46 protein-coding genes and 5 pseudogenes (2 of these 51 only partly in view) are annotated in these 57,671 nt (G+C 53.7%); 27 read left to right on the top strand and 24 right to left on the bottom strand.

The annotated features are described in order from the left end of the window. A protein-coding gene (locus tag HMPREF1487_RS21185) for a sigma-54-dependent Fis family transcriptional regulator (RefSeq protein WP_010798791.1) crosses the window boundary here: on the top strand, positions 1-1,471 show its 3' portion. It extends 407 nt beyond the left edge of the window; the window shows 1,471 of its 1,878 coding nt (coding positions 408-1,878); the start codon falls outside the window, past its left edge; its stop codon occupies positions 1,469-1,471. Positions 1,472-1,626: 155 nt separating this feature from the next. On the opposite strand, the gene HMPREF1487_RS21180 is transcribed toward HMPREF1487_RS21185, so the two are convergent. After that, a complete protein-coding gene (locus tag HMPREF1487_RS21180; RefSeq protein WP_125913066.1) occupies positions 1,627-2,052 on the bottom strand; it encodes a hypothetical protein in 426 nt (141 codons plus the stop codon). A 287-nt stretch (positions 2,053-2,339) separates the two neighbouring features. On the opposite strand from HMPREF1487_RS21180, the gene HMPREF1487_RS21175 reads away from it, so the two are divergent. Then, entirely contained in the window at positions 2,340-4,298 is a 1,959-nt protein-coding gene (locus HMPREF1487_RS21175) for a methyl-accepting chemotaxis protein (protein WP_010798789.1), read from the top strand. A 211-nt stretch (positions 4,299-4,509) separates the two neighbouring features. Here the strand turns inward: HMPREF1487_RS21175 and HMPREF1487_RS26940 are convergent, their stop codons facing one another. Continuing rightward, positions 4,510-4,755, bottom strand: coding sequence for a hypothetical protein (locus tag HMPREF1487_RS26940; protein WP_230382332.1), 246 nt, complete (start codon positions 4,753-4,755; stop codon positions 4,510-4,512). A gap of 97 nt (positions 4,756-4,852) precedes the next feature. Between HMPREF1487_RS26940 and HMPREF1487_RS21170 the strand changes: the two genes are divergently transcribed. From HMPREF1487_RS21170 to HMPREF1487_RS27430, 4 genes are all read left to right on the top strand, one after another. Further along, entirely contained in the window at positions 4,853-5,221 is a 369-nt protein-coding gene (locus HMPREF1487_RS21170) for a MerR family transcriptional regulator (RefSeq protein ID WP_010798788.1), read from the top strand. A gap of 32 nt (positions 5,222-5,253) precedes the next feature. Beyond that, complete coding sequence (locus HMPREF1487_RS21165) at positions 5,254-5,664, top strand: carboxymuconolactone decarboxylase family protein (protein WP_010798787.1); 411 nt, start codon at positions 5,254-5,256, stop codon at positions 5,662-5,664. 119 nt (positions 5,665-5,783) lie between these two features. Continuing rightward, positions 5,784-5,930: a hypothetical protein gene (locus HMPREF1487_RS27435; protein WP_010798786.1), complete on the top strand. Its 147-nt coding sequence runs from the start codon at positions 5,784-5,786 to the stop codon at positions 5,928-5,930. Between the two features lie 491 nt (positions 5,931-6,421). Further along, a complete protein-coding gene (locus HMPREF1487_RS27430; RefSeq protein ID WP_010798784.1) occupies positions 6,422-6,565 on the top strand; it encodes a hypothetical protein in 144 nt (47 codons plus the stop codon). Between the two features lie 44 nt (positions 6,566-6,609). Here HMPREF1487_RS27430 and HMPREF1487_RS21155 read toward each other — a convergent pair whose 3' ends face one another. Then, positions 6,610-6,840 (bottom strand): hypothetical protein, encoded by a 231-nt coding sequence (locus HMPREF1487_RS21155; protein WP_010798783.1) that lies wholly within the window; start codon positions 6,838-6,840, stop codon positions 6,610-6,612. Between the two features lie 399 nt (positions 6,841-7,239). Here HMPREF1487_RS21155 and HMPREF1487_RS28535 point away from each other — a divergent pair. The 3 genes and pseudogenes from HMPREF1487_RS28535 to HMPREF1487_RS21145 form a co-directional block, all read left to right on the top strand. Further along, positions 7,240-8,328 (top strand): annotated as a pseudogene (locus tag HMPREF1487_RS28535) (cache domain-containing protein); the annotation flags it as partial. Positions 8,329-8,478: 150 nt separating this feature from the next. After that, positions 8,479-9,183: a methyl-accepting chemotaxis protein gene (locus tag HMPREF1487_RS28530; protein WP_371106402.1), complete on the top strand. Its 705-nt coding sequence runs from the start codon at positions 8,479-8,481 to the stop codon at positions 9,181-9,183. 635 nt (positions 9,184-9,818) lie between these two features. Next, positions 9,819-10,181, top strand: a complete 363-nt coding sequence (locus tag HMPREF1487_RS21145) for a hypothetical protein (protein ID WP_010798781.1) — start codon at positions 9,819-9,821, stop codon at positions 10,179-10,181. A 48-nt stretch (positions 10,182-10,229) separates the two neighbouring features. On the opposite strand, the gene HMPREF1487_RS21140 is transcribed toward HMPREF1487_RS21145, so the two are convergent. Then, positions 10,230-11,054 carry an HDOD domain-containing protein gene (locus HMPREF1487_RS21140; protein WP_010798780.1) on the bottom strand — a complete coding sequence of 275 codons (825 nt, stop codon included), beginning with the start codon at positions 11,052-11,054 and terminating at the stop codon, positions 10,230-10,232. A 229-nt stretch (positions 11,055-11,283) separates the two neighbouring features. On the opposite strand from HMPREF1487_RS21140, the gene HMPREF1487_RS27425 reads away from it, so the two are divergent. After that, the gene (locus HMPREF1487_RS27425; protein ID WP_010798779.1) at positions 11,284-11,430 is read left to right on the top strand and encodes a hypothetical protein; all 147 of its coding nucleotides are present in this window, start codon (positions 11,284-11,286) and stop codon (positions 11,428-11,430) included. 179 nt (positions 11,431-11,609) lie between these two features. Here HMPREF1487_RS27425 and HMPREF1487_RS21135 read toward each other — a convergent pair whose 3' ends face one another. Next, the gene (locus tag HMPREF1487_RS21135; protein ID WP_010798777.1) at positions 11,610-12,755 is read right to left on the bottom strand and encodes a hypothetical protein; all 1,146 of its coding nucleotides are present in this window, start codon (positions 12,753-12,755) and stop codon (positions 11,610-11,612) included. A gap of 394 nt (positions 12,756-13,149) precedes the next feature. Here HMPREF1487_RS21135 and HMPREF1487_RS21130 point away from each other — a divergent pair, with 394 nt between their 5' ends. Both HMPREF1487_RS21130 and HMPREF1487_RS21125 read left to right on the top strand, forming a co-directional pair. After that, the gene (locus HMPREF1487_RS21130) at positions 13,150-14,484 is read left to right on the top strand and encodes a TrkH family potassium uptake protein (RefSeq protein ID WP_010798776.1); all 1,335 of its coding nucleotides are present in this window, start codon (positions 13,150-13,152) and stop codon (positions 14,482-14,484) included. Beyond that, complete coding sequence (locus tag HMPREF1487_RS21125) at positions 14,474-15,151, top strand: potassium channel family protein (RefSeq protein ID WP_010798775.1); 678 nt, start codon at positions 14,474-14,476, stop codon at positions 15,149-15,151. Before HMPREF1487_RS21130 ends, HMPREF1487_RS21125 begins: the two co-directional genes overlap by 11 nt. A 91-nt stretch (positions 15,152-15,242) precedes the next feature. Here the strand turns inward: HMPREF1487_RS21125 and HMPREF1487_RS28525 are convergent. The 3 genes and pseudogenes from HMPREF1487_RS28525 to HMPREF1487_RS21115 all read right to left on the bottom strand — a co-directional run. Then, positions 15,243-15,671, bottom strand: a pseudogene (locus HMPREF1487_RS28525) (methyl-accepting chemotaxis protein); the annotation flags it as partial. Positions 15,672-15,788: 117 nt separating this feature from the next. Beyond that, positions 15,789-16,559: pseudogene (locus HMPREF1487_RS28520) on the bottom strand (PAS domain-containing protein); the annotation flags it as partial. Between the two features lie 609 nt (positions 16,560-17,168). Continuing rightward, positions 17,169-17,897 carry an SDR family NAD(P)-dependent oxidoreductase gene (locus HMPREF1487_RS21115; protein ID WP_010798773.1) on the bottom strand — a complete coding sequence of 243 codons (729 nt, stop codon included), beginning with the start codon at positions 17,895-17,897 and terminating at the stop codon, positions 17,169-17,171. A gap of 174 nt (positions 17,898-18,071) precedes the next feature. Here HMPREF1487_RS21115 and HMPREF1487_RS21110 point away from each other — a divergent pair. After that, positions 18,072-18,537 (top strand): annotated as a pseudogene (locus HMPREF1487_RS21110) (heme-binding protein). A gap of 12 nt (positions 18,538-18,549) precedes the next feature. Beyond that, on the top strand, positions 18,550-18,951 hold the full coding sequence (gene uraH / locus HMPREF1487_RS21105; protein ID WP_010798771.1) for a hydroxyisourate hydrolase: 402 nt from the start codon (positions 18,550-18,552) through the stop codon (positions 18,949-18,951). A gap of 394 nt (positions 18,952-19,345) precedes the next feature. Here uraH and HMPREF1487_RS21100 read toward each other — a convergent pair whose 3' ends face one another. Beyond that, positions 19,346-20,242: a LysR family transcriptional regulator gene (locus HMPREF1487_RS21100; RefSeq protein WP_010798770.1), complete on the bottom strand. Its 897-nt coding sequence runs from the start codon at positions 20,240-20,242 to the stop codon at positions 19,346-19,348. Between the two features lie 105 nt (positions 20,243-20,347). On the opposite strand from HMPREF1487_RS21100, the gene HMPREF1487_RS21095 reads away from it, so the two are divergent. The 3 genes from HMPREF1487_RS21095 to HMPREF1487_RS21085 all read left to right on the top strand — a co-directional run bounded on the left by HMPREF1487_RS21095 (position 20,348) and on the right by HMPREF1487_RS21085 (position 23,705). Beyond that, entirely contained in the window at positions 20,348-21,691 is a 1,344-nt protein-coding gene (locus HMPREF1487_RS21095) for an MFS transporter (protein WP_010798769.1), read from the top strand. Between the two features lie 61 nt (positions 21,692-21,752). After that, positions 21,753-23,030 carry a glucarate dehydratase family protein gene (locus tag HMPREF1487_RS21090; protein WP_010798768.1) on the top strand — a complete coding sequence of 426 codons (1,278 nt, stop codon included), beginning with the start codon at positions 21,753-21,755 and terminating at the stop codon, positions 23,028-23,030. Between the two features lie 180 nt (positions 23,031-23,210). Further along, the gene (locus tag HMPREF1487_RS21085; RefSeq protein WP_010798767.1) at positions 23,211-23,705 is read left to right on the top strand and encodes a hypothetical protein; all 495 of its coding nucleotides are present in this window, start codon (positions 23,211-23,213) and stop codon (positions 23,703-23,705) included. A 112-nt stretch (positions 23,706-23,817) separates the two neighbouring features. Here HMPREF1487_RS21085 and HMPREF1487_RS21080 read toward each other — a convergent pair whose 3' ends face one another. Both HMPREF1487_RS21080 and HMPREF1487_RS21075 read right to left on the bottom strand, forming a co-directional pair. After that, positions 23,818-25,527 carry an amidase gene (locus HMPREF1487_RS21080; RefSeq protein ID WP_010798766.1) on the bottom strand — a complete coding sequence of 570 codons (1,710 nt, stop codon included), beginning with the start codon at positions 25,525-25,527 and terminating at the stop codon, positions 23,818-23,820. Positions 25,528-25,892: 365 nt separating this feature from the next. Next, positions 25,893-26,744 carry a LysR substrate-binding domain-containing protein gene (locus tag HMPREF1487_RS21075; protein WP_010798764.1) on the bottom strand — a complete coding sequence of 284 codons (852 nt, stop codon included), beginning with the start codon at positions 26,742-26,744 and terminating at the stop codon, positions 25,893-25,895. Positions 26,745-26,899: 155 nt separating this feature from the next. On the opposite strand from HMPREF1487_RS21075, the gene HMPREF1487_RS21070 reads away from it, so the two are divergent. After that, positions 26,900-27,751 (top strand): DMT family transporter, encoded by an 852-nt coding sequence (locus tag HMPREF1487_RS21070; RefSeq protein ID WP_037031167.1) that lies wholly within the window; start codon positions 26,900-26,902, stop codon positions 27,749-27,751. A gap of 7 nt (positions 27,752-27,758) precedes the next feature. Here the strand turns inward: HMPREF1487_RS21070 and HMPREF1487_RS21065 are convergent, their stop codons facing one another. Continuing rightward, complete coding sequence (locus HMPREF1487_RS21065; protein WP_010798762.1) at positions 27,759-30,215, bottom strand: hybrid sensor histidine kinase/response regulator; 2,457 nt, start codon at positions 30,213-30,215, stop codon at positions 27,759-27,761. Between the two features lie 365 nt (positions 30,216-30,580). After that, the gene (locus HMPREF1487_RS21060; RefSeq protein ID WP_010798761.1) at positions 30,581-31,222 is read right to left on the bottom strand and encodes an HD domain-containing protein; all 642 of its coding nucleotides are present in this window, start codon (positions 31,220-31,222) and stop codon (positions 30,581-30,583) included. A gap of 118 nt (positions 31,223-31,340) precedes the next feature. On the opposite strand from HMPREF1487_RS21060, the gene HMPREF1487_RS21055 reads away from it, so the two are divergent. Beyond that, on the top strand, positions 31,341-32,297 hold the full coding sequence (locus HMPREF1487_RS21055) for a GlxA family transcriptional regulator (RefSeq protein ID WP_010798760.1): 957 nt from the start codon (positions 31,341-31,343) through the stop codon (positions 32,295-32,297). A gap of 28 nt (positions 32,298-32,325) precedes the next feature. On the opposite strand, the gene pbpC is transcribed toward HMPREF1487_RS21055, so the two are convergent. Both pbpC and HMPREF1487_RS21045 read right to left on the bottom strand, forming a co-directional pair. Beyond that, the gene (gene pbpC / locus HMPREF1487_RS21050; protein ID WP_010798759.1) at positions 32,326-34,656 is read right to left on the bottom strand and encodes a peptidoglycan glycosyltransferase PbpC; all 2,331 of its coding nucleotides are present in this window, start codon (positions 34,654-34,656) and stop codon (positions 32,326-32,328) included. 27 nt (positions 34,657-34,683) lie between these two features. After that, complete coding sequence (locus HMPREF1487_RS21045) at positions 34,684-39,633, bottom strand: alpha-2-macroglobulin family protein (protein WP_010798758.1); 4,950 nt, start codon at positions 39,631-39,633, stop codon at positions 34,684-34,686. 238 nt (positions 39,634-39,871) lie between these two features. Between HMPREF1487_RS21045 and HMPREF1487_RS21040 the strand changes: the two genes are divergently transcribed. Continuing rightward, positions 39,872-40,822 carry an IS481 family transposase gene (locus HMPREF1487_RS21040; RefSeq protein WP_010798757.1) on the top strand — a complete coding sequence of 317 codons (951 nt, stop codon included), beginning with the start codon at positions 39,872-39,874 and terminating at the stop codon, positions 40,820-40,822. 118 nt (positions 40,823-40,940) lie between these two features. Here the strand turns inward: HMPREF1487_RS21040 and HMPREF1487_RS21035 are convergent, their stop codons facing one another. Both HMPREF1487_RS21035 and HMPREF1487_RS21030 read right to left on the bottom strand, forming a co-directional pair. Then, positions 40,941-41,330: a VOC family protein gene (locus HMPREF1487_RS21035; RefSeq protein WP_010798756.1), complete on the bottom strand. Its 390-nt coding sequence runs from the start codon at positions 41,328-41,330 to the stop codon at positions 40,941-40,943. Beyond that, the gene (locus HMPREF1487_RS21030; protein ID WP_010798755.1) at positions 41,327-42,121 is read right to left on the bottom strand and encodes a DeoR/GlpR family DNA-binding transcription regulator; all 795 of its coding nucleotides are present in this window, start codon (positions 42,119-42,121) and stop codon (positions 41,327-41,329) included. The genes HMPREF1487_RS21035 and HMPREF1487_RS21030 overlap by 4 nt, the downstream gene beginning before the upstream one ends. A 588-nt stretch (positions 42,122-42,709) precedes the next feature. Here HMPREF1487_RS21030 and HMPREF1487_RS21025 point away from each other — a divergent pair. Then, complete coding sequence (locus tag HMPREF1487_RS21025) at positions 42,710-43,918, top strand: SGNH/GDSL hydrolase family protein (RefSeq protein ID WP_037031092.1); 1,209 nt, start codon at positions 42,710-42,712, stop codon at positions 43,916-43,918. A 569-nt stretch (positions 43,919-44,487) separates the two neighbouring features. On the opposite strand, the gene HMPREF1487_RS21020 is transcribed toward HMPREF1487_RS21025, so the two are convergent. Next, the gene (locus tag HMPREF1487_RS21020) at positions 44,488-44,817 is read right to left on the bottom strand and encodes a DHCW motif cupin fold protein (protein ID WP_010798752.1); all 330 of its coding nucleotides are present in this window, start codon (positions 44,815-44,817) and stop codon (positions 44,488-44,490) included. 293 nt (positions 44,818-45,110) lie between these two features. Between HMPREF1487_RS21020 and HMPREF1487_RS21015 the strand changes: the two genes are divergently transcribed. Both HMPREF1487_RS21015 and HMPREF1487_RS21005 read left to right on the top strand, forming a co-directional pair. Beyond that, positions 45,111-46,271 carry a hypothetical protein gene (locus HMPREF1487_RS21015; protein ID WP_010798751.1) on the top strand — a complete coding sequence of 387 codons (1,161 nt, stop codon included), beginning with the start codon at positions 45,111-45,113 and terminating at the stop codon, positions 46,269-46,271. 729 nt (positions 46,272-47,000) lie between these two features. Then, positions 47,001-49,031 (top strand): hybrid sensor histidine kinase/response regulator, encoded by a 2,031-nt coding sequence (locus tag HMPREF1487_RS21005; protein WP_010798749.1) that lies wholly within the window; start codon positions 47,001-47,003, stop codon positions 49,029-49,031. Between the two features lie 109 nt (positions 49,032-49,140). On the opposite strand, the gene HMPREF1487_RS21000 is transcribed toward HMPREF1487_RS21005, so the two are convergent. The 4 genes and pseudogenes from HMPREF1487_RS21000 to HMPREF1487_RS20985 all read right to left on the bottom strand — a co-directional run bounded on the left by HMPREF1487_RS21000 (position 49,141) and on the right by HMPREF1487_RS20985 (position 52,229). Next, the gene (locus HMPREF1487_RS21000) at positions 49,141-50,163 is read right to left on the bottom strand and encodes a chemotaxis protein CheB (RefSeq protein WP_010798748.1); all 1,023 of its coding nucleotides are present in this window, start codon (positions 50,161-50,163) and stop codon (positions 49,141-49,143) included. 345 nt (positions 50,164-50,508) lie between these two features. Further along, a pseudogene (locus tag HMPREF1487_RS20995) lies at positions 50,509-50,658 on the bottom strand (general stress protein); the annotation flags it as partial. A gap of 346 nt (positions 50,659-51,004) precedes the next feature. Further along, positions 51,005-51,526 carry a cysteine hydrolase family protein gene (locus tag HMPREF1487_RS20990; protein ID WP_010798746.1) on the bottom strand — a complete coding sequence of 174 codons (522 nt, stop codon included), beginning with the start codon at positions 51,524-51,526 and terminating at the stop codon, positions 51,005-51,007. A gap of 277 nt (positions 51,527-51,803) precedes the next feature. After that, a complete protein-coding gene (locus HMPREF1487_RS20985; RefSeq protein WP_010798745.1) occupies positions 51,804-52,229 on the bottom strand; it encodes a GNAT family N-acetyltransferase in 426 nt (141 codons plus the stop codon). A gap of 448 nt (positions 52,230-52,677) precedes the next feature. Here HMPREF1487_RS20985 and HMPREF1487_RS20980 point away from each other — a divergent pair, with 448 nt between their 5' ends. Both HMPREF1487_RS20980 and HMPREF1487_RS20975 read left to right on the top strand, forming a co-directional pair. Further along, complete coding sequence (locus HMPREF1487_RS20980) at positions 52,678-53,310, top strand: acrylate utilization transcriptional regulator AcuR (protein WP_010798744.1); 633 nt, start codon at positions 52,678-52,680, stop codon at positions 53,308-53,310. A gap of 45 nt (positions 53,311-53,355) precedes the next feature. After that, on the top strand, positions 53,356-54,339 hold the full coding sequence (locus HMPREF1487_RS20975; RefSeq protein WP_010798743.1) for an acrylyl-CoA reductase (NADPH): 984 nt from the start codon (positions 53,356-53,358) through the stop codon (positions 54,337-54,339). Between the two features lie 645 nt (positions 54,340-54,984). Here the strand turns inward: HMPREF1487_RS20975 and HMPREF1487_RS20970 are convergent. Both HMPREF1487_RS20970 and HMPREF1487_RS20965 read right to left on the bottom strand, forming a co-directional pair. Next, the gene (locus HMPREF1487_RS20970; protein WP_010798742.1) at positions 54,985-55,374 is read right to left on the bottom strand and encodes a response regulator; all 390 of its coding nucleotides are present in this window, start codon (positions 55,372-55,374) and stop codon (positions 54,985-54,987) included. Between the two features lie 110 nt (positions 55,375-55,484). Then, positions 55,485-56,369 (bottom strand): AraC family transcriptional regulator, encoded by an 885-nt coding sequence (locus tag HMPREF1487_RS20965; protein WP_010798741.1) that lies wholly within the window; start codon positions 56,367-56,369, stop codon positions 55,485-55,487. Between the two features lie 134 nt (positions 56,370-56,503). Here HMPREF1487_RS20965 and HMPREF1487_RS20960 point away from each other — a divergent pair, with 134 nt between their 5' ends. After that, entirely contained in the window at positions 56,504-57,415 is a 912-nt protein-coding gene (locus tag HMPREF1487_RS20960) for a DMT family transporter (protein ID WP_010798740.1), read from the top strand. 151 nt (positions 57,416-57,566) lie between these two features. After that, positions 57,567-57,671: the beginning of an Hsp20 family protein gene (locus HMPREF1487_RS20955; protein ID WP_010798739.1), read on the top strand. It continues 348 nt past the right edge of the window; the window shows 105 of its 453 coding nt (coding positions 1-105); the start codon lies at positions 57,567-57,569; its stop codon lies off the right edge, out of view.

Here is a 57,671-nt window from a genome sequence, read left to right as displayed (position 1 = left end):
GGTTGAGCGCCAACCCATCACGATTTTTCGGGAGGAACACTTTCGCAGTCGCCATACGGGTTTGACTTGCTCGGCGATGCCCGTCTTTGATCCGGCCGGAAATCTCCAGGCGGTACTCAATGTTTCTACGGTTCGCGAGCAGCAATCGCGGCAGAGCCAGTTTCATACGATGGCGCTCACGACACTTTCGGCAAAACTGATCGAAAATGGCTTTTTCCTGCAGCATTGTAAGCAGGACTACCTGCTGCGCTTCCATACCCAGCCCGAGTTTCTCGGTCTGCTTAGCGAGGGGCTCCTGGCATTCGATGGAGGGGGCCGGATTACCGCAGTTAACGAGCCGGCCCTGAACCTACTGGCCTCCCGCCGTGAGGCGTTACTGGGTCAGTCGCTGGAGGGCGTGCTTGACATCAGACTCGATGAACTCCTGGCCTATGCGCAGCCACAACCCAGTACCTATTGGTCGATATGCACTTTGGGCGGCGTGCTGCTTCATGCTCAGGTACGGGGCATACAGCTGCGTACGGTTGTAACGCCTCCGCCGGTTCGCCGCGCAAAGATCGAGGGGCTATGTCTCGCCGATCATGCACTACATGCGGCGTTCGATCGGGCGCTCAAGGTGTTGGAGCATGATGTGCCGGTTCTTCTCTATGGGGAGACCGGGACTGGCAAGGAGGCTTTCGCTACTGCGCTGCACCGTGCCAGTTCACGTGCAGGCAAGCCATTTATCGCACTCAACTGTGCGGCCATTCCCGAGGCGCTGATCGAGAGCGAGCTGTTTGGTTATTGCGGCGGAACATTTACCGGTGCACGTAAAGAGGGCATGGCAGGCAAGCTCCAGCATGCCAATGGCGGCGTCCTGTTCCTTGATGAAATTGGCGATATGCCGCTTGCCCTTCAAACCCGGCTGCTGCGTGTTCTAGAGGAGCGTCATGTCGTTCCGTTGGGAAGTACCGTACCACAGCCGCTTGATATTCGCCTGATCAGTGCCAGCCATCGAGACCTCAAGGCGCTGGTGGCGGCGGGTCAGTTTCGGGAAGATCTCTATTACCGCCTGACTGGCCTGCAAGTCACCCTGACGCCTTTGCGAGAACGAAGCGACAAGGCTGAGCTGATCGATCATCTGCTCCGAGAAGAGGCTCGTGGCAAAGAAATTCGAGTGGAATCGGCAGCCAGGCAGGCGCTACTGGCGCAGCCATGGCCCGGCAATATTCGTCAGCTGAGAAACCTGTTGAGAACGCTTGTAGCCTTGAGCGAAGGATGCTGGATCGGGCTCAGGGATGTGGCAGCCGTGCTGCCGCTGGAGACACCTGCAGAAAATGCATGTAACCCTTTGGGGACAGCGGAGCGTGATGCCCTGGTTGCAGCCTTGCAGGCTGAGCACTGGCATCGGGGGCATGTGGCTGAGCGGCTCGGTATCAGTCGCAATACGTTGTACCGCAAGCTCCGTAAACACGGGCTGATCAACCGCTAATTAAGGTGGCATCTCTCACATCAACCGGAAGGCACCAGGCCGATTAATGGCTACATTAAACGGCTCAGCATTCCAGATTCGCCGTGTCCCGATTGTGATGATCGGGGCACGCTTGAGAGTTGGCTTTCTCGTCTATACGACCTTTACGAGGTTATCTACTGACAAGCGGCCTGCCCAAGCTCTACCAGCTCTCCACCTTGCCTCATTTTTGTTGCATCCACCACTCTGACAAGCTTTGCGGGCGTACCGTACTGTTTGGCACTCAGGCAAACGGATTCGGCCAGCCGGAACTGCAAGGTATGATCATCGACAACACTTACCTGGAGCAGGGACGGTGTAACCCAGCGGGCTTCCTTGATAGGGCTTTTCTTGTTTGAGACCAGGGCATGAATCAGTTGCTGCTGCCGCTGAGCGGCATCAGTATTTCCCGCTTGAGCCTCGCGCGGAGTTGAAGCGGCACGAAGCCCGAGATAACCCAGGGCAGCGCCCACAATCATGAGCAGCAACAGTACTTTCCTGGCTTTCGACATCGTCGGCGGTTTACTCCAGGGAAACAGGTCAGTTATCTCGTCGGCGGCCATGCGGAGCATATCGTTTTACCCGATCATCAATACAAGCTCTTGCAGGACCATGGCGCACGAGCCAGACGGGCAAGCTAACTACCGATACAGAAGCCGAAAGTTATAGGGGTTGGACACATATCCTTTCTAAAGATTTTTTCTATCGGTCCGATAGAAAATGTGATGCCTTGCAAGGGCAGCCTTTGGCTGCGCTCATCCTGCTTAACGTGCAGCCATAAAAGCACGACGGTAGGTAATCGACTGAGCTTCGTACCATTGATATCGAAGCAGACTCTGAGGTGAACATCGTGCTCCGAAACATCCCGTTGGGTTTCAAGCTTCTGCTGATTCTCATATGCCCACTTCTCGGCTTCCTATGGCTCGCGACGGCAAAGGTGGTTGATAGCTACCAGACCTTGCAGGAGATGAATCGAACGGTGGAAGCAAGCACGGTTGCCCAGAAGGTAAGTCAGTTAATTACTGTGCCGCAGCGTGAGCGCGGCGCAAGCGGTGTTTATCTGGGCAGCAAGGGAAATGCAATGCGGGATATGCTGCCTCGCATGCGTCAGCAGACGGATGAAGCTATGGCGGCCTTGCGCGCGCTTTCTGGAAGTGCCAGAGAGATTCGCGACGCCATGGCTGGATTGGATGGTTTGAAAGCCACCCGTGACCAGATCGATACGTTGGGCATCACCAACCGTGAATCAGGCTCGCGGTTTACCAAAATCATTCAAACGCTGATTGGATTCACTCATTCACTGGAGCACAATGTGAATGAGCCATCGCTTGCCCGAGCGTTATCCTCGCTTAATGAATTCATCGAGATGAAGGAGCGGGCAGGTCGTGAGCGGGCCATGCTAGGTGTCGTGTTCAACCAGGATCGGTTCGATTCTGATTTGCTATCAGCTTTCAGCCGTAACCTGGGTGAGTTTTCCGCCTACTCCGAGGCCTTCAGACGTAACGCGTCTGAGGCGCTTGTGCGCAAGCTTGATGAAAAGATGCAGCAGCCCAGCGCGCTTGAGGTCGCACGTCTGCAGCGTCTGGCATTCGAGACGCCGATCGGTCAGTCACTGGGTGTGTCGGCCGAAGGATGGTTCAAAACCTCGACGAGCCGAATCGATCTGATGGGTGAAGTAGAGGAAGAGTTGGGACAGCAGGTGGGCGCCCTGGCAGCCAAGGCGCAGCATCATGCGTCAGCCGTTCTGTGGACAACGCTGGGTGTCGCAGTGCTTGCGCTGTTGGTCGTCTCGGTGCTGTCCTACCTGATCATTCGCAACATCAGCGTTGCCGTAAAAGCGGTGAACAATGCGCTGCTGGCACTTTCGCAACGCGATCTTACTGCGCGATCCGATTACAAGGGCAAGGACGAATTTGGCGAGATTACCCATAACCTCAATCGTATGGCTGACGAGTTGGGTCAGGTGATTCAAGAGATTGGTAACGCCACCACGCAAGTTGCGACGGCCGCGGAAGAGTCTTCAGCGGTCACACTTCAGACCAGCAAGAGCATTGAGCGCCAGCGCCAGGGTACTGAGCTTGTTGTCACTGCGATCAACCAGATGAGCGCGACCGTGCGGGAGGTGGCTCAGAGCACCAGCGATGCCGCCAGCATGTCACAAGAGGTCAACCAGAGCACAAGCCAGGGGCGACGTGAAGTGGAAAGCACGATCAGTGTCATACGAGAACTGTCTGCGCAGGCCGATCAGACCGCAGCCATCATCAGCGACCTGAAGCGAGAAAGCGACTCCATTTCCACGGTGCTTGATGTGATCCGCGGCATTGCGGACCAGACCAATTTACTGGCGCTCAATGCGGCCATCGAAGCGGCACGGGCCGGCGACCACGGTCGGGGCTTTGCGGTAGTGGCTTCCGAGGTACGTATGCTGGCCCAAAAGACACAAGAGTCTACTGGCAATATTCAGCAGATGATTGCAAACCTGCAGACAGGCTCTGATCGTGCTACTCAATCGATGCAGGAGACTGTAGGCAAGGCTCGCGCGGGCGCCTCCAACATCGAGCGGGCCGGTGATATGCTCACCAGGATTGCCGAGGGCGTAGCCAGTATTAACGATAGAAACCTGCAGATTGCTGCGGCTGCGGAAGAGCAAAGCGCCGTAGCGGAGGACATCAACCGCAACATCGTGGAGATCAACGATGTGGCTATCCAAGTCAGCGCAGGTGCCGAGCAGACTGCCGCAACCAGTCTAGAGCTGGCGCGTCTGGCTGAGCACCAGCAAAAGCTGGTAGGTCGGTTCAGGTTGGTGTAAACCGCACGTGTAATCGATTGACTCGTTTTGCTGAGCTACGCTTGGTTATCATTATCAGCCGATCCGGCTAGTGTTTGAGTCATCTGAACGTTTGTCAAAGACAGACGTTCAGGCTCAACAGGCGGGTATCAAAGACGTTACCTTTAAAAGACAATCAGCTGCCTGTCGGTTACTGTACCGGCAGTGCTCTTATGGCGACCTTGTTTATTTATCAGCCGGTGCCGCCTGAGAGGAGCCTGACTGCGCGGCACCGGATCTCTTGTTCCGATTGGGTATCTTTGGCTTTGTCCTTCTTATTGGCCTCGTGATGGCCAACCGCGCATCCTGCCGCCGCACCTGCACTGTCGTGATGTCCGGCAACATGGCCGGCAGCGCCTCCTACGACAGCTCCCGTGATCAGCTCAAGTGAATGGCCCCGCAAGTTCTTCGAGAAATAGGGCAGCCGCGTCTGTAGCAAGCGGTCTCCAGACGATTGCGGCACAACATGAAGAGGTGTCGGCGGGCGGAAAAAAGTGTTTGACTTAGAGCGCACTCTAACCTCTAGGATCCTCCCCATGGACTCGAATTTAACGATAGATGAAGTTGCCAAGCGTACTGGTCTGACGGCTCACACGTTGCGCTACTACGAGCGTATCGGGTTGATTGCGCCTGTTAGCCGAGCCCCTGGCGGCCAACGGCGTTACGCAGCATCAGACATGGCCTGGATCAGTTTTCTTCTAAGGCTGCGTACCACCCAGATGCCTATCGGAAAAATGCTGACCTTCGCAAAGTTGCGTGCTGTTGGAGACTCAACCGTATCTGAGCGCCGTCGCTTGCTGGAGGATCACCTGGCGGAGGTACTTGCCCAGATCGAGGCCATGAAAAAGTCTGCCGATGCCCTGCAAGCCAAGGTCGAGCACTACCAGGCGCTGGAGCATTCCTGACATAACCCTTAGCTACCATGGAGAGACGCCTGATGAACACTGCAACGCGCTATGAACGCGGACTTGAGAAATTAAAGGAAATCGATGGTGAGATAGGCGAGCGCGTCGTCGCCAGTCTTGCTGACATCGCTCCGGACTTTGCACGCTATCTAATCGAGTTTCCGTTTGGAGACATCTACTCTCGTCCCGGTCTTGACCTTAAAAGTCGAGAAATTGCAGTGGTGGCGGCGCTCACGGCTATGGGGAATGCAGCGCCTCAACTCAGAGTACATATCCAGGGCGCGCTGAATGTAGGTGTTTCGCGTGAAGAAGTCATTGAAACCATCATGCAGATGGCGGTCTATGCAGGCTTCCCAGCGGCATTGAACGGACTGTTCGCAGCCCGAGAGGTCTTTGCATCGTTAGATACTTTGGATCAACCAGTAGCGGAACCAGAGCATTAAGGCCGCCAAGCCTTGGGTATTCATAAAGACCGTTTGATTCAAAGCGTTTCACGGATTCAATGAAGCCCTACAGGTGCTGTCCAACGATAGGGTCATTTAGGACCTCACTCGAGGTGTATATGAATACTCAACCAATCGACACATGGCGGATGCAGGGCTCTGATCCATTAGGTCCGGGTGATGAAGTAGGTGCGAACGATGACGAGATGGCACCACTGGACCCTGACCAGGCACCTGACGAGGCCGATGAAGAAGGTGGCATCTGATAGAGGGTTACCTCAAGTCCTGCCAATGCAAGGCTTGAGGTATCAGATTAACGGTCGGATTGTTAATACAGTATTTGATGTGAATCCTGTCACAACATGATATTTCTGCGCAGCAGCAATCGCTGCTCCTGCAGAGGCATCATTATGGTCAGGTCAGGCGGTGGTTTCTTGGTAAGACAAGGAACCGCATTAGCGGTAGGTGCAGCTGTTCTTTTTCTTTTATTTGGCATTATGGGTTGGCTGCTGGAATACCTGTCCTTTGGCATGATGTGTATGCCTATAGCGCTGGGAATTGGGATTCTGACCTTTTTATGTTTAGCGACGATTACCTATAGCCTGCTGGACTGATCTGCGTAGATGAACGCTCGGTTTTATGCCGAGCTTTTATTGTTCAGCTAATTAGACGAGCGGAAACGGTGGTGCGAACACTTCTTGGTTTGACGACTCCAAGTTATAAGGCCGCTTTGGCCTTATAAGAAAGGAGATGCACCATGGCTACGTATGAGCACGCTCCACTAACAGCGCAAAGCCCTGATCCGCTTAAACCAGACGATACAGGTATTGGTGGCGATGTGGTTGATCCCGCTATGCCAGACGATACTTTGGATGATGACGATGTAAATCGTCCCTTGTAGTCGAATACTCGAATAGAAGCCCGGTTATATGACCGGGCTTTTTGCTAACAGCGATCAAGATCTTCCCACATCTTTTTCCAGTACGCGTCCGCTTCGCTGTGTCGTGATCTCAAGGCCGTTTCGAGCTGTTTCCGTTCTTCCGATTGATGAGGTGCTGCGCATTCGAGATATTGAGTGGCTGCTTCTTGTACCCGTTGCTCAAGTTGATTCCACTCTGTCACAGCTGCCGTCCACGACTTGCCCGTCAGTGCTTCATACTTTTCGTGCCCATCCATACGGTCGTCCTCAAAGAGATGCATGTTGATAGACACGGTTTTCAGGCTTCAATTTCAATCCGTCATGGTTAGATGCTATTTGCGCTGCGTAATTAGCGCTCTGCGGTAACCTTGGCGCCAAATATTTAAATGTACAGACTAAAACGATTTGGCTGAACTAGTGGGGTACTACTAAAAATATTGCAGAGCTATCTTTCTAATTATCGATACTGTCCTCGAGATAGCTTGGTTTTCTCATTGACCTCAAGGTTGCATTTGCACACGTTTAAAAACGTTGTTAGGCCTACAGCTATCAAGCTTCCAGCAGATAACTTTCATACCAATCGATTCTTTCATTACTCCTTTGCCCCACCTTGATTGGCAAATACCACCTATTGCTTTCGCTGGAGCAAGGCCGTTATGAATATCAAACAAAAACTTACCTGCGCATTTGCGGCCATTGCCTGTACACCTGTGCTTCTGATAGTGGTCGTTGTGGCTATGAACCTGCGCAGCCAGGCTCAGGACGACTTTATTGACAGCAGTAGTCGTGAAATTCGTCAGATCGACAATGCTATGCAACAATTTTTTGCCGGCATCAGCCAGAACGTTGAGTATCTCGCTAAGCTGCCCGCTGTGACAAATACAGAGCCACTCAAACGTTATATGCAGCCCAATGCTGATCAACTGCCAACACCCAGCAGCAACGCGGTAATGCTTGATCTTTTTACTCGATTTGCCACTACGCATCCCGCTACGGCCTATTTGTCAGTAGGGCAGGCTGATGGCGGCTATGCACTATGGCCGGACGATCCTAAGCTCAGCAATTACGATCCACGGGTACGACCCTGGTATAAGACCGCTATGGATAATCCGGGCAAAACGGTACGGACATCAGCGTATTACTGGGCACCTGACGATGTGGTGCTAATGGGAACCGTACGCACCATAGACGATGCTCAGGGCAGGCCAGTTGGCGTGCTTGGGCTGGATGTGTCGCTCAAGCAGCTGACCGACCTGGTTAAGCAGATCAAGTTGGGTCATAGCGGCTACCTTATGCTGATCGAAGACAATGGTAACGTACTGGTCGACCCCAGCCATGCAGAACATAACTTCAAGTCGCTAAAGGACTTAGGTAATGAATACGCTCGCTTGGCGAGCGCTACGAGCGGACTGCAGCAAGTTGAACTTGATGGTGTGCAGTACATGGCAAATGTCTGGTCTTCGCCAGACCTGGGCTGGCGCTTCATCGGGTTGATTCAGCGCGACGAAGTGATGGCTAGGACGTCAAGCCTTACTTGGCAGATCGCTTTGATCGCTACGGTTTTGGTTATTATCTTTGCTCTGGTGGGCGCCAGCTTCGCCGGTTTAATCGCAAAGCCAATCCGCAGCGTAGCCGATGGGCTGGAGGGCATTGCACAGGGTGAGGGTGATTTAAGCCGGAGTTTGACCGTTCGTGGCAAGGACGAAACAGCCCTGCTTGCGCGTTGGTTCAACCAGTTCCTGGACACAATCCGTCAGCTTGTGCAGCGCGTCAGCAGTGCATCGACAGGGTTGCAGCAAGCCTCCCACGACAGTGCACGCGTCGCGCATCAAATTAACGATGCTGCAGGCCGGCAACGCGAAGCCGTAGAGCTTGTTTCTACTGCATTTAATGAGATGGTTGCTACAGCCAACGAAGTGGCGCGCTCTTGTAGTCAAGCCGCGGTATCGGCAGATACCGGTTTTCGCGAGGTACATAATGGTCAACTACAAATCGACGAGGCTACAGGAAGTGTTTCGCAACTAAGTGACAACCTCGCGCAGGCTACCCAGGCGATGCTTGTTCTTGAGCAGGACAGCAAGAACATTAATGCCATCCTCGACACAATCCGCTCGATTGCCGATCAGACAAACCTGCTGGCCCTAAACGCTGCCATCGAGGCGGCTCGAGCAGGCGAGCAGGGCAGAGGCTTTGCCGTAGTGGCCGATGAGGTTCGAGCATTAGCCAAGCGCACGTCTGATTCAACCGGAGAGATTGACGGGCTTTTGGGCGGTCTGGCGCGACGCACCCAGGAAGTCACGAAACAGATGCAAAACAGCTTGTCGATGTCCCATAACAGCGTCGAGCGCATTCAATTAGCCAGGGTTAGCTTTGAGCAGATCCGCTGCTCGGTCGACAATATCCGCGATCAGAACATACAAATATCTGCGGCTGCCGAAGAGCAGCATCAGGTCGCCGAAGATATCAATCGACATATTTCGCACATTCATGACGACGCCCTGGTGGTAGAGCGGTTGGCTCAAGCGGCTCGTACAGATGCCGCACGTCTGGAGCATCTTTCTGAGGAGCTACATGGATTGATCGGAGGATTTCGGACGTAATCAGCCTTCAGGAGGGGTACGCATGGTTGCAAGCCCCTCCTGACCCCGCCAGGTATGGATGTGAGAGCCCATAGCTGGCGTTGCGGAAATGCTATTAGCAACGAGCTAGAACGCTGGCGTAAGCCATAAAGCGCATAGTTAGCTCATGAAAAGCACAAGCTCAGCCGGTTTGGTTAATGCGCTAGTCTTACAGCTCAACCTTTGGGTCGGATAGAACGCATTGCAGCGCTGATTATCCAATGACTGTACTGCGATCCTGAGCGATCTTTCTCCTGGTACTGAACCAGGCGTTCAGATAGACATGGACATAGCCGATTCAGCCTTTCGTTTATTCAAAAAGAGCGTTCCGCTTTGTTTTCCTGCACGTCACTTTGCCTATCAAACGCATGCAAGATTTCCTGAAAAAAGTCTTTTTTCCTGTGTCTCCTATAGCTCAATCCAGCGTCTAGTTGATGAGCATAGCCTTTATCCGTAAGGCGGCGTTTGGGTTTCGACCGGTAACACGATCAGTTGAAACATGGGCGTCGTATCGTCGGGACCGTTGGGCCTGCTCTACAAGACTTAGGGGAACCCCTCCGTGATTAGCGGTTCTAGTCTTAAGTGGTAGTGCTTTATAGGTAGAGGAGAGCCAGTCTATGAAGGCAATCCGTATGTTGGCGGCAACCGTGGCCCTTGGTGTAACAAGTGGTCTTGCATGGGCTGATCTGCCTCCTGTGATCACGATGGGCCCCGGCTTCAAGATCGTGGTGAATGGTGCAGAAGTGCCGGTCTTCGGCTTTGACCGTTGCCCGCAGGCCGCTCTGGATCCACAGAACACCTTCCATATTCCTGGCGAGCAGGCCAAGGCCTGTACCGTCATTCCCAGTTACCAGAGTGAAGTCAAAGTCCGCATGATGCTGCGCTCCGGTCCGGTCGTGGAAACCTGGGGGGTCATGCGTTATGGCAACATGCTGGGCTTTCGCCGGCCCGGCGGCGATCTTGTCGTTCCGGCGACCTGACCGTTAAGCTGAGGTGATACCCGGCAGCACATGGCTGCCGGGCAGGGTTCAGCCGATCAGTTCGGCAAACGCCTTGTCGGCTTCAAGCACGTCGGGTAAGGCAGCAAATAGCTTGTCTGTATCTAGTCCGTTGAACAGGGGCCCGCTCAGATGTTGCTGTGCCTCAGGCGTGGCACCATGGGCTTCGTAGACATCGCTGATCGCTACCGCTTGCGCCACAATGCGTGGGTAATCGTCCGCGTCGGCAGGTGCCTGGGTGGGACGACCTTGATAAGCGATCGCTTGTTGAATGACCTTGGGTAATTGCCAACGCTTTGCCAGCTCTGCCCCTACTTCTGGATAGCCAAAGCCCAATTGCACGGTCTCATCCGCTGCTCGTCCCGTAGCGTCCTTTTTAGGTTGCTTGTTCAGCTTGGCTGCATAGTCAGGCGCACCCGCCTGAATCAGCAGCTCACCAATGTTATGCATCATGCCACAGGTAAAGGCTGTGTCCGGGTCTTTGCCCAGCTGCTTTGCCAGGAGTCGACAGATACTGGCTACCCGAAAACTGTGAGTCCAGAACGCTTTCAGGTTATAGCCTGAGTCAACCTTGAACGCGCTTGTCATGGCGGACGCCAGAACCAACGTACGAAGCGTATTGAAGCCCAGGCGCATGGTGGCATCTTCGATGCTGGTCGAATCACGAGCACCCTTGAACCGGGCCGAATTGGCGAGGCGTAATACCTTGGCGGCAATGACGGGATCCCGCTCTACATTACGCGCAACACTGTCCAGGCTGGAGGAAGGGTTATCGAATTGCTGGATGAGATCCTGGGCGACCTTGGGCACGCTGGGCAGGTTGTGAATCTCATTGAACAGGGTGTCGATATTCATGAAGGCTCCTTGTTGCCTGAACGGTATATTCCAAAGCATAGAAAAGCTTTGCCAAGTCGCTAGGGGTCAGACGTCGGCTCGCTGGGGCAGGAGACGTGTAATAGTCCAGTAAAGTGCGGATCCTTATCTTCAATCCCTGCTGCAATAACCCTAAGCGCTCAGCCAGCCTGAACAAAGTGGCCATAGACTTGCCCAACAAAAAGGGCACCCACTGCACAGGAGAAGACTGATGGTTGAATTCCAAAAGGCACCGGACGACCCGGAAATCGATCCAACCCCTTCACCACAGGATGAGCCAATCGGTGATGATCAGCGTGAGCATGCCCCCGATGAGCGTCTTCCTCAAAAGAATCCGACTGACCCGGAGTACAGCTGATGGACAACGATCCTCATCGTCATTTCGATGACGGTGTTCCAGACGAGACTCACCCGGACGAGATGCCTGCGGAGGATGACAATACGCCGCCGGTAGACCCTGTGGGAACCTGTATTTAAGGATAAGAGCCCGGTTCAGAGGCCTTTCGCAAGGCGCCTGAACCTGGCCAGCGTCAGCGGTTAACGCTGTGTCAGTGTCGCAGTGTTACCCGTACCGCTCTGGCTAATGGTCGCTATATCGCCCTGAGAAGATTGGGTTACGTTCATGCTGTTGGCTGAGCCATTCTGAGAGAGAATGGCCGAATAGCCTACGCCGGTTTGCGTAGCCGTAATCGTGTTGGCATCACCCGACTGTGATACATACAGTTCGTTGTCATCGCCGTTCTGGTTGAAGTACAGCTCGTTACCCGTTCCGTCCTGAACCGATGACAGGAAGTTGCGGTTACCTGTCTGGGCCACGTCGTAGGACGTCTCTCCTGCCACGCCTACAACGTTGCTGTTACCTGTTTGCGATACATTGACTTCGTTGTAGGTCCCGCCCTGCGTGATATCGACTTTATTGAGGTCGCCGGACTGATCGACACGTGCAGTAGCATTATTTGCAGAGGGTTCCCCAAAGATGCTGTTCTGCGTCAGCCTGATGCTATTTCCATTTCCTTCCTGGGTAGCAAGCGCGACGCTGTTATCGATCAGCTGAGAAACCCGCGCATCGTTGTTATCACCGTACTGATAAACCGAGGCGATTGGGTACTCGCTGAAGGACTGGAAGATGTCACTTCTGTTACCGCTGCCTTCCTGAACTGTCGTTTGAGTTCCGTAGTTGGAGCTGTAGTGTTCACTGTTAGCATCGTTATTGTCGCCATTCTGGCGTATGGAGGCATTGCTGTAAGACGATAGGGTCTGGTTGATGCCAGCGTTGTTTGCCGTGCCGTTTTGCTCAATGATTGCGGTATCTTGATCGGCCTTGCCACGAAACCCCATACCGCGATGTTCGTAGTCACTTTGAGTGATATAAGCCGTATTCTCATTGCCCGACTGGTAAATCTGCCCAACGTTGAGGCTTCCGCCTTCCTGGATAAATTGCGTCCTGTTGCCAACGCCCTCTTGGTAAACCGTGCCGCTGTTTTCAGTACCGGACTGCTCAATGAATCCGTAACCGTTTTGCCCTGTCTGCGTTTGCGTAAAGTTATTGGACGTACCGCTCTGTTCGATCGTGGAGGTGTTGTTTTCGCCGTCCTGATTAAGATCTACCGTGTTGTTTTCTGCATGAGCGTGCAGGGTGAGGGTAGCCAGTACGGCAAGGGCGAGGGGTTTGAGCGCAGGCATTGAAAAATCTCCCTATATCAAAGTCATGAGACCGCTGAAATCGTTATCAACTGATGACGGCTCACCCACAACTGCATAGGCGTCTGGCCTGCGGGTATCTATCAGCAAATGGCTGGGAGCCATGTAAAAGCGCATCAGAACGGGCAGGCAAGAATTCTGGTCTTCCCTAACCAACACTCAAATGAGTCAACATGGCACCCAACCGGTGCGTAAAGCAGCTTGAGTATAGGAACGGCTTTGGAAGGATGCCAACAATAGTCAGGCTATTTATTAGGTTGCCAATCATAAGAGTTTTTGAGGACGCCGTTTTCTCACTGTGGTCTCATAGACGCGCATATCGTTGCGTCTTGCCATAATGTAAATGCATACAAAACAATGACTCGAGAACAGGCCCTTGCTGCGAAATACCATAAAACATCCCGCCCGGCTGGTGCCGTTGGCCTTCCTGATTACCATACTGATAGGCACGTCATTACTCATGTTGCCAGTGGCGCGAGCCGGTGAAGCGAGCGCTCCCTTTCTGACGGCCTTGTTTACTGCGGTTTCGGCAACCTGTGTGACCGGTCTTGTCACCGTAGACACTGCTACATATTGGAGCGGCTTCGGTCAGGTCATCATTCTTGTTCTGTTCCAGATTGGCGGAATCGGCATCATGAGTGGTGCAACCTTGTTGGGTCTTCTGGTTAATCGACGCTTGCAACTGAGCAGCCGATTATTGGCCCAGAGTGAAACCCGCCTGCTTGGGTTGGGTGATGTCGTTGAGGTGCTGCGATTGGTGTTGGCCGTTACGCTCACAGTCGAGTTGACGATAGCTGCACTGCTCGCTTTCCATCTGCATTTTGCTTATCAGGAGGCGTGGGGAAGTGCCGCATGGAATGGTATTTTCCACGCGATTTCGGCGTTCAACAACGCCGGGTTTTCTACTTACTCAGATAATCTGATGGGGTTCGTCGCAGACCCTATCGTGATTCTTCCCATCACTGCTGCATTGATCATAGGCGGCATCGGCTCTCCCGTACTGTATGAGCTCAGGCACATACGCCGGAAAAACCGGCCATGGTCTGTTCATACGCGCATTACCTTGCTGGGCTCGGCGCTCCTGTTGATCATCGGTACAGTAGCCATGCTGGGATATGAATGGAATAACGCCGGCACACTTGGTCCACTCGACACAGGGGCCAAGCTGTTGGCCGCCTTTTTCCATTCTGCTGCCGCGCGTACAGCTGGGTTTAATAGTTTAGACGTCGGGCAATTCACCACAGAGACCTTGGCTATCCATTACATCCTGATGTTTATCGGGGGCGGTAGCGCGGGTACCGCTGGAGGTATAAAGGTTACTACCTTCTTTTTACTGTTCTTTGTGGTTTGGGCAGAGATCCGGGGTAACACGGATACCGCAGTCTTTAACCGACGGATCGCTTCGGAAACGCAACGCCAAGCACTGGTTGTTGTTCTTTTGGGAACGGCTATGGTCGCGAGTGCAACACTCATTCTGATCAGTGTGACCTCGTTTCCTCTTGAAAAAATCGCGTTCGAAACAATTTCTGCCTTTGCCACGGTAGGTCTTTCCACGGGAATCACGGCTGATCTTCCTCCAATAGGGCAGGTCGTTATCATCGTCCTGATGTTCGTAGGCCGCGTCGGGACGATTACCGTGGCAACTGCCCTGGCCTTGCGTAGCCGAAACAAACCTTATCGCTATCCTGAGGAACGCCCCATTGTTGGATAAACTGTTCTCGTCGACCCGAAGTGACAGCGTGGTCGTTATCGGTCTGGGCCGCTTTGGTGCCTCTGTTGCCGAATCGCTAATCGACATGGGGCATGAAGTACTAGGGCTGGATGAGGATGCAAGCCTCGTCCAGAACTGGTCCGACCGGCTGACCCATGTCGCTCAAACCGACAGCACCAATATCGAAGCCTTGCGCCAGTTGGGCGTTGATGAATTCATACATGCTGTTGTTGGCATTGGTAGCGACCTTGAGGCCAGTGTTCTAACCGTCCTGGCGCTTCAGGAGCTGGGTGTGAAAGACATCTGGGCCAAAGCCATGAGTGCAAAGCATGGACAGATTCTTGAGCGAATCGGTGCTCATCATGTTGTCTATCCAGAGGCCGCCATGGGAGAGCGCGTGGCTCATCTGGTGACAGGCAAGATGTTCGAATTCATCGAGTTTGAGGATGGTTTCGCCATTGCCAAAACCGGAGCGCCACAGGAAGCCCATGGAAAAACGCTAGCCGAATCGGCTATTCGTACACGCTACGGCGTGACCGTGATCGGCCTCAAGCGGCCCAAGACAGACTTCGTGTATGCCAAAGCAGACACACAGATACATGAAGGTGATTTCTTGATCGTAGCGGGCACGACCAAACTGGTGGAAAAGTTTTCAGCTCAGGTTTAGCGGCCGTATCAATACAAGCCTCTTGATAGTCCTTATTGGTTGACATCCGCTCAGCTTTACGGAGCGGATGTCATTTTCAGCGTTTTATGAATCAGCTTTCCAGCTGATTGGCAAATTGCTCTACCGCACTTACCACCTTTTTGGCACCATCCTGAATTTCTAGGATTACCGAGCCAGCCTCGCTTGCCAAACCAAGGCCATGTTCGGTCTGGCTTTTACTGGTCGCCATACTGGCAACCGCGGCTTCGGCCAGTGACTGGTTCTGCTGCACCACATCGACAATTTCCTTCGTTGCAAGGCTAGTCCGCCCCGCCAACTGACGAACCTCATCTGCAACCACAGCAAAACCCCGGCCCGCCTCACCGGCACGTGCTGCCTCAATGGCTGCGTTAAGGGCTAGCAGGTTGGTCTGCTGAGCAATGCCGCTGATAGTCTGTACGATTGTATTGATCAGCAATGACTGCTTGCTCAGCGCCTCGATGCCATCGGAAGCCACCTGGATCTCATCGGCAATCTGACGCATCACGCTCACCGTATCCTGCATAACCGAGGCACCCTTGTTGGCTGTGTCGTCAGTGTGTAGCGAGGTGCGATAGGCGATATCGGCGGCCTCGGCAACGGCCATTTGCTGATTGACCTGTTCGGTGATGACTGTGGCAAATTTCACGATCTTGTAGAGCTCATTACGGGTGTTAAAGACCGGATTGTAGCTCGCCTCGAGCCATAACACGCGGCCCATGCTGTCTATACGCTTGAAGCGGCCAGAAGCATATTCGCCCCGGTTAAGTCGCCGCCAGAATTCGCGGTACGCTTCGGAGTTGTATTCTTCCGGTTCGCAAAACATGCGGTGATGCTTGCCCTTTATTTGCTCGAGCCGATAGCCGATCCCTTGGAGAAAATTATCGTTTGCGTTGAGCACCTCACCGGCTGGGTTGAACTCAATCACGGCGGTGGAACGACGCAACGCATTGATAACGCCTGCATTCTCAGTGGCCACATCCACAGACTCAGTGACATCACTCGCCAGGCAGATGACTCCCGCAGCTCTACCATTCTGGTCTTTTAGCGTCTGCCATACAGCACGCAGCCACACCAGGTTGCCATCCGCTTTGGAAAGTCGATAAAGACCACTAATGTGTTTGCCCTGTTTAATGGCGGCTTGTAAGCCCTTATAGCATTCCAGCTGTTTAACGTAAGGAGGAATATATTTATCGAGGGGCTGGCCTACCATTTCTGATTTTGAATAGCCCATCGCTTGAAGAAATTGTTCATTGGCGGTCTGGATGATGCCGTTGTTATCAAGCGTTAGCGTCATCATTTCAGCCTCGAGAGCATCTCGAATCTGCCGTAATGAGGCATTTTCTTCTCGGAGAGAAGCAAGTTCTTGTTTGAGATGCGAGTTGAACATGGCTAAACCAGAGGTGAGTAAGGATAAATAGCTTTTCGTATCTATTATTTTTTTCTTAAGGTTAACCAGTTAATAGTGGCGACAGGCGGTTGCATGTTTAACGCACCCCAATGTGCTGAAACGCTTTTGCAGGTAAAAACAACACTTAGTGATTGAAAGGTTTCGGACAGGAGGCATTGATAGCCTATAAATATCAAGTCTGCTTATTCATTAGCGTGGTCACTATTTCTTACGCTGGTATACATATAGGCACGCCTTTGAAGCGCCAATATAAAACAGGAAAGATAGACATGAGGAAGTCTTTAAATGCTATTAAAGATTAATCTTCGTTTATCTTTAATAAACGTCTTCTAGCAAAATTAGAGTCATGGCCTGTTATTGAAGTCACAGCGAGGTATAGACCGTTATACGTAGCGGATATCCTGTCAAGAAACCGGCTTGACCCTATCAGACTTTAAGGGCTATCCGTGCAGTTATAAAGCAATCATCGATTGGGCCGCGCCTTGGCAATCCACTGTATTTGAAGACGCATACGATGAACTTGCCGTATACCCGTTATCACGGACAGCTCGCTTGAGAAGTGCCCGTCCCGAGTGCCTAAAGCTACCATCAACCGGGCGAAGGCAGCAGGCGCAGCAGACGACCAATCAAGCCCCAGCGCCTGGTGACATAGACGTGCTTGGTACGCGTCCTGATGGCGCCATATATACAATCGGCGGCTTTTTCAGGCGTGGCCACCCAGAAGGGTTTATCAGCTTTCAACATGTCGGTGTCGACAAAGCCGGGACACGCCTCGGTTACTGTCACAGGCAGTTTATGGTGACGTGCCAGGTCGCGCAGGCCATCCAGGTATGTCGAGACGAAGGCCTTCGAGGCGCAATAGGCGGTAGCGCCCCCATTGGCACGGAGCTTGGCAATGGATGAAATTCCTACCAGGTGACCCTGTCCCTGCGCTATGAAATGCTTCATGGCTATTTGGGCCATGGCCGCAAAGCCCAGTGCATTGACAGCGATAGTTTCTTCATCGAGCTGCCAAGTCAGGTCCGGATTGACATGGCCTGTCCCCGCACTGATGACTATTAGCTCAACGTGACCTACCTGCTGGATAAAGCCTTTCAGAGCTATCCGGGCTTCGTCTATTTCCATCAGGTCCAGTGGGCAAATGATGGCGTGATCACCTAGTTCCTGGGCGAGTGCTTGAAGGCGTTCAGCTCTTCGCGCAGCCAAACCGACCCGCCAGCCTTCTGTTACCAAACGGCGCGCCAGTGCCTCACCCATTCCGGAGGAGGCACCGATAACGATGGCGCCAGGGCGATACGCAGGTGGTTTCACTTCCATTGAAGATGGTCCTTGAGCAGTACGTTGGGAAAGCCTAGCACTACACCCGGTGTCTAGTTAAATGGGTATGTCATACATGCATCACGCGGTTTCTGACAAAAATGTCATTGCAATGACCCGTTTCTGACCGTGCGGCCTGGTTAGGGTATATCGATCCAACCAAGGAGCCCTGTCATGGACAGAATCGTTACATTCACACTGCTCATGCTGGCAGTAATGCAAGCAGAAGCCGCCTTACCGAAACAGGCGGAGCTGGATTTGGCCACAGCCCGTCGCCTGCTGGACGCTGCGCCCTGTCATGCTGCAATGGCAGCGCTTTATCGCGGTGGGAACCCCCATTCTTATTCAGCGCGATACCCGGGTGGGTCCTCATAACGCAGATGCTGCCCGCCGCAAGGCCTATACCGCATTGTCTACCAAGACAGCGACACGCCTGCTGGCTGAAAAGGCCCGTCAGAATCCGGAGGCTGCCAACCTCAATACCTTGCCTGAACTATTGCTGCTTGGAGGCGGTGTGCCCCTCTATGAAGGCGACGCGCTGGTAGGCGCTTTTGGCGTAGCAGGTGCTGGCGGCGCTGCCCAGGATGAGCAATGTGCGACCGAGGCTGCCTTGGCAATAGGTTTGAAAACTAACCCTTAAAGGAGAACCACTATGAAAGCTCTGATACTGGCACTGGGTATGACAGCAATGTCCGGCATGGCTGTCGCTGCCAATAATCCGCTTAGCGTACATGTGCTCAATCTTGAGACCGGCGTACCCTCATCCGGTGTAAATGTAACGCTTGAGCGTCACATCGGAGAGACTTGGCAGCCGCTGGCCCAAGGCACTACCAACGAGCAAGGTCGCATCGCTGAGCTGTATCCCAGTGATAAGCCCTTACAGAAAGGTGAGTATCGAGTGGTTTTCAAGACCGGCGAATATTACAAGAAAACCGGCCACGAAACCTTTTTTCCTGAAATTCCTGTGATCTTTGAAGTCAAACAAACGGACCAGCACTATCACATCCCACTGCTGCTCAGCCCGTATGGTTTCAGCACCTATCGGGGTTCATAGGACGTCAGTCAACGAGTCCTGAGAAGATGTTGCCATTGTGTCGGTATCCACTGAATGATACCGACCCTTCACGATAGTGCTGGCGGAGAAGACGATACCGTTTTGCTAAACAACGGTACGCCTACTTCTCCAGGCAACCGGGTTGATTTACTCTAGGGTCCAGCGTGGCCCTCGTCGTAACGAAGCGGAGAGAGAAGGCTGAGAGATTTGATCAGGGTGCACCAAGGTGTACGTCCAAATCGAAAGCGATTACCGGGGCTTTTTCCTGGCCTGTGACCACTCGGTCCGCTGGATAGCTCTCTTCCTGCCTCGGCAAAGCGTTGGACTACAGCATCCTCATCAATCTGGCAGAGTGAGCCAATAAGGGTTCCTGATAGAGACCTAGCGGGTTCTGCTAACGCTCCGCCTTGATGGCAGAGCGGATGGCTTCCAGCAGCATCTTGCAGGCGGGATTGTCATTATCTGTACGCCATACCAGATGCAATTCGCTTTGTATGCCGTCGCCCAGATCGATTTCCCTAAAGACCACCTCCTTGAAGACGACATTGGTGGCGCAGCGAGGTACAAACGCCAATCCCATCCCCGCGTTGACCAACGCCAGAATGGTGAGCGATGAGCTTAGCCATTGAATGTATTCCGGCTCGACGCTGGCGGAGCGGAACATACCGGTTAGCAGCTCGTTGAAGGGGGGATAAGCTGAGTGCGAATACATGAGAAAGGGCATCCCATGAAGGTCCTGCACGGTTATCACAGGTGCATGAGCTAAGGGATGGCTGGCGGGTACAGCAAGCACGAACGGCTCACGAACCAGGCATTCGGTTTCATAGCCCGGCTGCAGGAGTGGTGCACGGACGATACCCAGGTCGATACGGCGTGCCCGTAGCGCTTCGTGTTGCTGAAACGTATTCATCTCCGTCAGGGCAACCTTGACGTTGGGCTGACTAAGACGGGCTTCGGCAATGACCTTGGGAAGAAACTCATAAACGGCGCTGCCAACGAAGCTGATGGTAACCGAGCCGATGTCGCCTTCGGCAAAACGTCGCGCGGCAATTGCAGCCTGTTGTGCTCGCTCCAGAAGTGCCTGGGCTTCGATGAAAAAGGCTCTTCCTGCCGCAGTCAGGGCTACGCTGCGCGTATTTCGAGAAAAGAGTTCTACGCCCAAGCTATGCTCAAGTAACTGAATCTGCCGACTTAACGGCGGCTGCGTCATGTTCAGCCGCTCTGCCGCACGGCGAAAGTTGAGTTCTGTGGCTACCGTGGTGAAGCAGCGGAGTTGAGCGAGTTCAAACATTGATCTAATCCCGGTATCAATCAAGATCTAATATAGATTAGACAGTAACAATATCGGCCTCCATTATCGACGCTCTCCTACAAAAACAATGAGCGGGAGTCGCCCATGAGCAATGTCCAGTCTTCCGTGGACTCCACGGTGCTAACCCGTGCGGTCTCCAAGGTGAAGCGGCATGTCTTGCCGCTATTTGTCGTCATGTTCATCGTCAACTATATCGACCGGGTCAATATCGGCTTTGTACGTAGCCATCTCGAGACCGATCTCGGGATTGGTGCCGCTGCCTATGGTTTGGGTGCCGGCCTATTCTTCATTGGCTATGCGCTATTCGAGGTCCCGTCCAACATGCTCTTGCAGCGGTTCGGTGCCAAGGCCTGGCTGACGCGCATCATGTTCACCTGGGGTATTGTCGCAACGGCCATGGCGTTCGTACCCAATGAAACCTGGTTCTATATCCTGCGATTCCTGCTTGGTGTTGCCGAGGCGGGGTTCTTCCCTGGGGTGGTTTACTACTTCACCAAATGGCTGCCTGCTGATGAGCGTGGCAAGGCCATGGCAATTTTTCTGAGTGGTTCAGCCATTGCCTCTATCCTCTCTGGTCCGTTGTCTGGCGCCCTGCTGGGAATAACCGGGCTGGGGATGTCCGGCTGGCAATGGATGTTCCTGATTGAAGGCTTGTTCTCGGTCGTACTGTGCGGTTTTGTCTGGTTCTGGCTGGATTCTCTGCCCAAGGATGCCAAATGGCTGAGCACGGAAGAGCGCAATGCACTGACTGACTGTATCGATGAGGAGCAACGCCAGCGCGAATTGGCAGTAGGCGAGAGCAAGGCTCATCCTTCAGCGTTCAAGTTGTTGCGTGATCCGCAAATCGCGCTGTTCTGCTTTCTGTATTTTTCGATCTCGCTGACGATCTACGGCTGCACTTTCTGGCTGCCAAGCATCATTCGCTCCATGGGCGGGCTGGGCGACTTCGAGATTGGTCTTTTCAATTCCATTCCTTGGATCATTTCCGTCGTGGCCATGTACCTGTTTGCCAGTCTGGCGTCCCGCTTCAAATGGCAGCAGGCCTGGGCATCATCGGCCTTCATCATTGCAGCCATTGGGCTGTTCGCCTCGACGATGGGGGGGACGGTGTTTGCGTTTCTGGCTATCTGCTTCGCCGCTATCGGATTCAAGGCAGCGTCATCACTGTTCTGGCCGATCCCCCAGTCTTATCTGGATGCACGTATCTCGGCGGCAGTCATCGCACTGATCAATTCGGTAGGTAGCCTGGGCGGTTTCGTTGCGCCTGCCACGTTTGGCTTTCTGGAGGAACGGACCGGCTCGATCGAAGGTGGCCTCATTGGCCTTGCCACGGTCTCCTTGATTGCCGGCATTCTGGTCTTCATGACCAAGACGAGAAGAGGACCTAGCGACGGTATCAAAGCCAAGGTGGCTGCTGTGCCTGCTTGAGTAAAGGACGGGCCTGCCGGGCAGCCCCGGAGGCCCTCTCTAGTTTTTCAGGAGTTCTATCATGAAGATCAAACACATCCGTGTAACCCCGATTGCCTTCAAGGATGCGCCGCTGCTTAACGCCAGTGGTATCCATGAGCCTTATGCGCTGCGCTCGATCATTGAGGTCGAGAGTGATAACGGTTTTATAGGCTTGGGCGAAAGCTACGGTGATGCACCGGTGCTTAGCGTGCTGCAGGCCATGCAGGAAAGCCTGCTCGGCCTTGATCCTTTCGATCTCAATGGGTTGCGCGCTCAGGTCATCCAGACAGTGGCCCGTCTTCAACCGGGTGCCAATCCCGGAGCAGAGTTGGCGCCGGGTTCACACCCTAGTAAACAAGTGGCAAATGCGTATTCGGCGTTCGAGGTTGCCTTCCTGGACCTACAAGCCCGTTCGATAGGGGTGCCGCTGGTAGATCTTCTGGGCGGCGCCGTACGTCGGGAGGTCCCCTTCAGCGCCTATCTGTTTCTGAAATATGCCGAGCATATTCAGTCACCCTATAAGCCAGACCGGTGGGGCGAGGCGATCAGTCCGGAGCAGGTAGTCGCCCAGGCGCGTACCATGATCGAGGAGAACGGATTCCAAAGCATCAAGCTTAAGGCGGGAACCCTGCTGGGCCCCGAGCATGAGGTTGCCTGTATGAAAGCGCTCAAGCAGGCTTTTCCTGGCATACCTCTGCGCATCGATCCAAACGGCAATTGGTCACTCGAGACTTCGATTCGCATGGCGGAGCTGTTAGGCGATGATCTCCAATACTATGAAGATCCGTGTCCAGGCCTTGAAGGGATGGCTGAGCTGCATCGGCGCACAGGCCTTCCACTGGCGACCAACATGGTCGTGACGGATTTTGATGAGTTCCGCCGCAGCATCGCGCTGAACAGCGTACAGATTGTGCTGGCGGACCATCACTATTGGGGTGGCCTGCGTAATACCCAGATCCTTTCCCGTATGTGTGAAACCTTTGGGTTGGGCGTTTCGATGCATTCCAACTCGCACTTGGGCATCAGTCTCATGGCAATGACGCATGTAGCGGCTGCTGTACCCAATCTCTCCTATGCCTGCGACACACATTACCCCTGGCAGGAGGCCGATGAAGAAGTTATCAAAGGTGGCAAGCTACCGATTCGCAATGGGTGCGTTGCGATTACAGACGCACCCGGACTGGGCGTTGAGCTGGATTATGACCAGCTGGCCAAACTCAACGACCAATATCTTACCTGCGGTATTCGCCAACGTGATGACGTCCGGCAAATGCAGAAATATGACCCCGACTGGAAAGCATTAAAGCCTCGGTTCTAAAGCAAAAAGTAGTCATAGGCATCCAGAAAACGGCTTGTCATATGTTGCCTTTATTGGTAGCAAAATGGTAGCTCATGACAAGCCGCTCTATCAGGAAGCGATACAGCTTTAATCCTGCTGGCAGCCTGAACTGCCTCCAGCTACAGCCGGTCGACATGCTTAACGACTGGAGGTATGAGCATGACAAGATCGAACCGTATTTTATGGGGCGCTTTAGCGCTAGGCGTCGTAACAGGTATGCGTAGCATGCTGGCTCCTGCAATGGTCAGTGAGACGCTTGCCAGGCGTTCGGCTGCTACCAACGCAGACTCCTTGACCCGTGCGCTGGTTAAGCCCAGAGCACGCCATCTCCTGATACCGCTTGCCGCAAGTGAATTGTTGGGCGACAAACTTCCATTTGCCCCCGATCGGACAATCGCACCGTCAATGATGGTACGGGCGCTGTCAGGAGGTGTGACCGCGGCAGCACTGGCAGGGGCGCAGCGACAGCCTGCTTTGGTCCCCGCTTTGATCGGCGCAACCGCTGCCTGCATCTCGGCAAAAATCGCCATTCGCCTGCGCAAGCGTTACGGCAGCTCCGGTGCAGTCATCAACGCAGCCTTGGGGCTCGCCGAAGACAGCTTGGCACTTGCTATTGGTAACGCTGGGTTGAAGCGCGCTTTGGGTAAGGGCTGAGGTTGGTTTAGCAACACAGGGACAAACCTGCACAAAGGCGCAGGCGAGTCCCTGAATATATTGGCAACTGAGCGGGACTGGTTACAGCTCCTCAGTCTCGCCCAGCTCCTGGTCAGCTCGTTTGCAACGGTGGAGTACGCGGGGGAATCATGCGGCGCGATCCGGTTGATTCGAAAGCCGCTGCAAAACGCAGCAGGGAGGAATCATCGTAGGCACGTCCGGCAAAGGTCAGGCCTACCGGCATACCGATATCGGCCATAATGCCCATGGGCACCGTTACGGTAGGTACGCCCAAGTGACGAATCGCAAGGTTGCCATTGGCGACCCAGACGCCATTGCTCCAGGCGATATCGGCCGACTCGGGATTCACGTCAGCATCGGCTGGCCCTACGTCTGCAACGGTCGGGAAGATGACTGCATCCAACCCCAACTGGGTCATCCAGTCTTCCAGATCGATCCGGCGCGTCTTTTCTAGCCCTTTCAGTCCTTCAGGTAACGTGGCGATCTTGTCCCATGGCGTGATGCCGCGCTCGGCCATGTTCACATACTCGTCCATACCGGCCGCAAGGTCACCTTCCCGGTTGGGTAGGGTGCCCGGGTCATGGGGAAAGATTTGCGGGCCATCGACGTCCACCAGACGGTTCAGTTTGGGATCCCCATTGGCCTGAAGAAAATCATCGAACGCCCAGGCCGTCAGCTCCCACAGTTCGTCATGAAGAAACTCTTTCGAGACCAGTCCACGGTTGTATACCGTTGGCGCGCCGGGACGGTCGCCTTCGCAATTGGAAACCATCGGGAAGTCAACCTCGACCACTTCGGCACCCGCGGCCTCAAGGGCTTGTCGAGCCTGCTCCCACAGTGCGATGACTGAAGGTCGGGTATGGATTCGTTGCCCAGTCGGACCGCCGATACCCGGGTTTTCACTGGTCCCTGCCTCGGGGTCTGCATTTATGTACATGCGCGGAACACCAAACCGCTTGCCAGCAAGGGCATCAGGTTTTGCGGCAAGCTCCCTATACGTGGCGGGCCGCACCGAAGAGGCGCTCGGGATTGGTACCCAGGGCTGCATCCGCCACAGATCGCCGCGTGTTTCCGGGTCATCCGCCACGATCACATCCAGCACTTCCAGCAGGTCTTCCATGGTTCTGGCAAAGGGCACGACCACATCCATCGTCGGGGTCAGCGGCCAGTTCCCGCGTACCGAGATCACCCCCCGTGAAGGGGTATAGGCGCACAAACCATTATTCGAAGCAGGGCCTCGTCCGCTCGACCATGTTTCTTCTGCAAGGCCGAACGCGGCAAAGCTCGCTGCGGTAGCTGTACCTGCACCGTTGGAGGAGCCAGAGGCGAAAGGCGCGGTCAGGTAATCACCGTTGTATGGACTTTCCGCGCGACCATAAACGCCGCGCTGCATACCACCATTCGCCATGGGGGGCATATTGGTCTTGCCCAGGCAGATCGCACCTGCCGCCCGCAGACGCTCGATCGTGAACGCATCGCGGTACGCCACCAGATCCTTGAAGGCAGGGCTGCCCGAGGCGGCAGTCAGCCCTTTCACCAGATAACTGTCTTTTGCCGTATAAGGGATCCCATCCAATGGACCAAGTGTTTCGCCTTGGGCGCGACGGGCATCGGATGCTTCCGCTTCCTTGAGGGCATCAGGGTTACTGACCACGACAGCATTCAGGGCCGTGGGCGTATCAAGACCATCATAGGCTTCGATCCGGGCCAGGTAGGCATGAACCAGCTCAACTGCTGTGGTACGGCCTGACTCAAGCGCCTCACGTAGCGCGGCAATGGAAACCTCGGTTACTTCAATCATGCTGCCACCACTGGATGCGTAAAGGTGATGTGAGAGTGGTAATCCAGAGGCTTGGTGTTTTTCCTCTGGGTATGAGGCTCAAGAACATCATGTAGGTTGGAGTCAATTCTCATAAGGATCCTGGTCAAATAACAGATACGGCAGACGCTGGAACCAGAAGCTTCTGCTCGCACACGTGTTTGGTCGCTCTGCGCACACCGAGTGGCTGATAGGTGACAAGTGTATCAAGTCAACCGAGGAGGAGCCTCTTGGTCGATAGGCGCCAGTGCAATGATCTGAAACAAGCACACCGCTTCGCCCGTTTCAAAGGGTAAGAGCCTAATCTCGCGCAGGGCAATTTTGCAGCGACCTTGTAGCTCTGCCAGCTATAGACGGAAGTATCGCTGGATGGAATTTATCAGCAGCTCTACGGCTTCATTGCTTTCCCTGGCTGGAGGGCGGACCAATACCACCTCGTGGTCAGGCATGATGGGTAAGTCCTCGCGTATAACCATTCTTTCGGTTACCCGTGCACGATCCATGAGCGTAACGGCAAGCCCGGCCTCGACACAGGCCCTTATCGCCTGGCTGGAGGCGCTGTCCAACACTACCCGCCATGGCCTTCCTGCCGTTGTGAGGGTACTTATCATGGCTTCGCGGTAAGGGCAATCCGCTGCGTAAAGCGCCAGTGGTACAGGATCATTCAACGTGGCGGGTAGCACTGCGCTTCCTACCCAGACCGGAGTCGTGGAAGTGAGTACCAGTGCGTCGGAGCCAGCCGCGCGAGGTTGGGTCAGCAATGCCAGATCAAGCTTTCCCTGCTGGAGATGATCGCGTAGCGTAAAACTCGGTGCGGTGGTTACCTCCAGCACTACATTTGGCCAGGAGGCTGTGAAAATGGGCAGGATGTCACCAATGACATGGGCGGCATATTCATCAGGCATACCTAACTGAACACTTCCAATCACATGTGGACCATGCAGCTCGCCCATAACCCTGTCATGGGTTTGGAGTAGCTCAGCGGCAGACATGAGCAGTCGCTGCCCAAGCGCTGTCAGGGATACCGACTGGTTATCACGCTCAAGCAGGCGCCCTCCAGCAATGGTCTCCAGCCGCTGGATATGTACGCTGATGGCCGCAGGGCTTTTATGAAGATGCTCAGCCGCCAGCCTGAATTTTCCCATTCGAGCCACGGTATCGAAGGTTCTAAGCAGCTCGATATCAAGGGTTGCATTCATTATTTAATATTTGTAAACCATTAAGTGATAAAGTTTTGATTTATTAGATTAGCTGGTTTTCGTAAGGTCGGGTGATGAATCAGACCACTCGAACGACCCGACCCCTAATCAGCGCTCTCTCAGGCGTTCTATCTCTCAGCAGAGCGCCTTTACTCCTGCTTGAAGCAATGATGGTCATTACGTGGAGTTCGGGCTTTGTGGGTGCCCGTTTTTCAATCGATTACGCACCGGCGCTGCTGGTTGTGTTCTGGCGGTGTGTAGTGGTCACGCTTTTCCTGTTGCCGTTCGTAATAAAAACGCTTCGATGTGTTCACCCCGCCGTGCTCCTGCAGCATGCGGGTATAGGTCTACTGGCCATGGCGGGTTATCTGATCGGTGTTGTCCAGGGCATTGCGCTGGGTGTTCCGACAGGTCTGGCTGCATTGCTTGCCGATCTACTGCCTATCGGTACGGCACTGCTTAGCGTTACCGTTCTGGGTCAACGGCTTTCGGGCAAGGTATGGCTGGGGCTGGCCATTGGTCTTGGCGGAGTGCTACTGGTTACCTATGACGCCCTGGCGTGGGGGGATGCGCCTTTATGGGCGTATGGGCTGCCCATATTGGGCATGCTGTCCCTCGCGGTGGCTACGTTATGGCAGAAGCATTGCAGGCTTTCTCATCCACTTGGATTGCTGCCAACAATGTGGCTGCAGTGTGCGGTATCTGCAGTGGTATTCGCTGTGCTTGCAGACTGGCAGGGTAGCCTCTGGCCCATTCCAACGGCAGGTTTTGCATTGAGTGTCTTTTGGACCGCGGCAATTTCCACCCTTGGCGGCTATGGTCTGTATTGGGTGTGCCTGCGGCGCTCATCACCCACACGGGTAGCCAGTGTGCTCTACCTGAGCCCAGCGGTTACGCTGGTATGGGCATGGATGATGTTCGGCGAACCGCTCTCGTGGCTTATGTTGGTAGGTGCCGCTGTTTCTGCAGGAGGAATCCTGTTGGTCGTCCGAGCGGACAAAACGTAAGGCGTCCTCATGACTCGATCATGGTGCGAATGCGTGTCGCCATTATGTCCATGGCGAAAGGCTTGGTTAACACCGCCATGCCCGGCTCCATTTGCCCTTCGCTCAGCAGGCTTTTTTCGGCGTAGCCGGTAATGAACAGAACCTTGAGGCCAGGGCGCCAAACCCGTGCTGCATCAGCGACCTGTCGGCCGTTCAGGCCACCTGGCAAGCCTACATCGGTAATTAACAAATCGATGCGCCTATCCGAGTGCAATATCTCAAGGCTAGCCGCACCGTCGCCAGCTTCGAGGGCGATGTACCCAAGGTCTTCAAGAATTTCCATGATCAACGTACGAACCGTAGGCTCATCATCCACCACTAGAACGGTCTCGCCCGGCTCTGAGCGGGGAAACTCTGTAGCTTCGGCAAAGCCGGTCAAGGGGGTGATAGCATTGCCATAGTAACGAGGCGGGTAGACACAGACCGTAGTGCCTTCGCCCAGTCGTGAATTGATTCGGACCTGTCCGCCCGATTGCTGGACAAAGCCATAGACCATGGACAATCCCAGGCCGGTGCCTTTTCCGATTGGCTTTGTTGTAAAGAATGGCTCGAACGCCCGCTCAATGACCGCGGGAGGCATCCCGGTTCCGCTGTCGGTAACACTGAGCGTGAGATAGTCTCCCGGCGGTAGATCGTGCTGTCGCGCCGCGTACTCATCAAGAGAACGGTTGGTCATTTCAACGAGGATACGCCCGCCTTGAGGCATCGCGTCGCGAGCATTGATGCACAGGTTAAGTAGGGAGTTTTCAAGTTGAGGCGCATCGACCAGCGCAGACCACAACTTCTCTGGGGTATTCATTCTTACGGGCGTCGCAGGGCCTACCGTACTTTGAATCAGCTCCTGCATACCCAAAACCAGCTGTCCGATACGGGTCGGCTTGGGATCCAGCGTCTGGCGCCGTGAAAAAGCCAGGAGACGGTGGGTAAGCGACGCCGCACGCTTGAGACCGTTTTGGGCCATGCCCAGATAGCGCTCTAGATCATTCAGTCTTCCCTGCTGTATACGGATCTGCATCATATCCACTGACCCGGAAATGCCAGCCAGCAGGTTATTGAAGTCATGGGCGACACCGCCTGTCAGCTGGCCGACGGCTTCCATCTTTTGTGCATGACGCAAGGCTTCCTGCATCGAAGCCAGCTCGGTTTCTGCTGCCTTTGCTGCCGTGATATCCCGTCCGGTTGCATAGATCTGCCCGGCAGAGGGCGCCGCAACCCAGGAAAACCAACGGGTGGAGCCGTCCTTATGGCGATAGCGATTCTCCATTTCAGACAGCTCGCCGCGTGCAGCTCGCTCATAGGCTTCCAGCGGCGAAAGAGCGGTATCGGGTATCATGAGTTCACTGACGTTCTGTCCGAGCAGTTCTTCCAGTTCATAACCCAGGATACGTGTCCAGGCGGGGTTGACCTTACGGAAAATGCCCTCGTAATCGATCACCAGCAAAAGGTCGGGCGAAATCTCCCAGAGGTGATTCAGCTCTATGGTTCGCTCGGTTACCTGATGCTCAAGATTCTTTTTCTGTCCTTGCAGTACCTCGTCTGCATGGCGGCGAACGGTAATGTCGCTTACTGCGCCAAACCACTCGGTAATATCACCCGCCGCATCAAGAAACGGTATGGCTCGTGATTGCACCCAGCCTATACTGCCATCAACGCGCTTGACCTGATGCTCCAGGCTAAACAACTTCTTGGAGGTTATCGCTTCGTTGAGGGTTGCCTTCACGCGGGGCTGCTCGTCAACGGGAATATAATCGGTCAACCAGTTCGGATTGGGCGAGGATGTATCCTTCAAAAAGCCACGTCCCTTCAGCTCGTGCATCTCCTGCCAATCCCCACTCATGGAATACAGCCCCTCGGACGATGCACTGACAAAGGCACTCAGGCGCGCCTCGCTGGATTTTGCAGCCAGAACTTGCCGTTCCAGATCGGCATTGGCCTGAAGCAGCTTGCGCTCGGCCACGATACGGCCCGTCGTTTCCGTCACAACCAGAAAAATACCGGCGACATGGCCATCGTCATCCCATAACGGGCTATGGCAGTGCGTGAAGAATGCTTCCTGCTGTACCCCGTTGCGATTGGGCGTGTATCGGGCATCCTCTACAAAATAAGCCTTCCCCGAAAGGACATGATCAAAAATCGGAGTCAACTGATCCCACATCTCAAGCCACCATTCCTTGGCGGGTCTTCCAAGATTTCCAGGGTGCTTGTTACCCAGACTTGGAGCGTAGGCATCGTTGTAAAAGGTAATCAGATGCGGACCCCAGTGCACCATCATGGGAAAGTCGGAGCTGAGTACTATTCTGATGGCTGCCTGAAGCGACAGGGGCCAACCTTCGACAGGGCCTAATGGAGTGTTCTGCCAATCAACGGCCCGTAATCGTTCACCTGCCTGACCGCCTCCCACGAGACAAGACTGCTTACCCATCATACGTTAGCGTTTAGCCCTAGAGGAGAAGGAATTGCAGGGGCAAATGCCCGCCGAGTGATCGAAATGGCTGTTTAGACCTGCTATTTAGCCTGTCTTTTATACATCTCAAAATCAAGCGGCGTAACGTAAAGACTTTGCAGTAGAAGGGATTTCATCGTCCCCAAAAGCGATGTGGTACGGATAAGATCCTTCAAAAGCTGAGCGGAAGAAGCCGTGCGGCATTCCTGCCGACGTGCTCATGCGCCTAGTTGGTGGCCGCGTGAGCATGAGGGTTATAGGTACGGATTTCAGAAAAGGCTGTTAAGGATTCAGTCGATCAGACCGAGATGAAACCAGCCTGGCTGGTTTCATCTCCAGGCGTCACACTAACTGGCCCATTGAGAGTTTCGAATGACGCTGCAGAAATTCAGGGGAGCGAATTGAGGGTCTTTGTCAGCGATAACATCTGCCTTGACATTGCCGAACGTAGTCTGAGGTTTGTGTTTTATTCCCTCGTAAAAGGCCTGAATGATCTCTTCCTTGAAACGATTGCCTCGAGGATGGGCATTGACGATTGCTTGTCGTTGCTCATCGCTGTATTCCGGGTAGGTTAGCCCTAGCACGTCCATCTCTACGCCTGCCGTGACCAGGGCAATCAGCGGATGCATGTGCTGGGGAATGCCCGGCGTGGTATGCAGTGCAATCGAGGCCCATACGGTATCGATATCCTGTTGGTTTATCCCGTGGCTTGCCAGAAATGTCTTGGCCGCGTTGGCACCATCTACCTCAAAGCGCTCGCAGGCGCTGCTGTGCTGATGCGTCAGGCCCATGTCATGGAACATGCAGCCGCAATACAAAAGCTCCGCATCGTATGTTAAGCCGCGCTTTTGCCCGGCCAGCGCCGCGAAGTAATAGACCCGGCTGGAATGGTGAAAGAGGAGGGGAGATGCGGTATCTCGAACAATCTCAGTAATTTCCCGAGTCAATGCGGTATCAGGGATGCTGATGCCATCAATATTAATACTCATGCAAACTCTCCGGCAAAGGGTGGAAAACAAGTTTCACCCGTTGCCATCATGTCCTCAATTGCAGTATTGCGTTAAATCCTGCCATTATCCGTCTGAGACAGACGTGTAGAGGATTTCGATGACCAGACTTGTCGCCATCCTGGCGCTTCCCGGTGTGCAGCTGCTCGATGTGGCGGGTCCTTTGGATGTTTTCGCACAGGCTAACCTTGAATCAGGAGGCTCCTCCTACCTGTGCAGGGTAATTGGGCTTAAGTCAGGTCCCGTCCAAAGTTCGTCAGGTGCACGTCTGTATGCAGACGGCGTTGTCAATGAACAGCCGGAGCGCTATGACACTGTTCTTGTCGCAGGGGCACCGCATATCTCCAATCTCAAACCGGACCCGATAACTCTGGCGTGGATACGCGGTGCAGCAAAGCGTGCGCGGCGCTTTGGTTCTGTCTGTACAGGTGCATTTGTTTTGGCTCACAGTGGCTTGCTCGATGGGCGTCGTGTCACTACTCATTGGGCTTGCGCACCCGCGCTGGCACAGGCATATCCCAGCGTCCAGGTCGAAGAGGATGCTATGTATATTCGAGACGGTAAATTGAGAACATCAGCAGGGGTGACGGCAGGTCTCGATCTTGCCCTGGCACTGGTAGAAGAAGACTTGGGCCGGGATATTGCAAGACAGGTGGCTTCTCAGCTGGTTATGTATTTCAAGCGACCCGGAGGGCAGCTCCAGTTCAGCCGGCATGGACAGTCCAGTATCGGCGGTCGGTCTGTTCTACAGGAAACACAACGGTGGGCCATGGCGAACCTGTCGTCACCGTTGTCAGTCGACGCGTTAGCGGCTCATGCAGGTATGAGTCCCCGACATTTTGCGCGATTGTTTTCAGCTGAAATCGGTGAAACGCCTGCGGTATGGGTAGAGCGTGCGCGCATAAGCGCTGCTCGTTTGCTTTTGGAAGAGCAGGGCGATGTGCCCAAACAAGTCGCTACCAAGGTCGGCTTTGCCAGCACCGATACGTTGCGCCGAGCCTTCATGAAACACGTGGGCATTACTCCAGCCGAATACCGTAAACGCTTTCATGCATGAGGGGCTTAATGCATAAGACATAAAGCCGCTACCGCACTACAGTTACATTCACATGCTCGGTCTGCCCGGAATCATCCAGTACGCTGATCTCGTAAGCTCCTGGCCTGGGAAACGTGTAACTCAATTGTTCCGATTGCTCTGCCACCGGTTCGCCGTTGACGAACCACCAGCGTGAACCTTCACCACCCTGCGCGGTTACGGTGATGGAAACGGGCTCGGATTGTCCGGCAGGCGCCTGTAATCGTGCACCATCACGTAGCCCGGTAATCTGTAACGGACTGGCTGCAGTGCCAAGGGTAGGCGCACAGTTCGAATCGATTGATGGCAGACGGGACGTGCGGCGCTCGCGCGCGGCCAGCCAAGGTTCGAGGGACGCAGGCCAAGCCAGGAAACGTACCGGGCGTGCGCCAGAACATGATGGCGCCACCTGCTTGCCTGCCTCATTGACCCAATAGGTCTCATCCAGTCCCTGACCCAAGGGCTGGTCAGGGGCTTGCATTGTGGGGGGCGTCTGTTTATCCAGCGTGAAAGCCCAACGTCGGACTCGACAGTTTTCATCATCGGCCGGAAGCGGTTGCCCCCCAGGCCAACAGATGGATTCTACCCTGACGCTTGCAGGTCTGGTCTGTATGGGGGAGAGACGTCCTCGCTGAGTATCCCGATTGAGCAATATATCGTTGACCTGAAACAGCAGCGGGGCGGCTGAAGCAAGGCCAAACTGGCCTGCTACCGGCGTGCCGTCAGGGCGGCCGATCCAGACGCCAACCACATAACCTGGCGTAATGCCGATCGACCACGCATCCCGAAAACCATAGCTGGTTCCCGTCTTGTAAGCCAGCGCTGGAGGCAGTTGGGCTTCATCCAAGAGGGGATCTGAGCGGTCGGCCAGCATACGCCGAACGATCCAGGCAGCACCGGGCGACATCAACCGTCTTTCCATCACAGGCTCTTCTGGACGAAACCGCAGGCGGGCTACCTTTCCCTCTCGGGCAAAAGCGCTATAGCCGCTGACCAGGTCTTCCAGTCGCGCGCCGACACCGCCCAGTATCAATGAGAGATTGGGCTCAGCGCCTCGAGGATAAAAGAGCGGGACGCCTGCACTACGCAGTTCACCGGAAAACCGCTTGGAGCCATAGGCCTCGAGCAATTGCACCGCAGGGAGATTGAGCGACCGATGTAACGCCTCGCTTGCAGCGACAGGGCCACTGAAGCCTGAAGAGAAATTCCCGGGCCGGTAATCGCCAAAGCGTCGAGGGATATCTTGCAGCAAGGATTCCGAGTGGATCAGACCTGCGTCCAGCGCCTGGGCATACAGGAAGGGCTTGAGCGTGGAGCCGGGTGATCGTATGGCTGATACCATGTCGACATGGCCAAACCGACGATCATCCGTGATATCGACAGAGCCCAGGTATGCCTTTACCGCCATGCTCCCGGTATCAACCACAATAATTGCAGCTGAAGTGCGCTCCGGTAGACGGGCCCGCCAATCAAGGAGCAGCGATTCGAGGCGCCGTTGCAAGGCAATGTCGATGGTCGTGTGGATCGCTGGCGACTCTCCTGTCGTATTCAGCCGACGAGCCAGCAGCGGTGCCTGGTCAGGCGATTGCCGGGGCGCCAGCCAAACAGGTTCTTCCATTGCCTCTTTTACCGCCTTGGCAGGCCATACCCCTTCGCTGTCCAGTCGGGCGAGCACCTTGTCTCGCGCCGCCTGTGCCCGTTCGGAAAAGCGATCAGGCCTCAAACGACTGGGCGCTTGTGGCAATACCGCAAGTAGTGCCGCTTCGGCACGAGTAAGGCTCACAGGTGACTTGCCAAGATAAGTCCAGCTGGCGGCGGCAACCCCTTCCAATGTGCCGCCGAAAGGGGCGCGATTGAGGTACAGCGTGAGGATTTCCCGTTTGGACAGATGCCACTCAAACTGAGCGGTCCGAAACAGCTGGCGAAGTTTTCCCGTCAGAGTCCGCGGGTGTGGATCGAGCAAACGGGCAACCTGCATGGATAGCGTGCTACCTCCCGAGACGACCCGTCCGCTTGAGAGATTCAGCCAGGCGGCACGTGCGAGCGCAGCCGGATTGATGCCGGGGTGCTGATAGAACCAGCGGTCTTCATACGCCAGTAACGCGTCGAGGTAGTAGGGCGAAACGGTATCTGGCGTAGCGGGATAGCGCCAGATACCTTGCCCATCGGCGAACCGGTAGAGCGGCTCGCCGTCTTCGGCCAGAATGACATGGGCAAGCCCATCGTCAGGAACAGGTAGCGGCCAAAGCTGGTCAGCCAGCCATAACATTGCAGCAAGCACTGAAAAAAGGCTCAGCGCGAGACGAGACCAGTACTTTGCGGCGTGCAGGCCTTTTTTCATGGCTACACAACTCGGGAGGTCTGCCGCTTAACGCGGCAGAACAACCAGTTGATCAGGGGTAGCACCCAGCGCTTGCCAGGCAGGGCGATACATGGACTCCACCTGGGGTGGTGGCACGAGGTAGCGTCCTGGTGTAACGGCCCGCGCCAGGTATACCAGATGCGTGGTGCCATAGCCGTTGACATCTACGGCGGCAACATAACGATCATCTCGGTACTCCTGATGCTTGAGCGTACCGTTCTGCATCGCCTTTACCCATTCACGAACGTTGCTGCCGGCGTCTTCCAGGCTGGCTGCGCTTTGTGCCAGGTTCTGGTTTTCCAGCTCAAGTCCTGCCGGTAGCAGGTCGACCACCAGCGCATCGGGTACACGTTGATGAGCCCGTACGGCAAGGTGCACAAGCACAAGCTCGCCACTATGGAGTTGAGACAGGTTGACCGGACGGCCATCCATCCCCAGGTAGCTGCGCTCGATGCTCAGGTTTTCGCTGATAGGTGCTGGTGTCTGCATCCCATAACCGGTCACAGTCAGCTGCTGATACACCACTGCATCACCCGTGTTGCGTACCGAAAGCGGTGTATTGAGTTCGGCACCATCGATGTGCTGCGTTACGTCACGGTTATCGGCCAGTTCGCGCGGGGCTCCTGCCAGAGTCAATTCGACCTTCCAGGGCTGGGCCGGTTTACTCATGACCGAGCGACCCGCGAGATATAGCCAGTTTCGTTCTTGCGTCGACAGCCACTGATGAGTAGACAACTCTTCCGCCAGCGCAAACAGACGTTGGGTACGTTGGTCTGCCGCCAGGTCATTTTCTTCGAGCAGTGCCAGAATCTGCGCCTCGTCACGCAAGACACTACCGTAGTCATGGAACCAAGCCTTTGAGGCGCGAACCTGTGCAAGTCCGGCCGTCAACGCTTGCATTGCCCGATCATTATCACCCATGCGCTGCAGGGCAATGGCAAGATGGACCAAGGGCAGGCCGGACGCTGCAGCTTCACGGCGATCAAACAGGCTACGCAGTGCGCCAAGCGGTGCCTGTTTGCTGCGTGCCAGTACATAAGCCGCATAGGCCTGAACGGCAAAGCGGTCATGTGTGGCGTTTTCGCTATACCCTACATCGATCTGATTAGGGTCTTGCAGATAGCGCAGCAGCCGTTGTGTTGCCTTGTTCAGAGGTTCGGTGGGTACAGCAAAGCCTCGCTCCCGAGCCCGTAGCAGGAAGTCAGTGACATACGCTGTCAGCCAGTACTCTTCTGAACTTTCTGCGCTCCAGAGACCGAAGCCGCCCGAGTATCGTTGCATTCCTAGCAGTCGATCGATTCCCACCTCGATCTTGCGGCGGCGGTCGCTCTCCTGCTCACCCTGAATGCCGAGACGCTTGAGTGATTCGGCGTCTGCATAAAGAGAGGGGTAAAGCCCACTGGTGGTCTGTTCGAGACAGCCGTATGGGTAGGCCTCAAGTGCCTTAATATGCTCGGCCAGATTAAGCGGTGGCTGGCTGGATACTGCCAGCATGGCTTCCCGCGTTTCTGGAGCATAGGCTTCAAGCACCGATGCCGGTAAGCTCCAGGAGGGTGTGCTGGCGTCCAGCGCGACAGAGAATTGGTCACGGCGTGCCGGATAGGCCGGGCGAACACCTAGCGTCCAGTCGCGAGACAGCGACGAGCTACCCTCTGGCATAACCAGCCCCGTGATCCGCACGGTAACCTTGCCTGTTCCGTAACCCCCAAGCGCTTTTACCGGTACCTTGAGTGTTACGCGTTGCCCTTCTTTTAAGGTAAGAGGTTTGTCGACGGTTTCCTGCAAAGCCAGGCGTCCTGAGACCTCGGTTTTGACCGTTAGCTGCTGAGTGCGTCCAGAAAGGTTTGTCACATCCAGGGCCAATGTCGTTTCGTCACCGCTTGCAAGAAAGCGAGGTGCAGCCAACTCAGCCACCAGAGGTGCCGCAACAGTGACCTTGCTTTCACCCGCCCCGAACCGATCTTCTGTCCAGGCCTGAGCCATGACGCGCAACTCACCGTTAAAATCGTCAACCGGCAGGCTTACCTCGGCATTACCTTCTGCATCGAAGGTTACTGCCTGACTCTGCTCAGAGAGAATTTTCACCTTGGTAGGGGGCCGCTTGCCCCCGGCCGACAGGTCCGCGTCACCACCAAAAGCCAGAGCTGCCAGGCGGCCACGGCCTGCCTCGATCAGCTGGCCATACACATCGAACTGATCGGCCGTGTAGGCCTTACGGCCAAAGAAGGCTGAGAAGGGGTCCGGTGTGGTATATCGAGTGATGCTCAAAACACCGGTATCGACAGCCGACACCAGAACGTGCGCCTGTTGAGGAATCGATCCATCGGCGTTGCGTGCCTGCAGGCGGACCTTTAATGGTTGCCCCGGCTCCATGCGTGCAGGGGTGTTTACCGTCAGGTTCAGGCGACGGGCTTCACGGTCCAGCGGGAGATGGAGCAGGCCTACCGCACGCTTGGGGGTAACGCCTGTCTTGGCTTCACCTGGGCGTATAACCAGCGCCGTGACATACAGATCATGACGAGACCAATCCTTGGCGACGGGCACATCAAACGTCTTGCCGCCTTCCGGCACTTCGATAGGCTGCCACCAGAGCGGACCCTCGGCGGACTCCACGAGCAGATAACCATTGCCTGCTGTAGGAGGCGTGACAGTGATGCGAGCCTGATCGCCCGCGGGGTAGGCTGGACGGTCGAGCGAAAGCTTGACCTGGTCAGGCCGTACGCTTCCGTTGTCGGTGTTGTCCTGCCACCGATAGCCTGCCCAGAACCGAACACTGCTTATCAGGCCGATCTCGGAGTCTTCCACTTCGACCCGGTAAGGACCCCATTCCACAGGAAAACTGACCTTCGCTGAACCGTTTGCCGCAATATCGATCGTCTCTTCAGACATGGTGATGGCTTTTTCGTTGTAACGACTACTCCAGCCTTCATCATCAGAAAAACCCCAGTAATAGTCCCTTCGTTCACGGACCAAACGGACCCGTAGCTGGCTGGCCTGTAGTTTCTTACCCTGCGCGTTGGCCATAACGATCTCAAAGCCCGCCTGGCTATTTGCATCGACCTCGCCGTCATTGAATAGAGGGCGAATTCCGGGAAGGTGTTGAGCGGGCCAGACCGGTTGGACAAGACGACGTGTCACCGGTCTGCCGCCTGACTCCTGCAGGCTGGACTGCAAAATCAACTGCAGGGGCGAGCGCGCTTCGCTCCAACGGGTATCCTGGGAAAGAAGTCCGCGTCCTTTGGTATCCAGCGTCAGGTCATCCAGGTCAAGGTCCTGGCTGAGGTCGGCCTCGGTAATGGAGCCGAACTGATAACCCGGCAGGGTTGCCACGGCTTCGCGAAGTGGTCTGACATACAGCTGGCTGGAAAGGGTATTGCCATTCGCGGGTGCTCCGTACAGGTAGCGGCCGGTCACGCTGACTTCAAATGGTTCATCTGGAGCCAGCGGCGCGTCTTCACCCTTGAGCTCAAGCGCCATGCGCTCTGGAAGGAAATCTTCGACGGAAAACTCATACAGTTGAGGCGTAGCCCCGTCTACCTGCATGACCAGTTGCCAGCGGCCGGTAGGTGCTTCTTCACCCAGTTGCAGTTCATATTGGTAAAGACCATTTGCATCAGGCTTCCAGACGAAGCGACGGCTCGTCTGGTTATCCGGCCGACGAACCTCGACCGGGACCGGGTGTGGTGGCAGCGCATGTCCGTCTCCGTCGCGCAATAGGGCATTCAGCAACACGGTCTCACCGGGTCGATACAGGTCACGAGGGCCAAATACAAAGAACTGCTGCGGTTGTTGTCTTGGGCCATCGATCTTGTATTCAGCCAGATCCAATGCGGGGTTATCCAGTCGCAGTAGGCTGGTTTGCCCATCATGCTGAGCCAGCAGCACGCGTGCGTTACCGTTGACGGTAAGCTGCGCATGTCCTTGGGCATCGGTCTGGGTTTCAGCCAGAACTGCACTGTCTTTATCCAGTACCCGAATGGCAATCTTGCCCAGTGGCTTTCCGCCGCTTAGAGCCTGAGTGAAGACATCGATCCGATCCCGATAGCGATGGGCCGACAGGCCGATATCGCTCAACGTCAGCAGCGTAGTCGACTGTTGATAGTCGTATTTGCCGGCCTGTTGCATCACGGCCAAATAAACGCCGCTTTCTTTGAGGGGCTCTATCCCAGTCAGGGGCAGCAGTACGGTTTCCCGGGTATTCAACTTGGGTGACAGGTTGAATCGGCCGGTATAGACCAGCTCTGCCATTGGCAGTATTTCGCTCGACTCCCAATACCCCATTGTGGCTCGATTACCCCACCTGGCAAGGAAGGCTGGCAGCGCATCGGGCTTGATGCGAAAAAAGTCGACATTGATTTTATCGACGTTCAGGGCAATGACCGGAAGCCCCTCGGCCAGTCGTGTTGGCAGGAGTGAGCCACGACTGGCGAAGCCAACGCTTGGGGTAATGTTTCGCGTGTTGAGTGAGGTGGTGTAAGGGGCATTCAGCGCGTTGTCATTGATGGCTTTTAGGCCCGCATCAATGGTCAGAGTAAGCTCACGCTTGGGCTGCAAATGGCGCAGCCGAAGCTCCATCTGGTTATCCGACAGTTCCCAGGCGCCATCAACCGGGCCGGCGGTCTTGTCTGTCAGATGAAGGTACTGATGAAATGCCTGTTCGCGTTGCAAGGGGACTGAAAACGTAACCGACAATGTGCTGGCACCGTCCAGCTGAATCTCAGAGGCGTCAACCACAGTCAATGCTCGGCCAGCGTATCGCTCGGCTGTCTGGGCAATGTCCTGAGTTTTTGATACCGGTGCCGATTCGGCTGTTTTAGCATCAATAGTCGCAGATGCAGGCGATCCGGATGATTCAGGCGCGGTCTTGGATGTAGATCCCGTTGGCGCATCCTGAGAGGCGTCGCAGGCGGCAAGCAGGCACAGAATCGCGCTGAGTAATATCCCTTTGAGGCGCATGTTAGTTCCATTAACAGGTCGGGGCGCGGATCATACTCCGACTGACCCTGGCAGGAATATGGTTTGCGCGCCAAGGCTTAACTATTTTTATTTTTGCTTTTCAAAGGATGGTTGTTAGTTGATACGTGCCACTGTGTAAAGCATCGAGGCTACCCGGTGTGAGAGATCCTGCGGTGCCTAGGTGTTTGGTCCCAGGGAGAAAGGGTTTATGGTATAGACCTCTATCGGAGGAGGATCCATGGCTCAGGTTCTACACAAGCGCGCCACGACCACGCACGCCATCCGAGCGGAGTTACAGCGATCGCAGGATTCGATCGCGACGCTGAGTAAGCGTTACAACTTAAACCCCAAGACCGTGATCAAGTGGCGTAAGCGCGACTCGGTTGAAGATCAGCCCATGGGACCTCGGGAGCCGCATTCGACCTCCCTGACCCTGGCTGAAGAGGCCGCTGCGATTGCGTTCCGGCAGAAGACGGTGCTGCCTCTGGACGATTGCCTGCATGCCTTGCAGCGCTTCATACCCAGGCTTTCGCGCTCGGGCCTGCATCGGCTCTACCAGCGGCACGGCATCAGCAACCTCCCGCGCTCAGCTGAGCCGGTACGTGAGAAGAAAGCCTTCAAACGCTATCCGCTGGGCTATCTGCATATCGATATCACCGAGGTGCATACCGCAGAGGGCCGGGCCTATCTCTTTGTGGCGATCGATCGCATGTCGAAGTTTGTCTATGCCGAGTTGCACACGCAGATGAGGCGCAAAGATGCGGTCGACTTTTTGGAGGCCACGCTTAAGACATTACCTTATAAAGTGCATACGGTACTCACCGACAACGGTATCCAATTTGCCAAGAAGACAGGTACAGAACGCTATCGGGCCCATCCTTTCGATGTGGTCTGTTATCGGCACGGCATTGAACATCGGCTAACCAAGCCCTTCCATCCCTGGACCAATGGCCAGGTTGAGCGCATGAACCGGACGATCAAGCAGGCCACCATCAAGGCCTTTCATTATGCCTCGCTTAAACAGCTGCAGGAGCATATAAAGGATTATCTGTGGGCGTATAACAGCGCTCGTCCATTGCGCGCCTTGAAAGGGCAAACACCGATTGGCTTTATCCTCGGGCAATGGCATAAACAACCACAGCTCTTTTTAACCGACCCAAACCTCTTCTTCCCGGGACCTAACACCTAGGTTCTTGAGAAGGCCTCTGAAAATCGGCCTCGCTATTTGAATAAGCGAGGCCGAATGTGTAAGCCACAAGCTAGCGGTATTGTTGATATTCAGCAGCGTGGCCAAGAAAATCAAACGATCAGGCCGTTATTTCGATTAGATTGCCATCGGGATCCCTAATCACCGCTTCGAAGAAGCCATCGCCCGTCCAGCGTGGCGCGGATACTAGCGCCTGTTCGCCGCCCATATGCCCAGCAAGTTTTCTGACGGCGTCTTCCGATCCCAGCGAGATGGCGATATGGGCCCAGCCTGTTACAGGTGTGTCTGAAGAGATGGTGGCTTGGTTCAGTCTCGGATGCGTCATCAGTTCGATAGTCGGTCCGTCCTCTAGAGTGACGAAGCGAGAAATGAAGCCTTTGTTGGTCTGGCTGTGGTAAGGCTGACCGATGCGGGCGCTAAAGGTCTGATGCCAGAAATCGGCGGCCCGCTCAAGATCAAGTGTCCATAGGGCAACGTGTGCAATCTTCATAGCGCCTCCTCAGTGTGTACGGTCTGTACCGAGCAGCCTGATTTTCGAAATGCCTTCAGGCGCGGCTCGACCTGGTTGTTTGTTTCAATCACCAAATGATCGATCGCCTCGCTGGGGATCACCTGATAGGGCGCCAGGGTGTCGAATTTATCGGCAGACAGGGTAATAACCGTGGCGTTGGCCGCGTTCACCAGGGCGCGCTTGAGCTCCGCTTCCTCGAAGTTGAATGCCGTCACGCCCGTTTCAAAGCTGAGCGCGCAGGCCCCCATGAAATAAATGTCTGCGTGAATAGCCTGGATTTCCCTTAGTGCTTTTGCCCCCAGGCTGCCACCCGCTTTTGAGTCGAGGCGGCCCCCGATCAGGATCGTCTCTACCCCAGGCTTGCTCAGTAGTGCTTCGCCAATAGCGGGCGCGTTGGTGATGACTGTGAGGTTGGCCTGTGAAGGAAGGGCCAATGCAATTGCCCGGTTGGTTGAGCCTGCATCCAGAAAAATCGTCTGGCCTGGATCGACCAATGCTGCCGCTGCTTCGGCCAGCACCGAGAGGATAGGTGTGCTGTTTTGAATACGTTTATTTAACGGGCCGGGGTCAGGGGCAACAGACAAAGCGCCCCCATATACTCGACGGCATAGTCCTCTTTGAGCCAGTTCGCGTAGATCTCTGCGAATCGAGTCTTCAGAAACGCTCATTTCTTTTGCCAGATCCGCTGCGATGACCCGCCCTTGAGAATCCAGGCGCTGGAGAATCACGGACTGACGTTCATGAGGAAGAATATCTTTAAGAATAGGCATGATCGTGTACTCAGTTGATCTATTAATTATGCATAAAGACGCATAAACATGCAATAAATAATTATTAAGTCAGAATTTATGCACGATTTGGCGTGTTTTGCTGGCGTGAGTGGACCTGTTTGAGCAATGCCTTAAATCAGGTGTAGCTTCACTAGGGTATTCCTTAAAGCAGTATCCTATTTGTCCTGCTGCATAAATCCTTGTCTCAGCACTAAGTTAAAGGAGGACACAAAGGTATAAATGTATATGGATGTCAGAATGTTGCTAAAAAAGGTAATATAGCAGTATCTGCCTGATTGCTTTATGCGCATGTTTGTTTTCTGCCTCCGCCAAGATTACCTCTGTACCTCAGCGGATTAATTATTTATGCGCATGAGCTGCCTGCTTCAGGTAAACCGACGCTAATTTATTGAAATAGCACTACTTTATTGAACAAGCGCAGCCGCGTTTTTGGACAGGAGCGGGTTTAGCGTCTAGCGTTGGTCGGGTTTATAGAAAAGCAGGAAACGAAACGTGGTTGAATTCCATACTAAAAATAACGCTAATATTTTTGCAGCCGCTCACAGGAAATCCCTAAAACGGTGGTCAATGTCCACCCTGGCGGCAGCGCTTCTGATGGCGAGTAATTATTCGCTGGCGGCTCAGCCGCAAAGTCCTCATTGGGTTGGAAGCTGGGCCGCGGCTCCGCAAGCCAACGGTGCTTCTGCCGGCTCAAAAGAGACTGTCGTCAGGGTGAACAATCAGACGATACGCCAGATCGTTCATACCTCTATTGGAGGCTATAAGTTTCGAGTTCGCTTATCCAATGCCTTGGGCAAGACTCCGCTGGTGATTGGCGAGGCCCGGGTTGCATTGAGTGCTGGTAAGAACACCATCAACCCTGATACAGACCGGCCCTTGACGTTTGGAGGAATATCCTCGACGACAATCCCGCCTGGAGCGGTGATGTACAGCGATCCTTTAGACATGCGGTTCTCTTCACAAGCCGATCTGGCTGTCAGCCTTTATCTACCAGAGCAGACCGAAGCTAAAACCGTACATACGTTGGGCAAGCAGACCAACTATATTTCTATGTCCGGCAACCATACGAAAGCGCGCGCGTTACAAGCAAAGTCGACCAGCACTTCATGGTACTTCCTAACGGGTGTGGATATTCTGACCCATAAGGACACCACAGCTGTTGTCGCATTTGGCGACTCGATTACAGATGGTCTCAATGCCGCGGTAGATACAAACAACCGTTGGACTGACTATCTGGCTCGCCGCCTGCTGAACCGATCCGATATCAATACCAAGGGTGTTCTTAATCTCGGCATTAGCGGCAACCGCATCCTGCACGAGCAGGTGGGACCAAGCGCACTGTCACGCTTCGATCGAGATGTCATCGCGCAGCCTGGCGTTACGCATCTGATATTACTCGAAGGCATCAACGATATTGGCTATTCGGATTTGCCCGGTTCTCGGGAAAAGGTAAGTGCCAAGCAGATCATTGCAGGTTACAAGCAGCTGATTGCCCGTGCGAAAACCCATGGTCTAAAGGTAATTGGTGCCACGCTTCTACCGTATGAAGGGGGCAGCTATTACACCCGGCAGGGCGAGGCCAAGCGTCAGGAAGTAAACAAGTGGATTCGTGAAAGCGGGGCCTATGATGCGGTTATCGATTTTGACAAAACCATGCGTGACCCGAAAAGACCGACCCGATTGAACCCCTTGTTCGACTCGGGCGATCATATTCATCCCAACGAGACTGGCTTCCTTGCAATGGCTAATGCCGTCAACCTGGATTGGCTCAAGTAACAAGGGTGTATAGCAAGAGGCCTTTCACAAAGGCTTCTTGCTTGCAGGCAGCTATGGGGACCTGTCATTTCCAGACCATTACTTGAGGGAGATATTAAATGCGTCATCCGTTCTGTCGATAGCTTACAGCTTCAGTTATGTCTTTATCGCTATCAATACTTGAAGTGCCTTTTAATGGTCACTTCTTATTGTTCTGGTACTGGTTATACAGATTGGTATTCACATCTTAATTATTGAGCACTAGATGCTCTGGCAGTTTTTGCTATCTGTACGAAAAGCATGATGTAAAAGGCTGCGATGCACCATCTCAATTAGTCGTGAAGGACAGCAGGTGCAATTTTTGAGAGCGATTGACGGCTAGATTATTAGCGCTAGCTCCAAGGCAGGAGTAGGTAACTGCTTAGCATATCAAGTGTAGTGGTTAGGTGTTGCAAATAAGCGATGTAGTCGTTAAGTCAGTCTGCCATTTATTGCTACACCTGGACGATAGCCAGCAGCTGTTACTGCTCGGGTACACCCTAATGATGAATAGCTATCGTCCTGGCTTCGTTACATCTTATGAGCATTCATCAGTCGACCACGAAGAGCCTTGCTCCGCTAGCCGTGTAAGAGCGGTGTGCCTCAGCATTATCTGCGACCTGATAGCTCATGCCTGGCTTAAGAGTGAATTGACGACCATCGTCAAGCTCAGTCTGTAGTTCACCTTCAAGACAAAACAGTATGTGACCTTTCGAGCACCAATGGTCTGCTAGGTAGCCAGCACTATACTCAACCATTCGTACTCGGATGGAACCATAGGTTTGGGTACGCCAGTAAGCCGAGCCGGTTTCGCCAGGATGGGTTGTCGGCTCAATCGTAGACCAGTCAGTTGTTCCAAAAGGTATGTTGTCAATTTGCATGAGTTTTGTCTCAGCTGGTCCCAGGAAGAGGATGACGTTACAGCACCTAAGGCGAGTAATCGTAATCTAGCTAGTCCAATCAACCAATAACGGATGCTAGACAGTAATGGTTATTAAAGATTTGTAGTCGCTGGGTATGCCTCAGCGACTACACTTAATGACCGTGCATTACCGCCCGTTAGTCGAATGGGTACTCATCCATTTGCTGACCTTATAAGGCTGGTCTATAGATTTCTAGCTTCGTCTTTCGACTTAGCGAATCGAAATCTTTGGTCTCACAAGGAAAGTACCTCATGTTTATGCTAAAGCCTCTGGCACTAACTGTCCTTTTCGCTATCTCGGGTACCACACTAGCCGCTAGCCACACCGCCACCCAGACACAGAATGGAAATAACAATGAAGTCACGCTCGAACAGAGCGGGGAAGGCAATACGGCAACACAGACCCAGACGGGTGATGCGCATCGGTCTGCCGTTGTGCAGAGCGGGAACAATAATTCCGTAGAAACTCTTCAGGAGGGCTATGGCAGTGAGGTCAATGTTAATCAAAGCGGTAATGGGAATCTTGCCTCTGTCTATCAACATCCCGATTATATTGAGCTGCAAGCAGGCCACACTGCATCAGTAACTCAATCAGGGGACAGCAATACTGTAAAGCTTGAGCAGCAAGGAAGTTTTTACACAAATAACGCTACGCTATATCAGGAAGGAAACAACAATACCTATGATATTCATCAGGGAAGCGTATATGGTGATAACACTCTGACTGCTACTACAACGGGTAATAATAATCAGCTGACGGTTTCTCAGACTGACTACGTAACCGCGCAAGTAGAGCAGACGGGCAACAGTAACCAGATAACTCTGGGGCAGAGCTTTGGGGGAGCGGGTGGAGCAGATTCCACTATCAGTCAAAATGGCAACAATAACTTGGCTGATGTGATTAATGGTGGGGGCCGTTACGGGCAGAACAGTGTCGCCCTTTATCAAGAAGGCGATGCTAACTCGGCTTCAGTTAGCCAGGGAGGTCTTAACTCCGTAAACCTCAGTCAGCAAGGCAACGGCAATAATGCAGTTGTTTCGCAAGGGATAGGTGGCCAGCTTTATGGGCGTTCCGTCGGCAATAACAACGCTGTCGATATAGATCACCGTGGCGAAGGCTCAACCGTTGCATATGCTCAGGAAGGTGACAGTAACCTGCTCTCTATCGATCAGGCTGACAGTAATAATTATGCCGATGTTAGCCAGTTTGGCAGCGCTAACGAGATTACTCTGTTACAAAGCGACCATTTTACATTTGACCCAGCAGGTCATTCCGCCACGGTCAGACAAAACGGTGAGGGTAACAGAGTTAGCATCAGTCAAACTCAGGAATACAACCCAGGCGGCCAGGGAAATACGACTGTTGTTACGCAAGCGGGTATGGGCAACATAGTCTCTATTACTCAACGGTAACGCATCTAAGCTGATGCCACTCATGTGGTATCAGCTTTGTAACTTGCACACACCGGTTATAAGAACAAGTCAAACATAGTTTGTTTGTTAGACGTCTGTTTCCTCAATGCTTGATAATAACGTCCTATTTATAATGGTTTTTTCCGGTGTAGGCATTAAGGTATACCCTATGGGAACGCCGACCTATTTACAGCTAAAGGATCGATCTACTTAATTAGTAGAAACGGCTAAGCTATCTTTACCGTTACGCTGGTAAGTAAACTGTTCTTAAGTCTATTGCTCTTCTCTAATAACTAGGACTTAATTGTTCACAAAGATAGCAATGGACGACTCCATCGGCCTCAACCCAAATGGCTCCTACAGAGGCAGGTGCAGCGGAATCAGGTTTGTTAAGACCCATGAGAGCCGATTCTTTAAAGGCAAGGAGCGAGATTTCAATACAGGCGAGATCCTGGATGACAAGCTCTTTATCAACGGAACGTTTGCAGGTGGCGATAAACCTGGTGCTCCTCCCGTCATCAAGAGGTGCCGATGTCATGTCTTCCTTAGTCCTGTCTGCTTCTTCGTGCGGCTATCGGCATGAATGAACTGACCGCTGATTTCCCTATCGATAGTTAAAGGCCTGACAAGCAACGTTCTAAAGGTCAGCCAAGTACACCGGGTTGATTAATGCAATGCCTAAATCCAGGCGCATTACTTGGCTCACCTCTGACAAAAGTGCGAGTCTTGATGAAACAAGAGCTAAATTTTCAGACATTATTCGAAGCGCTTCCGCACCTTGTGCTGGTCCTGTCTACAGGTCCTGAGTTCATCATGCTGGCTGCTAACGAAGGGCGGCTTAGAGGAACCAATACGCGCCGTGAGGACTGCATAGGACGATCGATATTCGAGGTGTTTGGAAAGAATCCGGACGAGCGAACAGAGTTTGGTGCAGGCGTATTACGCGCCTCGCTAGAGCGAGTGGTACAGACCCGAGCGCCTGATCGCATGGCAATCACCAAGTATGATATTCCTCGGCCGGCAGCGCAGGGTGGGGGCTTTGAAGTACGCTACTGGAGTCCGCTTAATACGCCTGTGCTGGATGAAAAGGGCGAGGTCATCTACATCATCCATCAGACCGAGGATGTGACGGAGCAGGTTGTCGAACAACAACGCTCCAATTCAAACCTCAAGGTTGTTGATGAGCGTTTTCGTGCTGCCCTGCTGGCATCTGAAGCCGGTATCTTTGACTGGTATATCGATGAAGACAGGCTCTACTTTGATAGCGCGCTGCAACAGCTGTTCAAACTGCCGGATACCCTTACCCATAATGCTATAGAGCGCTTTCTCGACTATGTACATCCAGAGGACCAGGCGCAGGTACGCCTATCCTTTGCTCAATGTATGCAAGGTGGCAATTTTACAGTTGAGTTTCGGCTACAGCGTAACCAGGACGAAAGATGGTTGGTCTGTAAAGGTAATGTTTTCAGAGATGCCGCAGGCAATCCATCGTATGTAACAGGTACGTGCGTGGATATTAGTGCTCGAAAGCACGCTGAGAACGCCTTGCGTGAGCTCAATGAAACACTGGAAGCGCGTGTTGCCTCCGAGGTAGCCGAGCGTACTCGTGTGGAAGAAACACTCCATCAGGCCCAAAAAATGGAAGCCGTGGGGCAACTCACCGGCGGTATTGCCCATGACTTCAATAATCTGCTCACAGGGATCATTGGTAGTCTGGAGCTGATGCAGCGGCGCCACAGTGCCGGCAGTTCGAAGGATGATGAGCGCTATATAAACGCTGCCGTAACTTCGGCCCAACGGGCGGCAGCGCTCACTCAGCGCCTTCTGGCTTTTTCTCGGCGTCAGACACTGGATCTTAAGGCGATTGACGTTAACCAGCTGGTAGCCTCGTTAGAGGATCTGCTTAACCGTACGGCTGGGGAAAATATCAAGGTTGTAACAGCGCTAAGCGCAGGTCTTCCTCTGGCCTGCATGGATGCCAATCAACTCGAGAGCGCCCTGATTAACCTTGTGATTAATGCACGGGATGCTATGCCGCACGGCGGCACTATCACCATTTCGACTGCCGCTTTCGACGTAGAGAGTGACCAGGAGGCCAGATGGGCTGAGCTCAAGGAGGGCCAATACATACAGTTGACGGTAACGGATACCGGTATGGGAATGGCGCCTGATGTGTTAGCTAAGGTCTTCGAGCCCTTTTACACCACCAAACCTATCGGTCAAGGGACAGGGCTAGGGTTGTCCATGGTGTATGGCTATCTGAAACAGGCCAAAGGGTCTGTTCAGATTCTCTCTGAGCCTGGAAATGGAACCAGTGTTTACCTGTATATGCCTTGCCATAAAGGTGACGCAAATACGTTGCCAGCAGAGAAAAACAGGGTGGCACCGTTAGGAAGTGGTGAAATCGTACTGGTCGTTGAAGATGAGGCAGTGGTTCGCTCGCTCATCGTAGAGGTACTGGATGAGTTAGGCTATCGGGCGCTTCAAGCGGCAGATGCTCAAGAGGCTATCCCTCTTTTAGAAAGCGATCAGCGCATTGATCTGATGATTTCTGATGTAGGGCTACCAGGCATGAATGGACGTCAGCTTGCTGACTTTGCCCGTCTAAGCCGACCGAACTTGAAGGTTCTCTTTGCGACTGGCTATGCGGAAGGCTCCAATGTGAGCGGTTATCTTGCACCCAACATGGAAATTATTACCAAGCCTTTTGCAATCGAAGCACTTGCCAGCAAAATCAAGGAAATTTTGAAGGCCTCATAAGCTGACACTGACCAAAAGATGGTTTGGCACGTTCTACATCGCTGCCCATAACGTTAAGCAGGCTGTGGCTCTTAGGCGACCAGCTCTATACAGAGTCGTTTTGCTATCTTTACCCCATCTGGTCATGGCCAAAAAATCCTGAGTCCAGTACCAGCTCACGTAGCGGCTGTAGCCGCTTCTCCGATTCGTCTGCCTGATAGCGGCACTGCGCAGCCTCATCGTACGAGCCTGCGCGGTCTGCAAGCTCGGCCATTTGCCTGAGCAGGACGACGCGTTCTTCAACCGCACGCAGGGTGTCCCAGAGCCCGTTATCAATGGCCTCGTTAACCTCAGCAATGAGCGTTTTCATCGAAAAGGCGTGTCCGGTATGACATCGAAACCTGATAATAGAACCTTCTTCGATCTGTACCAGGAAGCCATGACACTCGGGACAAGTATATTTTGATACTGCGCCCAGGGACATTACACCCGCTTCGAGGCCGTTGCCCTTGAGTTCAATCAGCTTCTCAATCACGTGTCCTTCCCTGGCGGGACGGGCATGCTGCCTATCTATCTGCGTGCCCACAGCCCTAACTATCTGCTGAGCCAGTGCCTCGATAGGGCCTATGAAATCAACCTTTACATGCTTTATGGCGCTTTCAGGCATTGATTCGTGCATCGCCTCGGATGGATCCTGTACCAAAGCCAAGCCCTCTCTGTCTTTAATCGCCCAGAGACCTGCGGTTCCATCGTCAAGCGCCCCTGTAAGAATGACACCGATTACACGTGCACCATGACTGACCGCGGCTGAGCGAAATAGAACGTCTATCGCTGGGCGTACCCGGCATTCCTTCGGGCCTCGTGTAACACGTAGCCCTTCTTCTTCAAGCGTCAGGTGACGATCTGACGTAGCCACATAGACACTCCCAGCTTCGAGCGGCTGACTGTCATCGGCAGGCACAACCCGCATCTGTGTCACGCGAGAAAGAACCTCGGGTAGCACGCTGGGTGCATAAGCGGGTATATGAAGAACTACCAGGAACGCGGCAGGAAGGCCAGGAGGAAGACTCTGGAATAGTTTGGTCAATGCCTGGACTCCTCCAGCGGAGGCCCCAATCACTACGATGTTACGTGTATCGGCATCCAATTTCATCGGCCTTATTCCTTGCTGGGACATAAGGGTTAGGACCAGAGAGTTGGCCTGCCGTGTGCAACAACCCAAGCCTTGCTCATTTTACGAACGCTCAACTCAGCGAGCATGCACATCGGATTTCGGCCAAATCGCTCAAATACAAGCCTAGCCTCTTCTTCCATCTCAGATCCTGATAACGGCTTGCGAGACAGCATGAGCAAATCCCTGCCGGAAAAAAGCGAGAGCAAAAGGCTTTAAAGGCATTTAAGCGGTAAGACTAAGAAAGGCAGGCTTTATTGAGCCGAGAGCAGGGGATGGATAGATTCATAACAGAACGGGAGCTTATGCCCCCGCTCATGTCATCTCTTACTGACGACCGCCGCCATGGCTATGCTCGCCACCTTTCTTGCCCGCTTCAGAGGCTTTCTCGCGATCGTTGGCAAAGTTGCCACCGCTGTTTTGACCGCCTTTCTTGCCTGCTTCAGAGGCTTTCTCACGATCGTTAGCGAAGTTACCTGGATTGTCGTTTTTAGCTGTCATGTCTTTCTCCACAATGGTTAGGACTTGCCTGGCTGATCGGAACAATCACCCTTCAAGAGATCGGAAGGGAAAAGGCTGTACGGAGTTCCTTAAAAGTTGGGTATACCCTTTTTATAGGATAAGGGGTAAGTAACAGATTCTAGAAAGCACTCCGAGGAACATCAAAGTACGCGGCCCTATCAGCCTCGCTTAAGAGGTATTACCGTAAATGCAGCTCAGCCAAGTGTGCAGCCTCAGAAGTATACCCCAGTGACGACAGGCACTGGAGCATTGCAGCGAGCCGTATAAACCCGCTGCAACCCTATCCAAATGGACAGATTGCTTATTTGAACTCGCATTCTGTGGCTTTCATGACCTGGCAAAAGGCACCCACGAGTGTCGCGTTATGATGGTCAATAATAGCGTTAGCGCTCATCACTGGCGTATCTGAGCAGGTATGTCCATCCTCTATAAGGATAGCCTCGAATCCTAGGTCCCGTGCTGCGCGGCAGGTACTGTCGATACAGTACTGAGTCTTCATGCCCGCAATTAGAACAGTATCAACGCCTTTTGATCGGAGCTGTTCGGCCAGATTGGTAAAAGCAAACGCATTGGGCCTGGTTTTATCGAAAATAATTTCGGAGCCTTCAAGAGCCAGTCCATTTACCAATTGAGTGAAAGGGCTACCCGGCTCAATCGGACTACCAGCAGGGCCTGTATGCCTCGCAAGGAAAACGGGAGAGCCCGCTTTTTGAGCTCGATAGATAAGGTCATTTAGAGTGGAAAGTAGACGATCGCCAAGCCAGGGTTTGTCTGGACCTTGAAACAGGCCTACCTGCATATCGAGGATCAAGAGTGCGTGCATGGATTATGTCCTTACGTTGGCCAGTGACGTAAGGACAAATAAAAAGCCCCTACCATCGCTGGCGGGGCCTTTGGATTCGCTCGCTATCTCTTGCTCACGACACCTTGCACGGCCCGCCTATAGCGGTCGTGGTGGTAGCGGTCGAGGTGAGCTGAGTTATATGCATGTCTTGAATATAGTGACTGCTGCAAATGTCAGCAATACCGACACTTTGCCATCAGCAAGGTTGGACAGAATCTTTATTCGGTTTGCTTGCTTCAAGGAAAAAATGAGCACGTTAGGACAATCTTTTTTGAAAAAAGAAGCGCGTATGCTCCGGTGGAAAACTATCAAGGTGACCAAATTCAGTGAAGCCATGTTTTTGGTAGAAACCCGGTGCCTGAAAGTCAAAAGTATCGAGCCAGATTCCGACGCAACCTCTTTCACGCGCAACGTCTTCGGCCATGTTCACCAGGCGTGAACCTATGCCTTGGCCCCTTGTTTCCTCAGGTATGGCTAGCAACTCGATGAATAGCCAACGATAGTATATTTCCCCATAGAGCCCTCCAATGACTTCATTGGTGTTCTCATCGCGGACTAGTAGCGCGATTGACTCTGGTTTCGGATCACCCGCTTTAGAATGATTATGAGCCCGTAAGGGTTTAAGGATAGCCGAGCGCTCATTTTCTTTTGGGTTAATTGCAATCTCGATACGCGCACTCATGAGCTCATCCTTTCGATATTGACTGTGGTACCCATACATTAAGGCTTTAAAGCTTAAACAGATCGTACCAGGTCAGCCGTGTATTTTTTGAATGTAGCTGTGCCAAGGAAGTAGCCGTCTTGTGGCAATAGCCTATGTAACTGCCGCGCTGGCATAAAAGTATGTGTTCGGATTTAAAGAAGTTTGCTTTCTTTGAGATTGCTGACAACGTCAGCACAACGCTTTATCAGCGCCATGCTTATCGCCGCGCCCCTGCCGTTTTTCATACCTAAGCCTCGGCCCCTATAGTCTTAGGTACATCCCTGATGCATAAAGTTAAAACAATGTAGGTGCACGGACAGCCATAGCATGCAAAGCCATTGAATAGGCTTCTGCCTCATTTATAAGCGCAAAATAATTTCCCAGTAGTCTAAATTGACTTTAAAGACGATCGGTCTAATATGGGGGCATGACTACCAGTACCTTACCGGCCCGCCGAGGCCGGCCACCTAAGATTCCCCGAGAGCACGCCGATACGCGTGACGCTTTGATCCATGCGGGTATGGAAATCTTTACCGAGCAAGGCTTTGCCGCCACAGGCATTGATTTAGTCCTTAAACGAATACAGGTGCCTAAAGGCTCGTTTTATCATTATTTCGATAGCAAGGAAGCCTTTGGGCAGGCAGTGCTCAGGAGCTACGCAGCTTACTTCGCGCGTAAGCTTGACCGCTGGTTATTGGATGAAAGCGTTGATCCCATACAGCGGCTAAAGAACTTTGTAGAGGATGCCAAAGTCGGTATGGCCAGGTACGAGTTTCGACGCGGCTGTTTGGTTGGCAATCTTGGACAGGAAGTACTCGTTCTGCCGGATAGTTTTCGCTCCCAGCTAGAAGCGACCTTGCTTGATTGGCAACGGCGTTTAGCTGACTGCCTTCGTGAGGCAGCAAAGAAGGGACAGCTGCGGTCTGGATGTCATTGTGATGATTTGGCTGCTTACTTCTGGATTGGCTGGGAAGGCGCTGTGCTACGTGCACGACTGTCTCAGACGGTGCAGCCTCTCGACTGTTTTATTGAGGGCTTTCTGAAAGGCATCAAAGCATAACTGCTGCTGCCTAATTAAAGACGATCGGTCTAAATAGGAGACATGATGTTTAAAGCAATTCTCATCGACAAAAATGCATCAACCTATAACGCTCGGCTGGCTGACATGAGCGAAGACCAGCTTCCTGAAGGGGATGTAACGGTACGTGTTTCCTATAGCACGCTGAACTTCAAGGACGGACTGGCTATAACAGGGAACAGCCCTGTCGTGCGCAAATTTCCCATGGTGCCTGGAATAGACTTTGCCGGGATCGTTAAGGAAAGTACTCATCCACGGTACAAGGCTGGAGACCGAGTGCTGCTCAATGGATGGGGCGTTGGTGAAAGTCATTGGGGTGGACTGGCTCAAAAGGCCAGCGTACAGGGTGATTGGCTGATCCCGCTACCGTCCGGGCTCGACGAACACCAGGCCATGGCAATCGGTACTGCCGGATACACTGCCATGCTTTGTCTAATGGCGCTGGAGCGACATGGAATCACACCTGATAAAGGAGACATCCTGGTAACAGGTGCTAATGGTGGCGTTGGTAGTTTCGCCGTTTCTCTGCTAGCTCGTAACGGTTATTCGGTCATTGCTGCCACAGGGAGACCCGAGGAGTCGGAGTACCTTAAAAAGCTTGGCGCCCAATCGGTTATCAACCGCAACGAACTGTCTGAGCCGGGCCGTCCGCTCTCCAAAGAGCGCTGGGCTGGAGCTATTGATTCAGTGGGTAGCCATACGCTTGCAAATGTCTGTGCTGCCACTCGGGCAGAAGGAGCGGTAGCCGCCTGTGGTCTAGCACAGGGTATGGACCTGCCCGCAACCGTAGCGCCTTTCATTCTTCGCGGGGTAAGTCTGCTAGGTATCAATAGCGTCACCCAGGTCTACGAGCGGCGTGTGGAGGCCTGGAACCGCCTGCAGACAGATCTCGATTTATCTATGCTGTCTGAAATAACACGCGAAATTACGCTAGGGGAGGCTATTAGTGCATCCACTGATTTGCTTCAGGGCAAGATACGCGGGCGGCTTGTCGTCAACGTGAATCGCTAAGAGAGCTTGGTGGATGTTACCTGTCTGGTGCCCAAGTGCTTGGTAAAGCAGCTGCTATTGTTGAGCCGCTCCTGGCTTTGTTCATAACCCAACTTGATTGTTGAGCGTTATCCTCAGATCCATTAGCCAGTAACAAACTGGCCAATGGAAAGACTTGCAGCTCAGTAGAATGTGCTTCGCCAGCTCGGCTGCGTATGGAGAGAGGATATCAAAGCAGTAGGTACATAAATACAATAACCGGGTCGCCCAGGCTTAACCATTGAGGGCTTCTTTTCAGCTGACTATAGAGATATGTTGCTTCAGGCGCTATGGCTATTCCTATACCTTGCGTTACCAGGCTGCCCACAGCATTCAGGGTAGCAATCTACACCCGAAGAGTTAGGCGCTTGCCGGCTTGCTTTACCTTTTTCAGAGGTTATTGAAGCGCATATAAAACTCACTGCTGACCAGACTAACGAAACCTATCTAAAAACTAGCTAGGCAGGTAAAGCGCTTCAGACGATCCAGGCAGAAGTTGCGTCAACCGAGGAGCATAGGATCAATCCATCTATTAGTCTGGATGGAGGTCAGATACCAACAGTACTCAGCACTGGAAGAAGCCTGACATCATTCAGGAAAGGCTGTAATCAGAAAGCGCTGCTTAGCTTAGCGCCTCATCTCTTTGACAGCAGTGGCCAGTTGGTCGATTGTCCAGGGCTTGCGTAGAAAAGGCACATCCTTAGGTAGTTGTATTTCCAGGCCGGTATAGCCAGACATCAAGACGATTGGAAGAAAGGGCCAGCGTTTTGAAACGATATGCGCCAGGTCGATGCCGTTGATGTGTCCGGGCATTCTCACATTCGATACGACCACACTTACCAATAGCGCTTTGCCCTCCAGAAAGTTCAGGGCCTCGTCAGCCGTACCAAACGCCGCTACTTCAAAACCTTCGTTTTGTAACACGTCGATCATTAGCTCACGAAGCATGACCTCATCTTCCGCTACAAGCGCAATGGGGGGGTAACGCTGTGATGTTTCAGCATCATGTACATCCATTTGACGTAACCCAGTTGAGGTTTACTTAAAGCATAGCTGCTTTATAGAGGACCGCCTGCCAGAGCGGCTTTGAGATCAGTCTTTGGGCAGGACGGCTGACCTCTAGCACTTCAACCTGTGCGTGAGAGGACGGTACGATATTGTCCCGGTGTTGCGCCATGTACCTGAGCAAACCGGCGGCTCAGGTGACTGGCGCTGGAAAAGCCACAATCCAGCGTAATCTGAGCAAGCGGCAACGTAGTATTCACCAGCAGCTCTCGAGCCTTGGCTAATCGCCGCGCCAGTACATAACGGTGAGGCGGCATACCGAATGAAAGCGTGAACATGCGGCTGAAGTGAAAGGTCGACAAGGCCGCTTCTTCAGCCAGTGTCGCCAGCTCAAGCGGTTTATCCAGATGAGTATCAATATAGTCGCGGATGCGTCGTCTGACTGATGGTGAAAGGCCGCCGCGCCAGTGGACCTCCTGGCGCGGCCCGCACCCATTGAGCAGCAGATGGCTGACCGCTTCGTGCGCCAGGCTCGAGCACAGCAGGCGCTCTCCAGGTTCCTGCCAGTCACTGCGTTCCAGCGCACGGCAGATGGCCACGAGTGCAGGATCCTCCATGTATGTGCGTTCCTGCAGATGGATCGCCCGGGGTTCCTTGTCCAGAACCCGGATGGTTTCCAGCATCAACTGCTCAGGGGTGACGTACAGATGCATGAAACCCAGCCCTTGCGTAACTGACCAGTCAGAGTCGTGTCCGGCTGGCAGAACACAGAATCGGTCAGGCGCCCCATAGTGGCCCGGCTGGTCAAGGCGAAACGTCTGCCAGCCACCTTCCAGATAAAGCGACAAAGTGTGATGATCCGGGCTGCTGTAACCCAGCACGTCGGCATCGCTGCGATACCACTGCGCCAACGCCATGCCATTGCCCAGCGCAGTATGACGTAGACGGTGTGCATTGGAGGCCTGGTCTAAGGTACGAAACACTTGAAAGTCGTCGGCTTGCTGCATGATCACATCTCCTGGGCTCACATCATAAGGCTTATGAGAGGCGCGAACCGCATGCCAGAATAAAAAGCGCAAGAATGTGCAACCCTTCAACGGACTGACTCACCACACTGGTTTCCTGACCGCTGGAGACCACCATGAACCTTACGCTTTATCTGTTGACTGTTCTGATCTGGGGCACCACTTGGATTGCCATCAAGTTTCAGATCGAATCCGTAGCCATTCCGCTTTCGATTGCCTATCGCTTCGCCCTTGCAGCGCTGGTCCTGTTTCTAATCCTGATACCGACCCGTCGCCTACAGCCATTGGATCAACGCGGCCAGCTGTTCTGCATGGCTCAAGGTGTTTGCCTGTTCTGCCTGAACTTCATCTGCTTTTACTCGGCCAGCCAGTACATAGCCAGTGGGCTGATTGCCGTAGTGTTTTCAACCGCCACACTCTGGAACGCCCTCAACGCACACCTGTGGTTCAAGCAAGCCATCGCGGCTAACGTTTTGGCCGGGGGCGCATTGGGTTTGCTGGGGCTCGCCCTGTTGTTCTGGCCGGAACTGGGCAGCCACACGGCAAGCCATGAGACTTGGCTAGGTCTTGGGCTCTCCTTGTTAGGAACACTGTGCTTTTCAGCGGGCAACATGATTTCGAGTCTGCAGCAGCGCGTGGGTATCCGCCCGTTGACGAGCAATGCCTGGGGCATGTTGTACGGCGCCTTGATTCTATTGGTGATCTGCCTTGTACAGGGGGTACCTTTTACAGTCGACCTTAGTACGCGCTACATCAGTTCGCTGGTCTATCTGGCCGTTCCTGGCTCAGTGATCGGATTTACCGCCTACCTGACTCTGGTTGGCCGTCTGGGTGCTGAGCGGGCGGCCTATTGCACCGTCCTTTTTCCGGTGGTTGCCCTTAACATCTCGGCATGGATGGAAGGATACCAATGGACATGGCCTGCACTGTTTGGGCTGGCGCTGGTACTGCTGGGCAACATCCTGGTATTTCGCAAACCCAAGGGTAGCTCGACCTTGCTGAAACCTACGACATCAATGGGGCGATAAAAATAAACAGTTGAAAAACAACGGCTTACTGGGTTTTCCGTTCGTCGGAAGGCCGCTTGAAAGTATTTTCACTATCCTTATGTAAGGTCATGCGGGATGCCGAAATCGGGTCCCGGGTTATCGAAACTTGCTGATCTTCAGGAGATTCATCATGACTGGTTTATCCCTTGCACCTTTGTTCCGTAGCACTGTTGGCTTTGATCGTTTCAATGATCTATTTGAGTCGGCGCTACGTGATTCGGTACCAGGCTATCCG

It is taken from the genome of Pseudomonas sp. HPB0071 (assembly GCF_000478505.2).
Classification (GTDB): domain Bacteria; phylum Pseudomonadota; class Gammaproteobacteria; order Pseudomonadales; family Pseudomonadaceae; genus Chryseomonas; species Chryseomonas luteola.
The sequence above is the reverse complement of the archived record's forward strand: the minus strand, read 5'-3'. Positions and strand labels throughout refer to the sequence as shown.

Excerpts from the sequence above, each read along its gene's own strand:
- HMPREF1487_RS21040 (WP_010798757.1), top strand. The coding sequence starts at position 39,872 with ATGGCTCAGGTTCTACACAAGCGCGCCACGACCACGCACGCCATCCGA.
- HMPREF1487_RS21080 (WP_010798766.1), bottom strand. The coding sequence starts at position 25,527 with ATGATTGAAGTAACCGAGGTTTCCATTGCCGCGCTACGTGAGGCGCTT.
- HMPREF1487_RS21030 (WP_010798755.1), bottom strand. The coding sequence starts at position 42,121 with ATGCCTATTCTTAAAGATATTCTTCCTCATGAACGTCAGTCCGTGATT.
- HMPREF1487_RS21165 (WP_010798787.1), top strand. The coding sequence starts at position 5,254 with ATGAACACTGCAACGCGCTATGAACGCGGACTTGAGAAATTAAAGGAA.
- HMPREF1487_RS21090 (WP_010798768.1), top strand. The coding sequence starts at position 21,753 with ATGAAGATCAAACACATCCGTGTAACCCCGATTGCCTTCAAGGATGCG.
- HMPREF1487_RS21145 (WP_010798781.1), top strand. The coding sequence starts at position 9,819 with ATGAAGGCAATCCGTATGTTGGCGGCAACCGTGGCCCTTGGTGTAACA.
- uraH (WP_010798771.1), top strand. The coding sequence starts at position 18,550 with ATGAAAGCTCTGATACTGGCACTGGGTATGACAGCAATGTCCGGCATG.
- HMPREF1487_RS21100 (WP_010798770.1), bottom strand. The coding sequence starts at position 20,242 with ATGTTTGAACTCGCTCAACTCCGCTGCTTCACCACGGTAGCCACAGAA.
- HMPREF1487_RS21135 (WP_010798777.1), bottom strand. The coding sequence starts at position 12,755 with ATGCCTGCGCTCAAACCCCTCGCCCTTGCCGTACTGGCTACCCTCACC.
- HMPREF1487_RS21065 (WP_010798762.1), bottom strand. The coding sequence starts at position 30,215 with ATGATGGGTAAGCAGTCTTGTCTCGTGGGAGGCGGTCAGGCAGGTGAA.
- HMPREF1487_RS27425 (WP_010798779.1), top strand. The coding sequence starts at position 11,284 with ATGGTTGAATTCCAAAAGGCACCGGACGACCCGGAAATCGATCCAACC.
- HMPREF1487_RS21115 (WP_010798773.1), bottom strand. The coding sequence starts at position 17,897 with ATGGAAGTGAAACCACCTGCGTATCGCCCTGGCGCCATCGTTATCGGT.
- HMPREF1487_RS21140 (WP_010798780.1), bottom strand. The coding sequence starts at position 11,054 with ATGAATATCGACACCCTGTTCAATGAGATTCACAACCTGCCCAGCGTG.
- HMPREF1487_RS27435 (WP_010798786.1), top strand. The coding sequence starts at position 5,784 with ATGAATACTCAACCAATCGACACATGGCGGATGCAGGGCTCTGATCCA.
- HMPREF1487_RS20975 (WP_010798743.1), top strand. The coding sequence starts at position 53,356 with ATGTTTAAAGCAATTCTCATCGACAAAAATGCATCAACCTATAACGCT.
- HMPREF1487_RS20960 (WP_010798740.1), top strand. The coding sequence starts at position 56,504 with ATGAACCTTACGCTTTATCTGTTGACTGTTCTGATCTGGGGCACCACT.
- HMPREF1487_RS21055 (WP_010798760.1), top strand. The coding sequence starts at position 31,341 with ATGACCAGACTTGTCGCCATCCTGGCGCTTCCCGGTGTGCAGCTGCTC.
- HMPREF1487_RS21005 (WP_010798749.1), top strand. The coding sequence starts at position 47,001 with ATGAAACAAGAGCTAAATTTTCAGACATTATTCGAAGCGCTTCCGCAC.
- pbpC (WP_010798759.1), bottom strand. The coding sequence starts at position 34,656 with ATGAAAAAAGGCCTGCACGCCGCAAAGTACTGGTCTCGTCTCGCGCTG.
- HMPREF1487_RS21155 (WP_010798783.1), bottom strand. The coding sequence starts at position 6,840 with ATGGATGGGCACGAAAAGTATGAAGCACTGACGGGCAAGTCGTGGACG.
- HMPREF1487_RS21020 (WP_010798752.1), bottom strand. The coding sequence starts at position 44,817 with ATGCAAATTGACAACATACCTTTTGGAACAACTGACTGGTCTACGATT.
- HMPREF1487_RS21085 (WP_010798767.1), top strand. The coding sequence starts at position 23,211 with ATGACAAGATCGAACCGTATTTTATGGGGCGCTTTAGCGCTAGGCGTC.
- HMPREF1487_RS27430 (WP_010798784.1), top strand. The coding sequence starts at position 6,422 with ATGGCTACGTATGAGCACGCTCCACTAACAGCGCAAAGCCCTGATCCG.
- HMPREF1487_RS21015 (WP_010798751.1), top strand. The coding sequence starts at position 45,111 with ATGTTTATGCTAAAGCCTCTGGCACTAACTGTCCTTTTCGCTATCTCG.
- HMPREF1487_RS21035 (WP_010798756.1), bottom strand. The coding sequence starts at position 41,330 with ATGAAGATTGCACACGTTGCCCTATGGACACTTGATCTTGAGCGGGCC.
- HMPREF1487_RS21025 (WP_037031092.1), top strand. The coding sequence starts at position 42,710 with ATGTCCACCCTGGCGGCAGCGCTTCTGATGGCGAGTAATTATTCGCTG.
- HMPREF1487_RS20980 (WP_010798744.1), top strand. The coding sequence starts at position 52,678 with ATGACTACCAGTACCTTACCGGCCCGCCGAGGCCGGCCACCTAAGATT.
- HMPREF1487_RS20970 (WP_010798742.1), bottom strand. The coding sequence starts at position 55,374 with ATGGATGTACATGATGCTGAAACATCACAGCGTTACCCCCCCATTGCG.
- HMPREF1487_RS21060 (WP_010798761.1), bottom strand. The coding sequence starts at position 31,222 with ATGAGTATTAATATTGATGGCATCAGCATCCCTGATACCGCATTGACT.
- HMPREF1487_RS21180 (WP_125913066.1), bottom strand. The coding sequence starts at position 2,052 with ATGGCCGCCGACGAGATAACTGACCTGTTTCCCTGGAGTAAACCGCCG.
- HMPREF1487_RS21170 (WP_010798788.1), top strand. The coding sequence starts at position 4,853 with ATGGACTCGAATTTAACGATAGATGAAGTTGCCAAGCGTACTGGTCTG.
- HMPREF1487_RS28530 (WP_371106402.1), top strand. The coding sequence starts at position 8,479 with ATGGTTGCTACAGCCAACGAAGTGGCGCGCTCTTGTAGTCAAGCCGCG.
- HMPREF1487_RS21000 (WP_010798748.1), bottom strand. The coding sequence starts at position 50,163 with ATGAAATTGGATGCCGATACACGTAACATCGTAGTGATTGGGGCCTCC.
- HMPREF1487_RS20990 (WP_010798746.1), bottom strand. The coding sequence starts at position 51,526 with ATGCACGCACTCTTGATCCTCGATATGCAGGTAGGCCTGTTTCAAGGT.
- HMPREF1487_RS21095 (WP_010798769.1), top strand. The coding sequence starts at position 20,348 with ATGAGCAATGTCCAGTCTTCCGTGGACTCCACGGTGCTAACCCGTGCG.
- HMPREF1487_RS20985 (WP_010798745.1), bottom strand. The coding sequence starts at position 52,229 with ATGAGTGCGCGTATCGAGATTGCAATTAACCCAAAAGAAAATGAGCGC.
- HMPREF1487_RS20965 (WP_010798741.1), bottom strand. The coding sequence starts at position 56,369 with ATGCAGCAAGCCGACGACTTTCAAGTGTTTCGTACCTTAGACCAGGCC.
- HMPREF1487_RS21045 (WP_010798758.1), bottom strand. The coding sequence starts at position 39,633 with ATGCGCCTCAAAGGGATATTACTCAGCGCGATTCTGTGCCTGCTTGCC.
- HMPREF1487_RS21075 (WP_010798764.1), bottom strand. The coding sequence starts at position 26,744 with ATGAATGCAACCCTTGATATCGAGCTGCTTAGAACCTTCGATACCGTG.